We start from the raw sequence: 56,118 nt of genomic DNA, 5'->3' as shown, positions 1-56,118 counted from the left end.
GATGGCCGCGACGTGCTGATCCCGATGGCGACGGAAGAATCCTCCGTCGTCGCCGCCGTCTGCAACGCGGCACGGCAATGCTACGACACCGGCGGCTTTGTCACGTCCGTGTCGGGCACCGAGATGATCGCGCAGATCCAGCTCGTCAATGTCGCCGACCCGGAAGGCGCGCGCATCCGCATCCTGGAGCGCAAGGCCGAGATCGCCGATACCTGCAACGACTGCGATCCGGTGCTGGTGCGGCTCGGCGGCGGCTTCCGCGACCTCGAAGTGCGCGTCGTGCCGGCCGAAGGCGGCGCCATGGTGATCACCCATCTGATCGTCGATACCCGCGACGCCATGGGCGCCAACACCGTCAACACCATGGCTGAAAAGCTCGCGCCCTCCATCGAGACCTGGGGCCGCGGCAAGGTCTACCTGCGCATCCTGTCCAACCTGGCCGACCGCCGGCTGGCACGCGCCCGCGCCACCTGGACGCTCGACGCCATCGGCGGCGCCGCTGTGCGCGACGGCATGCTGAGCGCCTACAGGTTCGCAGCCGCCGATCCGTATCGGGCGGCGACGCACAACAAGGGCATCATGAACGGCGTCTCGGCCGTGGTGCTGGCCACCGGCAACGACACCCGCGCGGTGGAGGCCGGGGCGCATGCCTATGCCGCACGCGGCGGCCATTACGGCAGCCTCACCACCTGGGAGATGGACAACGACGGCAGCCTCAGTGGCACGCTCGAACTGCCGATGCCGGTCGGGCTGGTCGGCGGCGCCACCAAGATTCATCCCACCGCCCAGGCCTGCCTGAAAATCCTCGGCGTGAAATCCGCCGCCGAACTCGCCCGCATCATCGCCGCCGTCGGCCTGGCGCAGAATTTCAGCGCGCTGAAGGCGCTGGCCACCGTCGGCATCCAGAGCGGCCATATGGCGCTGCATGCGCAGAATGTGGCGATCGCCGCCGGCGCCATCGGCGACGAGGTGGCGGCCGTCGCGGCGACGCTGGTGCAGCGCAAGCAGGTGCGCCAGGACGTGGCCGAAACCGTGCTGCAGGAGATGCGCGCCATCAAGAAATAGACACCGCATACAGAATCAATCACAAGAAGACCAACCGGAGGAAACATGAAAAAGATTGCATTCGCGGCGGCGCTGCTCGGCACCGCCCTCGCCCTGCCTGCCGTCGCTCAAGAGAAAAAGATCAAGCTCGGCGTGCTGACCGACATGAGCAGCTTTGCTTCTGATTCCACCGGCATGGGTTCGGTGGTCGCGGCCAGGCTGGCTGTCGAGGACTTCGCGAAAGAACTGCCGGGCTACCAGATCGAGGTGATCTTCTCCGATCACCAGAACAAACCCGATATCGGTTCGGCCGCGGCACGCAAATGGGTCGACCAGGACGGTATCAACGCCATCCTCGACGTGCCCTTCTCCTCGGTGGCGTTGGCTGTCGCCGAAGTCACCCGCGATTCAAAAACCATGTTCATCGCCTCTGGCCCCGGCACGACGGTGCTCACCGGCGAGAAATGCTCGGCCAACACCATCCACTGGACCTATGACACCTACGCGCTGGCCAACGGCACGGCGCGCGCGCTCACCGAGGGCGGCGGCAAGACCTGGTATTTCGTCACCGCCGACTATGCCTTCGGCCATGCGCTGGAATCTGACGCCACCGGTGTGATCACGGCGACCGGCGGCCAGGTGCTGGGCAGCGTGAAGCATCCGCCCAACGGCAACGACTTCTCCTCGCCGCTGCTGCGCGCGCAGGCCAGCAAGGCGCAGGTGATCGGCCTGGCCAATGCGGTGGGCGACACCATCAACTCCGTGAAGCAGGCGGCCGAGTTCGGCATCGCCGGCAGCGAGCAGCGCCTGGCCGCCTTGCTGATGCAGCTCACCGACGTGCATGCGCTGGGCCTGAAGAATGCGCAGGGCCTGTATATGACCGAGGCCTTCTACTGGGACCTCAACCCCGGCACGCGGGCGTTTGCCGATCGTTTCGCGGCGAAGATGAACGGCAACCGGCCGACCGGCAACCAGGCCGGCGTCTATTCCGGCACGCTGCATTATCTGAAAGCCGTGAAGGCCGCCAACAGCACCGATGGCGCCATCGTGGCCAAGAAAATGCGCGAGATCCCGATTGACGACGCGCTGTTCGGCAAGGGCAACATCCGCACCGACGGCCGCGCCGTGCATGACATGCTGTTCTTCCAGGTGAAGAAGCCCGAGGAGTCGAAGGGCCCGTGGGACTATTACAAGCTGGTCCGCACCATCCCGGCCAAGGATGCCTTCCGCCCGATGGCCGCCGGCAATTGCCCGCTGGCCAAGTCCTAAGTCAGTCGCAGCAGCAGAGTACGTCAGCGGCGCCGGGTCACTCCGGCGCCGTTTGCGTGCCAACGCTCATGCCGGCGCGCTGCGCCTCGCGGTACAGCGTCTGGATCGCGTGGTCCTGGCGGTGCAGCGCCTGCAATCCGTCGGGATCGTATTGCTGCGGCCTGGTGCGGCCGTCGCCCTGCGTGATGATGGCGATGGTCTCTGCATGACTGAAGCCGGCCTTGTAGGGCCGCTCGGAGCGCAGCGCGTCATAGACATCGGCAATCGCCACCACGCGGGCGTGATGCGGAATGGCTTGGCCCACCAAGCCTTGCGGATAGCCGCTACCGTCGAAGCATTCGTGATGATACAGCGCCACCGCGGCGGCCATGTCGAGCGCCGGATGGCGGCAACTGCGCAGCAGGTCGTGGCCGCTGGCGGTGTGGCGGGCGACGATCTGGCGCTCGCTGTCGTCCAGCCGGCCCGGCTTGTGCAGGATTGCATCCGGCACGGCGTTCTTGCCGACATCATGCAGCAGCGCGCCCAGGCCGAGCGTCTCGATCTCCGTCGGATCGAGATCCAGCGCCTGCCCCAGCAGCCTGACCAGCGTGACCATCCGGGTGGCATGGCCGAGCGTGATCGCGTCATGCGCATGCGCGACGCGCGCCAGCATGCTGGTGAAGGTGTCCTGATCGATGGCGATGGTCGGCATGGAATCCTGCGGTTGCAAGGCCGGGTCAGATATAGAATTGAACCGGCACGCGCATCGATATCGACTCAATGCTACTCATACCGCTCAACCACTGCAGCAAGTTTATCGACACGCTCAGGCTGCGGATCGAATACCGCAGTATGAACAGCTCGCACACCGCATACGCTGCAAGATGCGCGAGCCCCTGGCGACGACGCCCTGTCCAGCGCAGGCCGGCATCTGTCGGTTCGCGACATCATGCGCGGGCCATCATCTGTGGCTGGATCGGGACTAGCCAAACCGCCGGGCTGCCATACCTAGACGGCAGTAGCAGCAGAGCAGAGTGCGGGCGGCGCCGGGTCATTCCGGCGCCGTTTTCGCATTAAATCCATATAAACATGGAACAATCCCGGCTCACACCGAAGTGACCCCAGTATGGATCGACAAACTTACCTACCAATTGGTAAGTACAAATCCATGACCTCGCATACGCGGCAGCTGATTCTCACCGAGGCGGAAACCCTGATCCGCACCCGGGGCTATGCCGCATTCTCCTATGCCGACCTGGCCGAGCGCCTGAGCATCACCAAGGCCAGCATCCATTACTACTTCCCCAGCAAGGAAGCCCTCGTCGTCACCCTGACCGAGGAATACATGGTGCGCTTCCGCGCCGAGCTGGCCGGCATCCTGGAGCAGCATGCCAAGGCCGGCCCGCGCCTGCGCGCCTATGCCCAGCTTTTCCTCGCCGGCTTCGAGCAGGGCATGCTGCCCTATTGCGGCGCGCTGGCGGCCGAGCGCTCGGCCCTGCCGGTGGTCATGCATCCGCATATCCATGATTTCTTCGAGGTCCATCTCGACTGGCTGCGCCGCGTGCTGGATGACGGCCGCACCGCCGGCGCGCTGACCCCCGATATCGCCGTGCCGCAGGTGGCGCTGCTGATCCTCAGCACGCTGGAAGGCGGCAGCTTTGTCGGCTGGGCGCTCGATCGCAAGGCCGTGGTGCTCGGCGCCTTCGAGGCCGTGCTCGCGACCATCGAGGCCCAAGCCAAGGCCCCAACCAAAGCCCAAGCCAAGGCCAAGGCCGCCAAGACCTGACTTTCCTCCCCGCAACACCACCCTCTGTTGTTGAGTGACATCATCATGACCGACAAACATACCGGCCACTGCTTCTGCGGCGCCGTCGAAATCGAAGCCACCGGCGCACCGGAGGCCATGGGCTACTGCCATTGCGAATCCTGCCGCTCCTGGTCGGCCGGGCCGGTGAATGCCTTCACCTTGTGGAAGCCTGAGTCGGTGAAGGTCACCAAGGGCAAGGAACATCTTGCTCGCTTCAACAAGACCGAGAAGAGCGATCGCCAGTTCTGCACCGTCTGCGGCGGCCATGTGATGACCGGCCATCCCGGCTTCGGCCTCACCGATGTCTATGCCGCCACTTTGCCCAGCGTGACGTTCCAGCCCGGCGTGCATGTGAACTACGCCGAGACCGTGCTGCCGATGAAGGACGGGCTGCCCAAGCTCAAGGACTTCCCGGCCGAGCTCGGCGGCTCCGGCATCGCCGTGCCGGAATAAATCGCCGCAGCCTGCCGACTTCCGTTGCGGGGAGGCGGTGGGATGCGACAGGCCCGGAGCGCAGACCCCTGCACTCCGGGCCACTTTCGCACGCTGGAGCATCAGCATCCGATGCCCGCATCGCCGTCACATGCCCGTATCCAGGCTCTGCATAGCCAGGCCCCGGCGGCCTGCCCGCTCACCCGCGCGCTGGAACTGGTCGGCCAGAAATGGTCGCTGCTGATCATTCGCGAGGCCCATCGCGGCCTGCGGCACTTCAACGAATTCCAGTCCAGCCTGAGAATCCCGCGCGCCCTGCTGTCCCTTCGCCTGCGCAGCCTGACGCAGCAGGGCATCCTGCAGGCCCTGCCGGTTTCCGGCGACAGCCGCCGCAACGCCTATATCCTGACCGACAAAGGCCGGGCGCTGGTCCAGGTCATCGTTGCGCTGAACGCCTGGAGCGACGCCTACCCCTGACCGTTGTTCCTGACCGGAGATTGCCATGGCGCTGCAGCTGCGACCGAACTGCGAATTCTGCAACAAGGACCTGCCGCCGCAGGCGACCGAGGCCCGCATCTGCTCCGCCTTCGGCCCATCCGCTGTCGCTGACGCCGTTACAGCGCCACGCCTTATTTCTTTGAAAGAACGCATCGTATGCCGCCGCTCGGATCAACAACATCGCCAGCATATCGTGGGATCAAATGCACGTGTACGTGCATTCTGTTTTGTCCGGCGGCGCGCCCGATATTGACACCGATGTTGTAGCCATCCGGCGAATGGTCCGCCTCAATCTGGCTTTGCGCGCGATCAAGAAGTGATTGTATCTCGGCCTTCTCCTCGGCGGTCATGTCAAAATAATCCGCGACGTGTCGGCGTGGGATGACCAGGACATGCCCGGGGCTCAGGCTGTTATTGTCGTGACGAACATACGCAAGCGAGCCCTCAATCACGACGCGTTCGGGTCGGCACAACTCGCAATCCGCAGCCACCATAATATCCATCCTTTTCAATGAGAGACGCCAGGGCCCACTCGAATACCGGCGGCAGCACCTGATGCCGTGCTACTGCTGCTCTGGGAAATCCGACACGCACTGATTATATATGCGCCGTTCTCGCCCCACCCACTCCACCCTTCGGTCCATCGACCGTCGCTGACGCCGCCAGCTTCAGCACTTCGGCATAACTATCGCGCACTTCCATCCGGTCACGCAGTCCCTTCGCCACCAGCATCCGGTGCGCCGCCGGCAATTTCCAGCACGGCACGCTCAGCGCCAGATGATGCTCCAGATGGTAGTTCACCCAGTAAGGCGCGAGGCTGAGGCGCAGCAGCCAGCCGGCATGGGTGGTGCGCGTGTTGCGTAAGCAATCGTCATTGTCGGGCACCACGGCATGTTCGGCGATGTTGCGGATGCGGCTGATGAGCTGGTACCAGGTGGCGAGCGGCAGCAACCACAGCGCCAGATAGAGCCACCAGTACCCAGCCGCCGTCAGCAGCGCGAACAGCATGAGGTTCGCCGCCACGCCGCCGACCAGCCCGCCTTGGCTCAGCCGCGCCCAGCGTTCACGCCACGACAGCGCCTTTTCGTTGTTGCCCCAGGTGAGCATCACCTGCTCCTTGCGCCGCGTATAAGCCGTGCGCCCGGTGATGTCGCGCCAGACCTTGCGCTTGAGACTCTCGCGGCTGATCGGGAATGGCGCCGAGAGCACCAGGTCGGGGTCATCGGCCTGCTGGGTATGGCGATGATGCTTGAGGTGATACGGCCGGTAGAGATTGAGGTCGGTCACCACCGGCCAGGCGCAGAGCCACTGCCCGGCGAACTCGTTCCAGCGCCGCGTCCTGAACAGCAGGCCGTGCGCCGCATCGTGCATCAGGATGGCCAGCCCGAGCTGCCGCCCGCCGATCACCACCACGGCCGCGAGGAAGGTCAGCGGATTGGGAAAGGCGACGAAGACCGCCATGCTGCCGAAGATCAGCGCCCAGGCATGCAGCACCAGCAGGACGCCGATCAGGTCGGAACGCTGGCTGAGCGCGCGCAGCTCATCAGTTGTGAAGATCTCGGCCGCCTTCACATAGGGGGCCGCTTTTGGGGTGACGGCTTCCGTCATGACGCGCTTTCCTCGGACGCTTTTCTTATGGCACCGATGATAGCGCGGGAACGGCGTTCCGTCTGTTGGCAAAGGAAGACGTGGATGACCGGGACAAGCCCGGCCATGACACGAGAGGGCGGTCTCTACCCCTATTGTCATCCCCGGGCTTGTCCCGGGGATCCAAGCCTTTTTACCGCTTGAACTTCGCCTATAGTTCCCTACATGTTCTCATATCGGCTGCCTGCCCTGCATACACAGGAATGCGGCCGGACCGCACCGGGCTGTAACGGGCCGCAGCGGGCCGTAACGGGTGCCAGCGGGCTCCAGCGGGCGCTAACGAACCGCAACGAACCCGAACGAAGCCAAACGAACTGAAACGAACGCAAACGAACCGGAACGAACGAAAACGAAGGCAAAGGAAGCCAAAGGATTAAGGACTAAGCGCAGATAAGCCCCGGCTACCGCCGGATAAGGGTCCGATAGCGCCGGGTAAGAGCCGGATAAGAACGGATAAGCGGTTTCCGTCATACCGGCCTGGCGCCAGGATTCCATTGTTCAGGCCAAGAATGGGATACCCGCTTACGCGGGTATGACGATCAGGGGCGAAGCCCTATCCCGCATGCGCCCGCCCTTTCGGGCTGAGCCGGATGCCCTTGCGCAGGCGCTTGTATGGCAGGGTCTCGGCCCGCTCGACGAAGGCGCCGGGGCTTTCCACGTTCAGGATGTCATGGGCGATATCGGTGAAGTCGCCGCGGAAATGCACGGTGCTTTTCACGCCCACGATCTGGCGCTGGCCCGGCTCGATATTCAAGTGGCGGTACATCTCCTTGTCGGCGGCCTGCACGCGCACCGAATTGATGATGAGGTCGACGCCATTACACGTGAGCCGCGCCATCGGGCCGAGTGCCATTTTCGTGCCTTTGTAAAACGGTCCGGTGCAAAGGAACTTGCCGTTGCCCAGGCCGGCCACCTTGAAGCGGTTGCGATAGGGTTTCGAACCATCGAAGCGCTTGCCGCCGACCGCGATCTCGATCTCGGCATTCTCGCCCGCCTGATGCGCGATCTTGGCGGTCTCGGGGTCATAGAGCAGGCCCAGCGTGGCGTCCGGCACCTGCTGGCGGATCAGCGCCTCCAGCAGGCCGGTGGTGTCAGATGTCGCACCCGTGCCGGCATTGTCCTGCACGTCGGCCAGCACGATGGATTTGCGCGCGCCGGCCTGGATCTGCCGTCGCGCCTCCTCGATGGCCTCGTCGGGCGTCAGCAGGTTGAGCTTGAACTCGGCCTCGCGTTCGGTGATCAGGCGGGTCAGCGTATCGGCGGCCTTGTCGGCCTCGGCCTGGCTGTCGGCATAGGCCACGACAGTCGGGCCGCAATGGTGGATGTCGGCCGGATGGAAGCCCGGCGCAAAGCTGAGCGACGAGACCGCGCCGCGCTCCATGTCGGACAGCGTATCGTAGAGGCTCTTGCAGGGTTCGATGAAGGTGCATTGCGCGGTGAGCGGAATCAGGAACGGCAGTTGCCGGAAGGCTTTCGCCTGTGTCTTGCGCTCGCCGCTCAGCAGCTTTTCCAGGTGGCGGGCAACGCGGGCGCCGGTCACCGCCATGTCGAGATGTGGATAGGTGCGATAGGCGATCAGCACATCGGCAAGCTGCACCATCTCGGGCGTGATGTTGACATGCAGGTCGAGGCTGACGCCGATGGGCATATCCGGGCCAACGAGTGCACGCAGGCGGCGCAGCAGCTCGCCCTCGCCGTCCTCATGGGCTTCCGTGACCATGGCGCCATGCAGGTCGAGATAGACCGCGTCGATCTGGCCTTTCAGCGCGGCGACGCCGTCGAGGATTTTCTTGGCCACGAACTCAAAGGCCTCGGTGGTGACATAGGAGCTTGGTTGGGCGGCAGCCCAGACGATCGGGTGCAGTGTCCACGTCTTGGGCTTGGCCGCATGGATGAAACCGCCGATCGGAATGTTCATCGGCTCGAAGACCTCGAAGATCGCCTTGCCCTCGGTCAGCGGCGGCCAGCCCTCGCCCTCGATGAACTTGTTCAAGGTCGCCTTCTCGGGCGCGAAGGTGTTGGTCTCGTGCTGGAAGCCGGCAATGGCAATGCGATAGGTCATGGGGGCTCGCGTTTTTTTGTACTGAAATGAAGAAGGGCGCCGCAGTGGGCGCCCTTCTGGAAGTGGTCGGTTTAGATGTCGGCGTATTCGTGGGTCTCGGCCTTGCCGCCCGGCTGGGTCACCGCGCCGTCATGGGCATCGCCCACGGTCTGGGCGTATTTCCACAGCGCGCCCGACTGGTAGTCAGTCTTGCGCGGCTTCCACTTCTTCTTGCGCCTGGCGAACTCGGCCGCCGTGACGTTGACGCTTAAGATTCCCTTCACGGCATCGATGGTGATGATGTCGCCGTTCTTGATCAGGCCGATGGGACCAGCCACCGCCGCTTCCGGGCCGACATGGCCGACGCAGAAGCCGCGCGTGCCGCCCGAGAACCGGCCGTCGGTGATCAGCGCCACCTTCTCGCCCATGCCCTGGCCGTAGATGGCCGAGGTGGTCGACAGCATCTCGCGCATGCCCGGGCCGCCCTTGGGGCCTTCATAGCGGATGACGATGACATCGCCTTCCTTGTACTTCTTCTTCTGCACCGCCTCGAAGGCGTCTTCCTCACTGTCGAAGACACGCGCCGGGCCGACATGCTTCAGGCGCGCCATGCCCGCCACCTTCACGATGGCGCCGCGCGGCGCGAGGTTGCCCTTCAGGCCGACAACGCCGCCGGTCGGCGTGATCGGGTTGGTGATCGGGCGCACGACATCCTGGTTCTTCGGGAAGGTCACGCCCTTCAGGTTCTGCTCCAGCGTCTTGCCGGTGACGGTCAGGCAGTCGCCATGCAGGTAGCCGCCCTTCATCAGTTCCTTCAGCACGACGCTGACGCCGCCGATCTCGTACATGTCCTTGGCGACGTAGCGCCCGCCCGGCTTGAGGTCGGCGATATAGGGCGTCGACTTGAAGATCTTGGCCACGTCGTCGAGGTCGAACTTGATGCCGGCCTCATGCGCAATGGCGGGCAGATGCAGCGCGCCGTTGGTCGAGCCGCCGGTGGCAGCCACCACGCGGGCGGCATTCTCCAGCGACTTGCGGGTGACGATGTCGCGCGGACGGATGCCCAGCTTGATCAGCTCCATCACCTGCCGGCCCGAGGCTTCCGCGTATTGGTCGCGGGTCTCATAGGGCGCCGGCGCGCCGGCCGAACCCGGAATGGCCAGGCCGATGGCTTCCGAGACGCAGGCCATGGTGTTGGCGGTGAACTGGCCGCCGCAGGAGCCGGCCGAGGGACAGGCCACGCATTCCAGCTCGTGCAGGTCCTTGGCGTTCATCTTGCCGGCCGAATGCTGGCCAACCGCCTCGAAGACGTCGACCACGGTGACGTCCTTGCCGCGGAACTTGCCCGGCAGGATCGAACCGCCATACATGAAGATCGAGGGCACGTTCAGCCGCACCATGGCCATCATCAGGCCGGGCAGCGACTTGTCGCAGCCGGCCAGGCCGACCAGCGCGTCATAGCAATGGCCGCGCACGGTGAGTTCGGTGGAATCCGCGATGGCTTCGCGGCTGGCCAGCGACGACTTCATGCCCTGGTGGCCCATGGCGATGCCGTCGGTGACGGTGATGGTGGTGAATTCGCGCGGCGTGCCGCCGTTGGCCTTGACGCCCTTCTTCACCCACTGGGCCTGACGCGCCAGCGTGATGTTGCAAGGCGCCGCCTCGTTCCAGGTGGTGACCACGCCGACGAAGGGCTGCTTGATTTCCTTCTCGGTCAGGCCCATCGCATAATAGTAGCTGCGGTGCGGCGCGCGATCGGGACCGACGGTGACATGCCGGCTCGGCAGATTGGACTTGTCGGCCTTCGCGCCCTTACGCTTGGCCGCCGGCGCGGCCTTCTTCTTTTTGGTTGCCATGTGCTGGTCCGTCCCTCGAGGCATAAATACAGGGGACGGAGCATAGCCAGCGGCTCAGCGCTCGGCCAGAGCCTCGGCCGGCGGGCTTGAGGCTTTTTTGGCGGTGCGGCGCAGCAAGGCGGCATTCAGCTCGCCGCCGAAAATGAACAGGACCGCCGAGACATAGAAGAAGACCAGGGTGACGATCACCCCGCCCAGGCTGCCATAGGTGGCGCTGTAGCTGCCGAGTTTGGCCACATAGACCGAGAACAGGCTGGCCGACACCAGCCACAGTACCGCCGTCGCCGCCACGCCCGGCAGCAGGCAGCGTATCGGGATGCTTTTGCCCGGCAGCCAGCGATGCAGCGCCAGCAGGCCAGCCAGCAGAACCAGCCCGGCCAGGGTGTAGCGGAACAGGCTGAAGGCCCATTTGTCGGCCTCGCCCAGCGGAAAGGCCCAGAGCAGCGCCTTCCAGATCACCGGGCCCAGCACCACCAGTACCGACAGCATCAGGAAGGCGAAGCCCCCCGCGATGATGGCGCCGATGCTGCCCAGCTTGATCAGCCACCAGGGCCGCTCTTCGTTGATGTCATAGGCGGTGTTGAGCGCGATGCGCAGGGCATCGATCCCGCTGGAGGCGACCCAGAGCGCACCGAGCAGGCCTAGCGTGAGCAGGCCACCGTCACGGGTATCCAGCACTTCGTGGATGACCGGCTCCAGGGTTTTGGCCACGTCCGGCGGCAGCAGATGCAGCATGGTCTGCACGGATGCCAGGCTGCCGGCGATGTTGCCCAGGAAGCCCGCCAGCGAAGCCAGGAAGATCAGGAAGGGAAAGATCGCCAGCAGACCGGTATAGGCGATGTGGCCAGCCAGTTCGAAGGACAGGCTGTTGATCATGGCGCGGCCTGCTCCGAAAAACAGACGACCGATACTGAGCAGGCGGGTATTCATCCCGGCTTACCCGTCTGCACCTGCTGCAGCAGCGCGGCGCAATCGCTATCGCGTTCCAGACCCGGCTCGATGAAGGCCAGGATTGAGGCCAGCGGCGTCAGCAGTACGCCAAGTGCAATAGCCCCTGCTGTGCGCGCGGCCAAAGGTCCCGCCTCGATGCCGATGCTGGGACGGCTGAAAGCGCCCCGCACGGTGATCGGCGTGCGGGCCGACAGCAGGCTGGGATCCTTGGGATGCGCCTTCAAGGTCAGGCCGAGCAGCTCTTCCTTCAGGCTGATGCTGCCTTCGCTGGTCACCGTGGTATCGGTCGTGTCCAGGACAAAGGTGCGCGGCACCATGATGCCTTCCTGCACGTTGAAATCAGCCGCGAAGCAGCGCAGCGGAATCTGCTTGTCGCCACCGGCCCAGAAAGCAGCCGCTTCAGCCACGTCCAGGCCGATCAGCTCCATGGCCAGGTTGGACAGCGAGCCGCCATTCATGGTCAGGCGCAGGTCGCCGTTGGCGCTGCCGAGTGACTTCTGCACCGTGTCGCCATAGCCGGTCAGCCGGATGCGGCCATCGATCTGGCCGCTGCCCGTATCCTTCAGGCCGGCCTCATTCAGGAAATGCTCGAGCCGGAACTTGTTCAGCTTGATGTCATACTGCGTCAGCACGGTGTCGTTGCGCGCGTCGATGCGGATATCCGCATCGACCAGGCCGCCGGCCACGCCCAGCTTCAGCGGCCGCAGGTGAAGTACGCTGTTCTCCAGCAGAAGGTCGAGTTCGACGCCGCTGAGCGGCGTGTTCGGCGCATTCACCTTGTCGCCCCGGAATTTCACTCTGGCGTCGACCTGCCGGATCTGCTCAACCGCCAGCGGCGCATCGGGCAGCACCTTTGGCGGCGGGCCTTTCGCGACCGGCTTGGCCGGCTGCTTCGCCTTGGCCTCGGCGACCTGCTTCTCGCTCATCGTCGCGGCGGCGACATTAGGCGCGCGCTCTTCTTCAGGTCGCAGGCCGATCAGCGGACCGATGTCCCGATAGTCCAGAACCTTCGAATGCAGGTCCGCTTCCAGATACAGCTTTTCGCGATCGGTATCGATTTTCACCATGCCGCCCAGATCGCTGTTGCCGACCCGACCGGCCATATTCTCGATGCGCCAGATCGTGCCGTCGCGATGCAACTGGCCCTTGAGGTCATAAGGCGGCGTCATCGGCAGTGGTACGCCGGTGATGATCTGCAGCTTGCCCAAATCGGGACCGCTGAGCGCGACCTCCAGGTTCAGGCCTTCGAACCTGATCGGATCGGCCAGCGTGCCGGAAACACGCCCTCTGGTCCGACCCACTTCCATTTCAATCGTCAGCGGATAGGGTTCTTCGTTCTCGCGCAGAGACAGCAGCGAACCGCCTATCATGCGCAACCGGAAGGCTTCGCCATGCATGCTGCCGCGGCCACCCAGCCGCACCCGGTCGGTGCCGTTGCCGCCGGCCCCGATCACGGTCGCGATCTGAGCGTCAACATCAATGCCGGCTTTCTTGTCGACGTAGACGAAGCGGCCATCCTCGATGATCAGGCGGCCAATCAGCGGCATCTCGGTGCGATCTTCTGGGACGGCCGCATCCTTGGCCACCTTCACACCGAAGGTCCAGTTGCCCTCGCCGTCCTCGCGGCGCTCCAGCGCTACCACGGGCTTCACCAGCCGGATTTCCTTCAGCACCGTGCGGCCACGCAGCATTTCGCGCAGATCGACCACAACCTCGGCACGCTCGAAGCTGACCAGCTCGGGCTCCTTGGCCCAGTCTGCATTGGCCATATGGAAGTCTTCCACCACGAAGCGCGGCGTCAGAGACCATTCGCCAACCAGTCGTCCGTTGATCTTGGTGCTGCGGCCAGTGGCGGCAGTGATGAAGCCCTGCGCGGGGTTGCGCAGCCAGTTCCAGTCGAACAGCAGCATTCCCACCACCACGGCGAGCGCCAGGGCGCCGACGAGTCCCAAGGCCCAATGCCACCATTTTCTGCCAATACTGGTCTTAACCATGATGAATCTCCATCAAGGAAAACCGCCCTATCTCCTTCCAGTTCCAGAGAAAACGCTCGCCGGTAACGCAAAAGTTTAACGCGGTTTAACGTTTATTAAGAATGGTTTGAGAAATTCCCGTCATGGGCGTGCAGACAGAGATCGTCATCCCGCGATACGTCGTGCTGACAAAGCTGGCGGATAGCTGGATTCCGCGTGCCTCGCTGGACAGCGCCGACAATGCCGAGGCCGAAGCCTTCCGCTGGCGCCGCATCTACGGCCCGGGCCGCACCCGTGTCGCCGAATATCTGGCTTCCGAGCCTGTACGCAGCAACCTGCCGGCGGTCATCGACATGCCGGCCATCACCGTCATGGCCGAACCGGTCAGCAACCGCAGTTACCCGTTGCCACAGCGTCGCTACGCACCATCCGCAGGCACCTGGCAGGCTCAGGCCGTCACCCTGCAGGATGCCGCCCTGCGCGGGCTTGCTCTTTATCTCGGGTTCGGTTTCGCCAATCGCGCCATGGAACTGCTGATCATCCTCGCTCAGCATTAGTGCCGGTAGAGATCATCCGCTAGACTCTGGACAAGCATTCCCCAGTCCGAGTCTCCCCATGCTGACCGTCATTCTCGCCATCGTCCCGATCTTCCTACTTATCGCGATCGGCGGCGGGATGAAGCGTGTCGGCTTCCCGGGCGATGCCTTCTGGCCCCTGGCCGACAAGGTCACCTATTACGTCTTCTTCCCGGCCCTGCTGGTCGACAACCTGAGCAGCGCACGACTGGGCGGCTTTGATCCCACCGGCCTGCTGGGTGCATTGCTGGCCGGCATTCTGCTGCAGGCGGCGCTGGTCTACCTGCTGCGGCCGGTCGCCCGCGTCGACGGTCCTGGCTTCACGTCCGTTTTCCAGGGTGCCGTGCGCTTCAACACCTTCGTCGGCCTCGGCGCGGTCGCGGCGCTGGAAGGCGGCGCCGGCCTGACGGTGTTCGCCGTGGCCATCGCCCTGGCGATTCCGCTGCTGAACTTTCTTTGCGTGCTGACGCTGGCCCGCTATGGCGCCCATGGCCAGGGCACCAGCCTGCGGGCGCAGTTGCTGTTCCTGGCCAAGAACCCGCTGATCATCGCCTGCCTGCTCGGCATCGCAATGAACGCGCTCGACATCACCCTTCCGCAGGGCATCGCGCCGGTGTTCAAGATGCTGGGCAGCATGGCCGCCCCGATGGGCCTGTTGACCGTAGGCGCCGGGCTTCAATGGCAGGCAATCCGCATGGGCGGCCGCGCCGTGGCGCTGTCCTGCGCGCTCAAGCTGCTGGCCTATCCGGCCCTGCTCTATGTGATGAGTCGCCTGTGGGGGCTTGGTGCGCTGGAGACCAAGGTACTGGTGCTATGGGGCACCATGCCGACGGCCAGTGCCAGCTACATCCTGGCCAGACAGATGGGCGGCGACGCGCCGCTGGCAGCCGCCATCGTGACTATCGGCACGCTCCTGGCCTTCGTCACCATGCCGGTGATCATGCTGCTGATCGGCGTATAGGTCTCAGCCTTTGGGGAAATCCAGCCCCATGGCCTCGTAGCGCTCCGGGTCGTCGCCCCAGTCCTCACGGACCTTGACGAACAGGAAGAGATGGATACGGCGCTCGAACTGCTCCTCCATCTCCTTGCGGGCATAAGATCCGATGCGCTTGACCATCTGGCCACCATCGCCCAGCACGATCTTCTTCTGGCTGTCACGCTCGACAAAAATCACCTGATCGATGCGCGCCGAGCCGTCCTTCTGGTCTTTCCAGTTTTCGGTCTCGACGGTGATCGCATACGGCAGCTCGTCATGCAGCGAGCGGTAGACCTGCTCGCGCGTGATCTCGGCCGCCAGAAAGCGCATCGGCACATCGGCCAGCTGGTCTTCCGGATAGAGCCAGGGGCCGGCCGGCATGCGTTTGGCCAGCGCGCGGCGCACATCCTCGACGCCACTGCCCTTCAGCGCCGAAATCATGAAGACCTGCTCGAAGGGATAGGCCTCGCTGAGGGTCTGGGCCAGGCCCAGCAGTTTCTCGCGTGGAATGGCATCAACCTTGTTCAGCGCCAGCAATACGCCCTTGCGGTTGCGATCCTTGAGCGCCTCGATGATGGCACGGCTTTCGTCGTCGAAGCCACGCTCGGCATCGATCAGCAGCAGCACGGCATTGGCCTCGTCGATGCCGCTCCAGGCGGCGCTGACCATGGCGCGATCCAGTCGCCGCTTCGGAACGAAGATGCCGGGCGTGTCGAGATAGATGACCTGCGCCTGCCCTTCCATGCCGATAGCGGTGATGCGCGCGCGCGTCGTCTGCACCTTCTTCGAAACGATCGAGACCTTGGCCCCGACCATCTGGTTCAACAAGGTGGACTTGCCGGCATTCGGCGCGCCGACGATGGCGACATACCCGCACTGGGTATTCGCCGCTTCAACTCCAGTTTCTTCAGTCATGCTTTCCCGGCTGACAGCTGCCCGAGCAAATGCCCGGCAGCTTCCTGTTCGGCGGCCCGTTTCGAGCCACCCTGCCCCTTGGCCAGATTGCCACTGCCCAGCTTCACCGAGACGGTGAAACGCGGCTCATGCGGCGGGCCTTCCTGGCTGACGATTTCATAACGCGGCGCCGCCATGCCACGGGCCGCGGCCCATTCCTGCAGTGCCGTCTTCGGATCCTTGTCACCACCAGTCACTTCCGCGACCATCGGCTCCATGTAGCGGCGCACGAAGCGCTCGGCGGCCGGCAGACCGCCATCAAGATATAAGGCAGCGACCACGGCTTCGCAGGCATCGGCCAGAATGGCCGGCTTGCCCGCGCCGCCGGAATCGCGCTCGGAGCGCGAGAGCTGGATATAGTCGCCCAGCGCCAGTGACTGGGCAAAGCGCGCCAGGCTTTCCTGCTTGACCAGGGAATTATAGCGCAGCGCGAGCTCACCAGCTTCGGCTTGCGGAAAACGTTCGGCCAGTAACGTCGCCACGATCAACCCCAGCACGCGGTCGCCGATGAACTCCAGGCGATTGTAGTCGCGCTGGGTCGACGGGGCGGGCTCAACAGCAGCCTTCTCTTTCTGGCGGGCGGACTTGGCGCGGCTGCGACGCGGATTGGCCGAGGGATGCACCAGCGCCTCTTCCAGCAGCTTCGTATCGGCGAACTTGTGGCCGAGAAGCTTCTGCAGCTGTTCGAGGGCGGGTTTGCGGGTCTCGGCGTTCACGCGGCGACGGGCTCACTCGATACCGGTGAACATGCGGTTCCAGCGCAGCGCGCTGAACCAGGTCCAAGGTTTGACCAGCGACGCATTCTGGTCGATGGAAATCCAGCGCACATCGGCGCGGCCGATCAGATGATCCGCCGGCACATAGCCGACGCCACCGGACTCAATCGCGATGCGGCTATCCAGGGAGTTGTCGCGGTTGTCGCCCATCATGAAATAATGGCCCGGCGGCACGGTATAGACGCCAGTGTTGTCGCTGCTGCTGTACATGTTGATGTCGAGCGTGCGGTAGGTGACGCCGTTGGGCAACGTCTCCTCCCACTGGCGTTCGCGGTCGACCACGTTGCCGAACCGGTCGTGGCGCTCAAAATCCTCGACGCGGCGACGCTTCACCTGCTCGCCGTTGATGTAGAGCGCGCCTTCGCGCATCTGCAAGCGGTCGCCGGGCAGGCCGACCAGGCGCTTGATGTAGTCAACGGACGGATCGCGCGGCCAGCGGAAGACCACCACGTCGCCACGCTTGGGTTCCGACCCCAGGATGCGGCCCTCGAAAATGGGCGGGCTGAACAGCAGGGAATACTTGCTGTAGCCATAGGCATATTTGGAGACGAAGACGTAATCGCCGACCAGCAGGGTCGGCAGCATGGACTCCGAGGGGATGTGGAACGGCTCGTAGGCAACGGTGCGAATGCCAACCGCGATCAGCACGGCAAAGACCAGCGTGCGGAGGCTTTCCCAGATATCGCCAGCCCGCGACTTCATCTTCGCCACTGCCTGCTCCTGATCCATATAAATCAATCCCTTACACCCGGTTTATGGCCAACCGGCGCTGCATCAAGCGGCCAAGGCCTATACAAAGTCAAGTTCCCGCCGGCGATCCCGGAAAACCAAGTAATTTGGGGCGCGCGGAGATAATAACAATGGCTTGGGCGAGCGGCGGCTCATCGGTCAGCGAGACCTCGATCTGGGCCTCGTGGCCTTCGGGCAGCAGGCTCTGCAGACGGGTCAGCGCGCCGCCTGTGAGCGCCATGGTCGGCTTGCCGCCGGGCAGGTTGATCACGCCCATGTCGCGCCAGAACACGCCCTTGCGCAGCCCGGTGCCCAGCGCCTTGGCGCAGGCTTCCTTGGCGGCGAACCGCTTGGCGTAGGAGTCGATCCGGGTCAGCGCCCGCCGCTCCGACCGCGCTCGTTCAACCGGCGTGTAGATGCGGTCGAGGAAACGGTCGCCGAACCGCGCGATCGTCTGCTCGATGCGACGGATATCGATCAGGTCAGACCCAAGGCCGATGATCATGCCGATTTCGCGCTCAAGCCGCGGGCGTCATTCATCAGGCTGCGCATCCGGCGGATCGTGCCGTCCAGACCGCCGAAGATCGCCTCGCCGATCAGAAAATGTCCGATGTTCAGTTCGACAATGGTGGAGATCGCGGCGACAGGCGCGACATTCTCGAAGGTCAGGCCATGACCGGCGTGGCATTCCAGACCGATAGCTGCGGCATGGGCCGCCGCCTTACGGATGCGTTCAAGCTCAGCCTGCTGTTCAGCGCCCGTGACTTCGCAATAGCGGCCGGTATGTAATTCCACCACGGGCGCGCCCAATGCCTTCGCGGCATCCAACTGCTGCATGGACGGCTCAATGAACAGCGATACACGGATACCGGCGGCCGAGAGCTGGCGGATCATCGGATCCAGGTGCTTGTACTGGCCAGCGGCATCGAGACCGCCCTCCGTGGTGCGTTCCTCGCGGCGTTCCGGCACGATGCAGGCGGCATGCGGCTTATGCCGCAGCGCGATGGCCAGCATCTCCTCGGTGGCCGCCATTTCCAGGTTGAGCGGCAGGCTGATCTCGGCCATCAGGCGATCGATATCGTTATCCGAGATATGGCGGCGATCCTCGCGCAGATGCGCGGTGATGCCGTCCGCACCGGCACCGGCCGCCATCTTGGCAGCGCGCACCGGATCGGGATGCCTGCCGCCGCGCGCGTTCCGGATGGTCGCAACGTGGTCGATGTTGACGCCAAGACGCAGTGGCTGCACCGCCATGTGGCTCTCCTATTTCAGGCCGCGCGAGCCGGGCTTGATCGCCGGAATCTTCTGCAGTTCGGGCGGTAGCTCGTCCTCGCGATAGGCCATGACCTTGTAGCCGCACAGCGCGAACAGCGGCACGCCGAGATCGACTTCGCCGTCTGAGCGGTCGACGATGCAGGAGGCGCCGACGGTGACACCGCCATGATCGGCGATGCAGTCGATGCATTCGCGGCTAGACTTGCCAGTGGTGACCACATCCTCAGCCATCAGCACGCGCGCACCCTTCGGGATATCGAAGCCGCGGCGCAACGCGAACTTGCCGTCCACACGCTCGGTGAAGATCGCCGGCACACCGAGCTGACGCGCCAGTTCATATCCCACCACCACGCCACCCATGGCCGGCGAACAGACCAGGTCGACCGGCTTGGGACCGAGCTTGGCCCGGATTTTGTCGGCCAGCGCCTTGCACAGTGCCGCGGCGCGCTCGGGATACATCATCACGCGGGCGGACTGCATGTAGACTGGGCTGTGCAGGCCCGAGGTCAGGAGGAAATGGCCTTCCAGCAGGGCGCCGGACTCACGATAATGCTGCAGGACGTCGTCGCGGTTCATCGTTTCTCTTCTCTGGCTACTTTTCTCAACCCTTGGCGCGCTCGACCGAACTGATGACCGGTGTGGCGCGCAGGGCGGCAATGATATTGGTCAGGTGCTTCACGTCGCGGACCTCGATATCCACGAACATCTCGAAGAAATCCTGGCTACGGTTGGTGATCTTCAGGTTGGTGATGTTGCCCTTGTGCTTGGCGATAATTGTCGTGACGGCACTGAGCGCGCCCGGCTCGTTGTTGATCACCAGGCTGACGCGGCCGACATGGCCTTGCGTGCCGTCATTCTCGGCAGCGTCCCAGGCCAGATCGAGCCAGCGTTCGGGCTGCTCGGCGAACTGCTCCAGCGCATCGCAGTCGATGGTATGGATGGTGACGCCCTTGCCCGTGGTGACGATACCGACGATGCGATCACCCGGCAGCGGATGGCAGCAGCCGGCAAAATGCATGGCCATGCCGGGGATCAGGCCGCGGATCGGAATGCCGGCGCCGGCCTTGTCGCTGGGCTTATGCGGCTTGAGGGTTGGTGGCGCCTTGTCGGCTTCGTCTTCCTTCTGACCGGGGAAGACAATGTTCAGCACCTGCCGCGCGGTGATGTTGCCCTCGCCCACGCCGGCATAGACATCGTCGGCGCTGCGCAGCTTCAGCACCTTCACGACAGGGTCGAGCACCTTGTCGCTGACGGAAGCGTCCTGCTCCTTGAACTTCTTGACCAGGATCGCCTTGCCCAGCTCCTGATACTGGCCGCGCTGCTGTTGACGGATGAAGCGGTTGATACAGGACTTGGCGCGGCCTGACTTGACGAAGTTGAGCCAGGTCGGATTGGGCGCCGGCACCTTGGACCGCAGGATGTCGACCTGGTCGCCATTGCGCAGCACGGTGCGCAGCGGCACTACGCGGCCGTTGACCTTCGCGCCCACGGCGGTATCGCCTACATCGGAATGCACCGCGTAGGCGAAGTCGACCACCGTGGCGTCGCGCGGCAGGGCAATCAGATCGCCCTTCGGCGTGAAGCAGAAGACCTGATCCTGGAACATGTTGAGCTTGGTATGCTCCAGGAACTCTTCTGGATCGGCGGTCTGCTCCAGGATTTCCAGCAGTTCGCGCAACCAGCGATACTGCCGCGCCTCGGCTTCCGGCGCGGCCGTGTTGCCATGGCCGTTCTGCTTGTAGGTCCAGTGCGCAGCCACGCCCAGATCGGCGATGTCGTGCATCTCCTGGGTGCGGATCTGCACTTCGATACGCTTGTTCTCGGGGCCGATCACGGTCGTGTGCAGGCTGCGATAGCCGTTCTGCTTCGGCGTCGACAGGTAATCCTTGAAGCGGCCGGGCACCGACGGCCAGGTCTGATGCACCACGCCCAGCGCGTGATAGCAGGCCGCCTCGTCCCGCACGACGATGCGAAAGGCCATGATGTCGGACAGCTGCTCGAAGGCGATGTTCTTGCGCTGCATCTTCTCCCAGATGGAGAAAGAACGCTTCTCGCGACCCGAAACCCAGGCATCGACGCCGTTTTCCGCCAGCGTCCGCTTCAGCCTGTCGGCGATGCGATCAACCAGGCTGCCGCCTTCACTGCGCAGCTGATCCAGACGCGCAATGATTGATGCGCGGGCGTCGCCGTTCAGTTCGGCGAAGGCCAGGTCTTCCAGTTCCTCCTTCAGTTCCATCATGCCGATGCGATCGGCGAGCGGAACGAAGATTTCCATGGTCTCCTTGGCGATGCGGCGGCGCTTCTCCGGCGTCTTGATGAAATGCAGCGTGCGCATGTTGTGCAGCCGGTCAGCCAGCTTGACCAACAGCACGCGGATGTCGTTCGACATCGCCAGCAGCAGTTTGCGGAAATTCTCGGCCTGGCGCGCGCGGTCGGACTGCAGCTCGATGCGCGACAGCTTGGTCACGCCATCCACCAGACGCAGCACATCGCCGCCGAAATTCTTCTCGATCTCTTCGGGCGTGGCGACAGTGTCTTCGAGGGTATCGTGCAACAGGCCGGTGGCGATGGCCGTACTGTCCAGCTTCATGCCGGCGAGAATGCCGGCCACCTCGACCGGATGGGAGAAATAGGGATCGCCCGACGCGCGCTTCTGGGCGCCATGAGCCTTCATCGAGAACACATAGGCGCGATTCAGCAGGTCCTCGTCCGCATCGGGATCGTAGGCGAGAACCTTTTCTACCAGCTCAACTTGGCGCATGACTCGCGGGCGCATGGTCTTTGGTCCGTTTCACCTCTGGCAAACGGTTGAACCTAAAGACTAATTCTGAACGAAAATGCGGCGGGAACAAGCCCGCCGCATCACAAACCTTTGGTTTTATGGTCAGACCGGCCCTGCGGGCCGGTCATGGCAGCCGATCAGGCTTCGTCGGCCTCGGGAGCAGCCGGCTCGGCTTCCTCAGCCTCCTCGGCCTCGTCCTCGCCGTCGACCTCGTCGATCGACATCCCTTCAGCCAGGTCTTCGTTGTCCTGCTGCACGCCGGCCCATTCGCCGGACTGCATCAGATTGGCCATGTTGTCTTCTTCCGGCTCGTCGACTTCCGGGCTGTCCTGCATATCGCCGATCATGCGCTGACGCAGACCCTCGATATCCACGGTCTCGTCGGCGATTTCACGCAGCGCCACGACCGGGTTCTTGTCGTTGTCGCGATCCACGGTCAGCGAGGCGCCGGTGCCGATGGCGCGGGCGCGCTGGGCGGCCAGCAGAACCAACTCGAAGCGGTTCGGGATCTTGATGACGCAATCTTCGACGGTGACGCGAGCCATGGTCTACCCTTGGGCAAAACAGTGAATTACGGCGGAAGGCGCTTATTAAGGGCGATCCCGCGGGGATGCAAGGGCCCCATTCAAGCAGAAAACATGCCCGAACCCCAAGAAATTCCTTATAACCTATTGATATTCAATGGCTCTGCCCTCTGTATGAGGTCCGCCAGACCCCGCCGGCTGGCCGGATGATGCCAGTCCGGGGCGATTTCCTGCAGTGGCAGCAGGACGAACAGCCTGTCCTGCAGGCATGGATGGGGTAAAATCGGGACTCCCGCCGAGGCGATTTCTCCCCGGTAATCGATCAGATCAAGATCGAGTGTCCGGGCCTCCCAGCGTTGCTGACGGACCCGCCCGCAGATCGTTTCGATCCGGTGAAGCTGCTGCAGCAGGTCATGCGCCGACAGCGTGGTGCCGATTTCGGCCACGCCATTGATGAAATCGGGCTGATCCGAGGCCGGCAGCGGGGCCGACCGCCACCAGGAGGAGCGATTCAGCACGATGACATTCTCGGCCGCGAGCATCCGCAGCGCTGTTTCCAGCGTGGCGCGAGGCTCGCCACAGGGACCCGGCAGGTTGGCGCCCAGCGCTATGTAAACCCCGCCGTTCACGATGCGAATTCCCTTGCCATGAATGCCGTAACGACTAAGAAAGGTGGCATAAGATTTTAAGTGTCATTGCTTTCAAAGTCATTGAGCAAAGGAATAGCCATGAAGTTCTATACGCAAGAGCGCGTGGCGCTCTTTATTGATGGCGCGAACCTGTATTCCGCAGCGCGCAGCCTCGGTTTTGAGATCGATTACCGCCGCCTGCTGGATAGCTTCCGCAAGGAATCGCATCTGGTCCGCGCCTTCTACTATACGGCCCTCGTCGAGGATCAGGAATATTCGCCGCTGCGCCCGCTGATCGACTGGCTCGACTACAACGGCTTCACCATGGTGACCAAGCCGGCCAAGGAATACACCGATGCCATGGGCCGCCGAAAGGTGAAAGGCAACATGGATATCGAACTGGCCATCGACGTGATGGAAATGGCCCCGCATATCGATCATGTCGTGCTGTTTTCCGGCGATGGCGATTTCCGCCGGCTGGTGGAGGCCGTGCAGCGCAAGGGCGTGCGCGTCAGCGTCGTCAGTTCGACCAAGACCCAGCCGCCGATGGTGGCTGATGAACTGCGCCGCCAGGCCGATACCTTCATTGAACTGCAGGACCTGATGCCCAAGATCATGCGCGACCAGTCAGCTCGCGACCAGTCGCGCACCGCCGGTGTGCATGCCACCCTGCGCAGCGGCCAGGGGAATCAAGCGGGCGGCAATCACGCCCCCTCCAGCCCGGCGCAGGCGATGGACGATTTCGATGAGATCGACACGGCAGACCCCCGCAAGCATCTCCGTTGATCTGAAGGCGTAATCGCTATACACCGCGATCATGACCGCTGCCCCCGCCCTGCCGGGCCATGACTGCCCGCTCTGCCCTCGCCTGGCCGATTTCCGCAACGCCAATCGCGTCGCCTATCCGAGCTTCTTCAACGGTCCGGTGCCGCCCTGGGGCGATCCGCAGCCGGCCCTGCTGATCGTTGGCCTGGCGCCCGGCCTGAAGGGTGCCAACCGCACGGGCCGGCCGTTCACCGGCGATTATGCCGGTGACCTGCTCTATAGCACGTTGATCAAATACGGTTTTGCCAAGGGTGTTTTCAAGGCCGACCCGAAAGACGGCCTGCAGCTGGTACGCAGCCATATCACCAATGCGGTGAAATGCGTGCCGCCCGAGAACAAGCCAACGCCAGTCGAGACCAAGACCTGCCGCGCCAATTTCCTGACCGGCGAGATTTCAGCCCTGACCAATCTCAAGGCCATCCTGGCGCTGGGCCAGATCGCCCATGTCGCCACGCTGGATACCTTGAAAGTGAAGCGCGCCGCAGCCCCCTTCGGCCATGGTGCGCAGCACAGACTGGCCAGCGGCGTGACGCTGTTCTCCAGCTATCACTGTTCGCGCTACAACACCAACACCGGTCGCCTGACCGAGCGGATGTTCCACGACGTCTTCGACAAGATCGTCGCGGTCACCGGCTGATTAAGCTTTCGGTTTCATCATCAGCGCATTGAAGCGCCGCTCGGGCCGCGGCGTGATGCTGATATTGGCTTTGCTGGCCATCTCGGCATTCGGATGGAAGACCGGAATGATCGCCTGTTCTTCCATCGTGATATCAATGGCGGCCTGTACTAGCGGCTTGCGCTTCACCGGGTCCATCTCGGCCTGGGCCTTCTCGATGGCGGCATCGATATCGGTATGCGAGAACTTGGTCCGGTTGGCCGTGCCGTAGATTCCGCCCGGCGTATGGACCAGGGCACGCGGACCGATCGAGGCCTCATCGGTGCCATACTGGGCCATGAAGGCTGAGTATTCCTGCTTGGTGGCTTGATTGAAGAACACCGTGCCGGGCAGCGCCTCGACGCTGACCTGCAGGCCCAGGCGCGTCCAGGCCTGACCGACGGCCTGGGCGATGTCCTTATCCTTCGGATAGCGATCGTTGGTGGCATGGAGCGTGATCTTGAAGCCGTTGGCGTAGCCGGCCTCCTTCAGCAACGCCTTGGCCCGGTCGAGGTTAAAGGCATCGACCTTCAGCTTGGTGCTGGTGCCATCGAAACGCGACGGTAGGAATTGCGAGGCCGGGATCGCCGAACCATCCAGGATGCGATCCACAATCAGCTGGCGATTGATCGCCAGCGACAGTGCCTTGCGCACGCGCTTGTCCTTCAGCGGATTGCCGAGCAGCGCCGGCTGGCCTTCCTTGGCTGAAATGAAAGGGCTGACATCACGCACGGCATCCATGGCGATATACTGCACGGTGGCAGATGCGCCGCTGGAGATCGTGAATCGCTTGTCCTGCTTGATGCGCGGGATATCGAGCGTCGGAACCTCGTCGATGGCATCCACATCGCCTGACAGCAGAGCCGCGATACGACCGGCATCACCCTTGATGGTCTTCTCGGTCACCCGCGCCCAAGGCTGCTTCTCGCCCCAATAACCATCATTGCGATTCAGCACCAGCAGCTGGCTGTTTGTCCACTCCGCCACCTTGTAAGGGCCGGTGCCGATGGCAGCGCCGCCGGCGCCTGCATTGAAATCATTGGTGCTGGCGGCGACATGCTTCTTCGAAATGACAAAGACGCGGGCCAGGTCAGAGGGCAGCGTCGGCGCCGGGGTATCGGTGCGGAAGCGGATCTTGTGGTCGCCCAATTTTTCGCTTTTCACGATCTGACGGGTGAACTGCGTGAAGGGATTGGGGCTGTTCGGCACCTTCGGCACGCGTTCCAGCGTGGCGATCACGTCATCGGCCGTGAAATCCGAACCGTCATGGAATTTCACATTCGGTCGCAGATCGAATTCCCAGGTCAGGTTATCGACGTTGCGCCAGGCCGTGGCCAGGCCTGGGATCAGCCTGAGTTCGCTGTCGATCCCCAGCAGCGCATCGAAGATCAGCGAATGCGAGGAAGCCTGCGGGAAGCCGTTGAAGAAATGCGGGTCGAGCGTGTTGAGTTCGAGCTTGGTGGCGATCACCAGTGCGGGCGCGCCCTGCGCCGTGAGGCGGAATGGAGCGCCGGCCGCAGCCAGCATGGCGAAAGTGCCTCCGAGAAAATGACGGCGGGATACTGGAAGCATTTCGATATCCTTCTGGTTCTTGGCGTCGCGTTGAATCTATAACAGACTGCAATTCACGAACGTGTCAATTAACAGGATGACATAACCCCATGTCGCGTAAACATCGCATTGCTATTGGCGGTTTCATGCTTGAGAGCAATGGCCATGCCCCGGTGGCAACACGGGCTGAATTCGAAGCTGCCGTACTCCTGGATGGCGACGCCCTGCTCGCCGACCTGACCAGCGCCAATCCCCGCAGCCCCACCACGCTGACCGGCTTTACTGGCGAGATGGACCGACTGGGCGACTGGGAGCGCGTACCGCTGGTTATGGCTGCCGTCGGCGCATCCGGGCCGGTTGATCAGGCTTTCTTCGAGGAAACGGTCACCCGCATGTGCCAGTTGCTGCGAGACGCAGGCCCGGTAGATGGCGTTTTCCTGTCGCAACATGGCGCGGCCATCGCAACCGTCGATATCGACCCAGACGGCACCGTGTTTCGCGCCATACGCGAAATCGTCGGTCCCAACGTGCCGATTGTCGCTACGCTCGACCTTCATGCCAACGTCAATACCATCATGGTCGAACAGGCCGATATCCTGGTTGCCTATCGCGAGAATCCTCATACCGACATGCCGGATCGCGGTGCGGACTGCGCCCGGCATCTGCACGCCATGTTGCAGGGCCTGAAGCCCAAAGCCGCCTTCGTCAAGCTGCCCTTCATTCCGCCCTCGACCAGCCAGAACACCAAGTCCGGCCCCTATGCCGATGTGATCGCCTATGGCCAGTCCAAGGTTGGCCCGAATGGCATTCCGGGCGTGATCGATGTCTCGGTGTCGTCAGGGTTCTCGCTGGGGGATACGCCCAAGAACGGCATGTCGGTGATCGCCACCGCCACCGATATCAAGGTGGCTGAGACCGTCGCCCGCGATGTCGCGGCCTATGCCTGGAGTCAGCGGCACCGGTTCACCACCAACCTCACCAGCCTTGAACGCTGCACCGAGATGGCTCTGGCCTGCGGCCGCGACACCGCGAAACCGTCCCTGCTGTTTGCCGATGTGGCCGACAATCCCGGCGGCGGCGGCCGCGGCAATACGACCTACATCCTCGCGGCCTTCCATAAGGCCGGCGTCACCGGCTGCGCCATCGGGCCCGTCTATGACCCGCTGCTGGCCGCCGAGGCACATAAGCTGGGCGTCGGCGCCGAATTCGAGGCGCGCTTCAACCGCGACGAGACCACCACCTTCTCCGAATCCTTCACGGCCAAGGGTCGCGTCGTCGCGCTCAGCAAGGGGGTATTTGTCGGTCGGCGCGGCATGGCAGCTGGACGCACCCTGAACATGGGCCCGGCGGCTGTTGTCGCCGTCGATGGTATCCAGGTCGTGGTGACGACCAACCGGCACCAGGCGCTGGACCCGATGTTCTTTGAAACCTTCGGGATCGATATCGCCGCCCTGCGCAGCCTGGTGGTGAAGTCGCGCGGGCATTTCCGCGCCGGCTTCGACCAGTTCTATCCCGACGACCGCATCATCGAGGTCGATGTCCCAGGCCTGACCACGCCTGTGTTGAAGAATGTGCCCTGGCGGCAGGTGCCGCGGCCGATCTATCCGCTCGACCCGGAGATGAACTGGGCGCCGTAAGCCCCTAGAACCAGCGCATCTTGCGCAGTAGCCAAACTTCCAAGCCGATCAAGGCAACGGTGCTAACGCAGAGCGCGCCGAAGGCCCAGGGTTCGTCAGCAAACGGAATGCCGGCGACATTCACACCCAGCAGGCCCGCGAGCAAGCTCGGCGGCAGAAGGATGGCGGTCAGAGCAGTCAGACGATTGGTAGTCTGGGCAATCTGCTCACTCATGACCGTGGTCAGATCTTCGTGCAGGATGGTCAGGCGGTCGCGCAGCGCATCCAAGGTTTCCACGCTGCGCAGAACTTTATCCGTAAGCTCGCGCAGACGCTGGCGGTCGCGGGGCATGATCCAGCTTACGCTGGCGCCCTGCAGACGGAACATCGCTTCGCGCTGCGGCGCCATGTAGCGGCGCAGCGAGATCACCCGGCGGCGCATGTTGCTAAGATCGCCGCGCGCCATGCGTACGTCGCAATCCTCGATCTGATGGTCGAACTCATCGACCTCATCCTCCAGCTGCTCCAGCACCGGCTCGATGTATTTCATGATGCGGCGGGTAATCTTGGTCAGCAGATGGCCAACATGCAGCGGCCCCTGCCCGTCGCTGAAGGATTCGCGGATATCGCGCAAGGCATGCAGGTAATGATCCTTGTCGCGCAGCGAGATCATCCGGGTCTCATCGGCCCACAAATGCATCGGCACCAGATCAAGCGTGTTTTCGTTCGGATCGCGATTGACGCCGCGCAGCACGGCAATCAGGCCGTTGGCGGTTTCCTGGATACGCGGCCGCGATTCATCAGCCAGCAGCGCGTCGCAGACCACGGCATCGAGGCCGCTTTCGTTGCGCAGCCAACGCGCTGCCATGTCATGGTCACGCTCCAGATGGACCCAGAGGATGCCCTGCGCCGGTCGCCAGCGCCGCACTTCGTCCCAGCCAACCTCACGCGCACTGCCGGCGCCGTCCAGAATGAGCGCAAAGCGCATGCCCGGCTGTTCGCCGTATATCAGTCCACGCTGCTGATCCATCTACGCCCCCGCACTGCGGCCCCTCAGCCGTACCGGTCTTCTTTCCACGGATCGCCGGTATTGTGATAGCCGCGCACTTCCCAGTAGCCCGGCGCGTCCTGATCCAGGAACGCGATATGCTTAACCCACTTGGCCGATTTCCAGAAATAGTATTGCGGCATGATGATGCGCACGGGGCCGCCATGCTCGCGCGTCAACGGCGCCCCTTCCCAGGAATGCGCCAGCAGCACGTCAGGTGCGGAAAACATCTCCAGGGTCACATTCGTGGCATACCCGTCATAGGACTGAAACACGATGTGCTTTGCGTCCTTGTGCGGCTGCACGGCCTTGAGGAAATCCCGCGCCAGCACGCCGCTCCAGCGATTGTCATAGCGCGACCAGGCCGTGACGCAATGGATGTCGGATACGGTATCGGTCTGCGGCAGATCGAGGAAGTCGTTCCAGGTGAGCTTGAGCGGTTTGCCGACCAGCCCCCCGACCGTGAGCTGCCAGCGATCAAGCTGGATGTTGGGCTGCACGCCGAGGTCGAGCACCGGCCAGTCACGCGTCAGGCGTTGGCCCGGTGGCAGGCGACGCTTGTCCGGACTGCTGGTCTCGCCGGTCAGCAACCGGCCGTCCTTGGCCCATTGCTGCTTGGAGGCGATCAGCTTGTCTTTGATCTGGCCGAGCAGTCCGGGCTTGTACTCGTCGCTCATCGCCGCCTCCGCAGGGTTTTACCGGCTGCGCAGCAGCCGGTGTTTCTCACGATCCCAGTCGCGTTTCTTTTCCGTCTCGCGCTTGTCGTGCAGTTTCTTGCCGCGCGCCAGCGCGATCTTGACCTTGGCCCGGCCGCGCTCATTGAAAAATATCGTAAGCGGCACAAGGGTCACGCCCCCGCGCTTCAGGCTCCCGATCAATTTACCGATTTCCTTGCGGTTCAGCAAAAGTTTGCGCTGCCGGCGAGGTTCGTGATTGAACCGGTTGGCGCCGTGATACTCGGGGATATGAGAATTGATCAGCCATATCTCTCCGCCCTGCTCGGCCGCATAAGCATCCTGGATGCTGGCACGGCCGTCGCGCAGGCTTTTCACCTCCGAGCCGACCAGAACAATGCCGGCATCGTAGGTTTCGTCGAGATGATAGTCGAAGCGCGCCCGGCGGTTTTCGGCCACCGCGCGCGATTGCTGGACCATGAATGCTTACTTCTTCTTTTTCTTGCCGGTCTTGGCCTTGGACGCGGACTTGCCGCCCTTGGCCCCGGACTTGCTGCTCTTGGGACCGACGAGGCCAAGCGCCTTGACCACGGCCTTCACCTTGGCCTGGGTTTCCTTGGTCGGCTGCACCAGCGGTAGCCGCACTTCAGCTGTGCAGATACCCAGCAGCTCGGCGGCATACTTCACCGGGCCGGGGCTGGCCTCGGTGAACAGCACCGAATGCAACGGCATCAGCTTTTCCTGGATCGCCAGCGCCTTGGCGTGATCGCCGGCAAGACTCGCTTCCTGCATCTGCGCCACCAGCTTGGGCGCGATGTTGCCGGTCACCGAGATGCAGCCGCTGCCGCCATGAGTGTTGAAGCCCGGCGCCGTCGCATCGTCGCCATCGAGCTGGCAGAACTTGGCACCCGACGCGATCCGCTGCTTGAGCGGACGCACCAGATCGCCGGTCGCATCCTTCACGCCAACGATGCGCTTCAGCTTCGACAGCGCCGCCATTGTCTCGACCGACATGTCGATGATGCAGCGCGGCGGAATGTTGTAGATGAAAATCGGGATATCGGTCGCGTCGTGGATCGCCTTGTAATGCGCGTACAGCCCAGCCTGGGTCGGCTTGTTGTAGTACGGCGTCACAATCAGGGCGGCATCGGCGCCCGCCTCTTCGGCATGCCTGGTCAGTTCGATCGCCTCGTCGGTCGAGTTCGAGCCCGCACCGGCCATCACCGGCACACGGCCATGCGCCGCTTCGATGCAGATTTCCACCACGCGCTTGTGCTCGTCATGGCTCAGCGTGGGCGATTCACCGGTGGTGCCGACCGGAACCAGGCCATGCGTGCCCTGGGCGATCTGCCATTCGACGAAATCGCCGAACGCTTTCTCGTCGACTTTCCCCTTACGGAACGGGGTAATCAGTGCGACGAACGAGCCCTTGAACATGATGGTTCCTTTACCTTTGCACGTTACGAAACGGAGTAGCCGCGACCTTACCCGCGCCGGCAGGCCCCATCAAGGGCAAGCCGTGCTTTTGCCGGGGCGCGTCGCCTGCTATCATCCCTTTGGATTTGCGAAAGATTCGCCGTGCCACAGCATTGTATCGATTGTCTTGGTCTCTGGGGCCGCCGGTTAGTCAGCGGCGTCGTCCTGTTGGGCTGTCTGGGCCTGTTTCCCGCCCTCGCCAAGCAGCCGGCCAAGCACGCCCCCGATCTGGCCTCCACATCGGCCAGTGTCCCAGTGCCGGGCGAGAAACCACGCAAGGGCACCCCGCCGGCCCGGCCCGAGCAGACCAAGCTGCCCGCCGACCACATCATCCTCTCGGCCGAAGACCGGCAGATCGGCCAGAAGGCGATCCAGGAAGCGGGTGCCGGCCGCTTTGATTCGGCGCGCCGGATCGCCGCCACCGCCAAGAACCCCCTGATTGCCCAGCTGGTCCGCTGGCTTTGGTTGCAAACCGCCAATAGCGGCGCCAGCTTCGACGAGATCACCATCTTCATCGACACCAAGCCCGACTGGCCGGCCCGCGAGGCCCTGCTGCGCCGCGCCGAGGAAGCCATCGATGGCTCGACCGGCGATGGCCGCATCCTGGCCTGGTTCGACGCGCATCCGCCGGAGACAGGTCTCGGCCTGCTGCGCCTGGGTGAGACCCTGCTGCGGCTTGGCCGGGACAAGGACGCCTTCCCGATCATGCGGCGTGCATGGGTCGACGGAAACCTGTCGCAGCGCGACGAGAAGGTGCTTTGGAGCGAGTTCGGCGACCGCTTCACGCCAGCCGACAATGCCGCCCGCACCGACCGCCTGCTCTGGGATGGCAACATCGAGGCCGCCCGACGCATGATCCCGCGTCTGGACAACGATGGCCGCCGCCTGGTCGAAGCCCGCATCGCGCTGGCCAACAACGTTGCCGGCGCCGAAGCCCTGGTCGCCGGCCTGCCATCACATTTGCGCGATGATGGCGGCCTGAACTACGACCGCCTGCGCTGGCAGCGCAAGCGCGGCATGAACGATGGCGTCGAGGCCCTGCTCTACAACGCGCCCGACGATCTCGGCCGCGCCGAGAAGTGGTGGGTCGAACGTCATTTCCGCGCCCGCAAGGCCATGGCCGAAGGCCGCATCTCGGAAGCCTACCGCCTGGCCGCCGGCCACGGACTGAAGGCCGGCCCCGCCATGGCCGATGCCGAATGGATGGCCGGCTGGATCGCGCTTCGCCTGCTGCAGGAGCCGCAGATGGCGCTGAAGCATTTCACGATCCTGCAGGACAGCGTTCGCTTCCCCGTCAGCCAGTCGCGGGCGGCCTATTGGCTCGCCCGCACCTATGCGGTGCTGGGCAATACCGAACAGGCGCGAAACTGGTACAGCCAGGCTGCACGCAACAGCACCACTTTCTATGGCCAGCTTGCCGCACAGGAACTGGACCCCAAGGCGCCGCTCGACCTGCAGGATCCGATCCGTCCGACGCCCGAGGCCACGCGCCTGTTCCAGCGTCGCGAAGTGGTGCGGGCTGCTCAGATCCTGGTCGAACTGGATCAGGAAGAGCGGCTGCGCCCTTTCATCATCCGTCTGGTCAACACGGCCGACAGCCCGGAAGAACACAAACTGGTCGCCCAGTTGGCACGGAACCTGCGCCGCGTCGATCTGGCTGTTGCCTCCAGCAAGCGTTCGGCCCGACAGGGCATCGTCCTCGTGCGGGAAGCCTTCCCGCTGGTCGAGCCGATGATCCGCGTCAATGACCCGGATCCGGCCCTGGTTCTGGCGCTGTCACGGCAGGAAAGCGAATTCAATCAGTTCGCCGTCTCGCCGGTTGGTGCGCGTGGCCTGATGCAGTTGATGCCAGCCACGGCCAAGGGCGTGGCCAAGGACCTGAAGCTTGGCTTCGACCAGGGCCGTCTGACCAATGATGCCGGCTACAATGTCCAGCTCGGCTCGACCTATCTGAAGGGCCTGCTGCAGAACTGGGACAACAACTATGTCCTGGCGTTGGCCGGCTACAATGCCGGCGAAAGCCGCGTACGCAAATGGATCCAGGACTGGGGCGATCCGCGTCAGCCGCATGTCGATGTGGTGGACTGGATCGAACTGATCCCGTTCAACGAAACCCGCAACTACGTGCAGCGCGTGCTGGAAAGCGTGCAGGTCTACCGCGCGCTGATGGGTGGCGTCGCCATGCCGATCGATCGCATCCAAACCGACATGCGCGGAACGCTGCGCCAGGCTTGCAACGCTGCGAGCTGCTGATCCATGGCCGACGCAGCGGCGATCAAAGCCTGCCTGTTCGATGCCTATGGCACATTGTTCGATGTCAGTGCCGCGGCCCGCGCACTTTCAACCGAAATCGGTCCGCAGTGGCAGGCACTGTCTGATACCTGGCGCGCCAAGCAGCTGAATTACAGCTGGCTGCGCAGCCTGATGGGCGGCGCGCATGCCGATTTCTGGCAAGTCACCTCCGATGCACTCGATTACGCGTTGGATGAGGCGCGTCTATCAGGCAATGCCGATCTGCGCAAACGCCTGCTCGATCTCTATTACAATCTCGCCTGCTATCCGGAGGCGCCTGCCATGCTGCGCAAGCTGAAAGATGCGGGCCTCGTCACCGGCATCCTGTCGAATGGCGCACCGGCGATGCTGGACGCCGCCTGCCGGTCTTCCGGTATTGAAAGTCTGATTGATCACCAGTTGTCCGTGGAAGACATTGGCATCTACAAGCCCGATCCACGCATCTACAAACTGGCCATGGATCGCCTTGGATTACCCGCTTCGGCTATCGCCTTTAACAGCAGCAATGGCTGGGATATCCATGCCGGAAAACGGGCCGGCTTCTTCGCCATCTGGATCAATCGCAGCGGCCAGCCGGCCGAGCGCCTACCCGATCCGCCCGACGTGACACTCAGAAACCTGAGCGATGTTCCGACGGTATTGGGGCTGACCGGATGACGATCCGGGACTACAGCGAGCACGGCTTCCATGCCCAGGATGACCTGCGGCTCAGTTATCGCGACTATGGCGATCGCAACAGCCCGCGCACGCCACTGCTCTGCCTGACCGGGCTGACACGGAATTCAAAGGACTTTCACGACTTCGCCCTGCGCCATGCCGGCACGCGCCGGGTCGTCTGTCTGGATTATCGTGGCCGCGGCCGCTCCGCCTATGATCCCAATCCGCGCAATTACGAAGCCTCGGTGTATCTTAGCGATATCCAGCATCTGCTGGCAGCGGCGAACATCCAGAAGGTGATCGTACTGGGCACGTCGCTGGGCGGCATTCTGGCCATGGCGATGACGGCAGTGATGCCATTCGTTCTGGCTGGTGCCATCATCAACGATATCGGCCCAGAGGTCAGCGAGGCCGGCCGGCAGCGCATTGCGGAATATGTCGGCCGTGGCGTTTTCGTACCCGATTACGAAACCGGCGCCAGCTCCTGGCGACAGGCCTATGCCGCCGCTTATCCCAACCTCAACGATGACGGCTGGCTACGCATTGCCCGCACCAGTTTTACCGAGGACGAACAGCGCGGCGGCCTGCGTCTGGATTACGATCTCAATATCTCGGTCGCCCTGAAGGAACAGGCGAAACACCCCCTGCCTGACTTGTGGCCGCTGTTCCGCGGCCTGCGGCATCTGCCGGTGCTGGCCCTGCGCGGCGCCCTGTCCGATGTGCTGACCGCCGATACCTTTATCCGCATGAAACGCGAGCATGCCGGTATGATCGCAGTAACCGTGCCCGGCGTCGGCCATATCCCCATGCTGGACGAACCAGAAGCCCAAACCGCAATCGACAGTTTCCTGGCAGGCCTGTAACCGGGCACAGTCCGGTTCTATACTGCCCGGCATTGCGCGGCCGGGTTTCGGGGTCTGGCCGCTCGCCTGTCCTGTCGGAGAAACCTGATGAACGCCCCTGCCAAACTGCCTGCTCTGCCTACTGTTGCTGATGTCGAGGATGCGGCCCGCCAGTTGCGCGGCATCACCGTGCGCACTCCCCTGCTCGAAAGCCAGTTCCTGAACGAAAAGCTCGGCGGTCGCCTGCTGATCAAAGCCGAGCCCCTGCAGGTCAGCGGCTCCTTCAAATTCCGCGGCGCCTATAACCGCATCAGCCGCCTGAATGCCGACGAGCGCAAGCGCGGCATCGTCGCTTTCTCGTCGGGAAACCATGCCCAGGCATGCGCATGGGCCGCCAGGATCTGCAACACGCCGGCCGTGATCGTGATGCCGAGCGACGCGCCGAAGATCAAGATCGACAACACCCGAGCCTATGGCGCCGAAGTCGTGCTCTACGACCGCTACAAGGAAGACCGCGAAGCCATTGGCATGCGCTATCGCGACGAACGTGGCATGACGCTGGTGCCGCCGTTCAACGATCCCTACATCATGTGCGGCCAGGGCACGATCGGTCTGGAGATCGCGGCGCAATGCGCCGAACACGACATCAAGCCCGATGCCGTGATTGCGCCGGCATCCGGCGGCGGGCTGATCTCAGGAATTTCACTGGCGATCAAGGACCGGCTGCCCGGCACCGATGTCTATTGCGCCGAGCCTGATCAGTTCGACGATATCGATCTTTCGCTCAAGGCCGGCAAAATCGTCAGCCATGCCGGCAAGGGTAATACGTTCTGCGACGCTCTGATGGCGCCTCATCCCGGCGACATCACCTTTGGTGTGATGAAAGCCAATCTTGCCGGTGCAGTATCCGCCACGGATGCCGAGGTTGAGACCGCGATGGCCACTGCTTTCCATTATTTCAAGCTGGTGGTTGAACCTGGCGGTGCCGCAGCGTTAGCCAGCGTTCTGAACGGCAAAGTCCCGTGCGCTAACCGCACGGTCATCGCCGTCTGTTCGGGCGGAAATGTTGACTCCGCACTTTACTCCGCCATCATCTCCCGCACGCCGCCGGTCTGACCTGAACCAGGCCTCACTGGGGGCGTGAATCCAACTCGGCCGAGAGACCTTAGGGAGAGACATATGACCGAGGCTTTTATCTGTGATGCCATCCGTACACCCGTGGGCCGCTATGGCGGTTCGCTGTCTGCTGTGCGTGCTGACGACCTGGGTGCCGTGCCAATCAAGGCGCTGATGCAGCGTAATCCCGCCGTCGACTGGGATGCCATCGACGACGTGATCTATGGCTGCGCCAACCAGGCGGGGGAAGACAATCGCAACGTTGCCCGCATGGCGCTGCTGCTCGCCGGCCTGCCCGACAAGGTGCCGGGCGCCACCGTGAACCGCCTCTGCGGTTCTGGTCTGGAAGCCGCCAGCGCCGGTGCCCGTGCGATCAAGACCGGTGAAGCCGATCTGATCATCACCGGAGGCGTCGAAAGCATGAGTCGCGCCCCCTTCGTGATGGGCAAGGCCGAAAGCGCCTTCTCGCGCACCGCCGATATCCATGACACCACCATCGGCTGGCGCTTCGTGAACAAGCTGATGAAGCAAAAGTACGGCGTCGACTCCATGCCGGAGACAGCCGAGAACGTTGCCGAGCAGTATCAGATCAGCCGTACCGACCAGGATGCCTTCGCGCTCCGCAGTCAGCAGCGCGCGCTGAATGCGATCAAGCTGGGCCTGTTCGAGGCCGAGATCACATCGGTCACCATCCCCAGCCGTAAAGGCGATCCAGTGGTGGTTGATCGTGACGAGCATCCGCGCGACACCTCGCTGGAGGCTCTGGCCAAGCTGCCGACACCTTTCCGCCAGGGCGGGACGGTGACCGCCGGCAATGCTTCGGGCGTCAATGACGGTGCCGCGGCGCTGATCATCGCCTCCGAGGCCGGCGCCAAGAAGCATGGCCTCACTCCGCGCGGCCGCATTATCGCGACCGCTGCGGCCGGCGTGCCGCCGCGCATCATGGGCATCGGCCCGGTTCCCGCGACCGAGAAGGTGCTGGCCAAGGCCGGCCTCAGCATCCGCGACATGGATGTGATCGAGCTGAACGAGGCCTTCGCGGCCCAGGCGCTGGCCGTACTGCGCCAGCTGCAGGTGCCCGATGACGCTACTTATGTGAATCCGAATGGCGGCGCGATCGCCATCGGCCATCCGCTGGGCATGAGTGGCGCCCGCCTCATCACGACGGCGATCAATCAGCTCGAGCGCACTGGAGGCCGCTATGGCCTGTGCACCATGTGCATCGGCGTCGGCCAGGGCATCGCCATGGTGATCGAGCGCATCTGACGGCTCATGCCGTTCAACGGAAAAGGCCGCCTGATGGCGGCCTTTTTTTTATGATCAGTTCGTCTTGTAACCGATCCGGAATCCACCCCAGTGGCGCCCCTGCACGGTGATCGGCGCCGACATGTCCTTCATCAGTACGAATACGCCACCGCCCATATCACGGCGATAGCATTGCAGCAGGTAGGACTTGGTATTGCGCCCGCAAGCCAGACCGACCGGATCGTTGAACAGGCGGCGGTTACGCGAATTGGCCGTGTTCCAGACCGGATCGACGCCCTGCGGCTGCGAGTATTTCAGGTTGTGCGTCGGGATGAAGCCATTGCGATCAATACTGACGCAGAAGGTGATTGCCGGGTTTGAGTCCAGCAAAGACTCCTGAATCTTGGGCAGGACCGCATCGGTGAACTTGACGAAGCGGGTCATGAACTGCTGCGGATTGGTGCCTTTGATCGGCGCATAATTCTCGTCGAACAGATCTTCCATGCCGATCTCGCCGCGACGGATCGCGTCCTCGAAAGCAGCGCTGATTCGTGCTGCGCCATCCTGCGCCGTGAGCAGCAGTGGCCGGTCGACGGTCGTGGTGACAAAGGCGATCTGTGTGGCCAGATTGGCGACCTGCTGGTCGATATCTTGAATGGCCTTACCGGTCCTTTGAACGACTGCCAGATACCCGCGTGTGGCCGCATTGATCTCGCTGATTGCACCGGTCACGCCGTTGACGCGGCTCGACTGATCCGTGCTGGCCTGCTCGATCTCATCGAGCTGCTCACCCATCGAATCGATGGCCTCGACGATACCATTCAAGACCTTGCCGGTCTCGGTCACCAGGTTGACGCCGGTCTTCACCTTGTCATCGGACTGCTTGATGATAGCGCCGATATCCTTCGAGGCATTGGCTGAGCGCTGGGCCAGCGCGCGGACTTCCTGGGCAACGACCGCGAAACCCTTGCCGGCCTCACCGGCGCGCGCCGCTTCCACCGAGGCATTCAACGCCAACAGGTTGGTCTGGAAGGCGATCTCGTTGATCAGCGAAGTGATTTCTGAAATGCGCTGCGACATTTCAGCCATCTCGTTCATCGCATCGACCGAGCGCCGGACCACGGTGACACCATTTTGCGCCGCCGCCCGCGCCTGCTCGGCGCGCTGACTGGCGCGTTTCGCCGCCGCCTCATTCGCCTTCGCAGCTTCGCTCATGGAGGCGGCCTCAGCCGCTGTGCGGTCCAGGCTTTCCGACTGGGCCTCGGCGCTGTCGGCCAGGCCTTTCGCCTCGCGGTTCAGCTGTACAGAGGCTCCGGAAATCGAGTTGGCTGCCTGCACGATGGTACCGATTACGCCCCCCAGCCGTTCGGCGACCTGCACCGATCCCTGGCTGATGACACCAAAATCGCCGGCATGACTGCTGTCCATACCGACCGACAGATCGCCCTCGGCCATGCGACTGAACAGGCGCTTCAGATCGCCCACGACGTCATCCAGCGTCGTGGCCATGTGATTGAACTTCTCGGCCAGCACATGGGCGGATTCCTCCTCGTCATGGGAAGCAACCCGCCGGCTCAGCACGCCGCTGCCGATCGCGGCGCAAAGTTCGGCCATTTCACTCAGAACGGCACTGTCGTTGCGACGCAACTGCTCCAGCTCTGACTGCAGCGCTGCCAGCTGCCGTTCGACGGCTTCGCGATGACCGGTTTCGTCTGTCCAGCTGCGCGCCAGATGCCGCAATGGCTCACGCAGGTTTCCCGGCGCATCGGAAATCCGGGCGGCCGAGGTCGGCCAGTTCCGGAGAATCTCCGCCACCCCTATTCCACCGCTGGTCAGAGACAAGATCAGCAGGCTGCCGAGGGCGAATACAACCACGGCGGCAATGATGATCGTCGTCGATGCACTGCCGACCCACACCCACCCCAGAGCCGTCACGGCAAACAGAACAATGGCCAGACCGACGCGTAAACCGGTCGGCAGATTGGCTAATCCCAGCATACTTCCTCCCGCCACAGAGCCTTTTTTTGGCTCCGGTTGCCTTTCGGCCTGACTGTTTGTTTGCTTTTTTATGTTGGCTTTATCTTAGCGTTACCCCTGCATGCACATGCAAGCTGTCCGTGTCCGATGCCCACAACACGCCCCCCTGACTTTAGTCGAATTAACTAAATTCAATTGTCGTCACGGTTGCGGCGCAACAAAGTTCATCAACCCGTCACAGAGGCAAGTTAGGAGGTTTAAGCGGGTTGTACAGCCCGATTCCAGGAGAAGACCATGCCCCAAGACCGCCCCGCCGGCCTCAGCCGGAGCGAAGCCTATGAAGCGTCCCAGAATATCGGCATCAATGACAGTGCAAATCCCACGCTGGGCGAGATTGTCGCCCGTCGCTACGGCCGTCGCGATGTCCTGAAGGGCCTGCTGGCCAGTGCCGCCGGCCTGACCGTTGCCCAAAGCCTGTCGCCGCTGAATGCGGCAGCGCAGACCGCATCGCCCCAGCCTGCTACAGCCAGCCGCTTCACCTTCACCGAGATCAGCCATGGCGTGGACCGCACGCATCATGTTGCTCCGGGCTATGACGCCGACATCCTGATCCGTTGGGGCGATGCCGTGATGCCGGATGCGCCAGCCTTCGACGTGCGCCGGCAAACTGCCTCAGCCCAGATCCGGCAGTTCGGCTACAACAACGACTTCGTCGGATTCCTGCCGCTGCCGCTGGGCAGCAACAGCTCCGATCGCGGTCTGCTGTTCGTGAACCACGAATACACCAGCGAGGAGGTCATGTTCCCCGGCGTCGGTCGCCAGGAAGCCAAGGACAAACTGTTCAAAGACATGACGCGCGAGCTCGTCGAGATCGAGATGGCCGCCCATGGCGCCAGCATCGTCGAGATCGCCCGCGGCGAGACGGGCAAATGGGGCGTCGTGGCCGGCAGCCGTTATGCCCGCCGGATCGATGCCGCCAGCACGACGATGGAGTTGACCGGCCCCGCCGCCGGTCATGCCCGCCTGAAGACCAGGGCCGATGCCACCGGTCGCCGTGTGATCGGAATGGTCAACAACTGTTCCGGCGGCATTACGCCCTGGGGCACGGTGCTGACGGCAGAAGAAAACATCCACGGCTACTTCTGGGGCAAGTTGGATGCCGGCCATCCGGAAGAGCGCAACCACAAGCGCTATGGCGTGCCGGACGGCTGGTATAACTGGGGTCAGTATTTCGACCGCTTCGATGTGACCAAGGAGCCAAACGAGGCCAACCGTTTCGGCTGGCTGGTCGAGATCGATCCCTATGATCCGCAATCGATGCCAAAAAAGCGCACGGCACTGGGACGCTTCAAGCATGAGGCTGCCTCGGTGGTGGTCAATCCGGATGGGCGCGTCGTGGTCTACACCGGTGATGACGAGCGTTTTGAATATATCTACAAGTTCGTATCAGCCCGGCGCTGGAATCCAAACGACCGCGCCGCCAATGCGACCTTGCTTGATGACGGCATTCTGTATGTCGGTAAGTACAATACCGATGGATCGCTCGACTGGCTGCCGATGGTCTTCGGTCAGGGTCCGCTGACCGGTGCGAACGGTTTCAGCAGCCAGGCTGATGTCGTGATCGAGGCGCGCCGCGCCGCCGATCTGCTCGGCGCCACCAAGATGGACCGCCCCGAGGATATCGAGGCCAATCCGGCGACCGGACGCGTCTACGCGATGCTGACCAACAACAATCGCCGAAAAGTCGAGCAGGTCGATGCGGCGAACCCGCGTGCCAGCAACGAATGGGGCCAGGTGCTGGAAATGACTGTGCCGAATGGCGACCACGCCGCCGCCAAGGCAAGCTGGTCGCTGCTGCTGCAGGCTGGCAATCCCGCCGATCCGAAGGTGGCCGGTAAATTCCATCCTCAGACCACGGCGAACGGCTGGTTTTCCTGCCCCGACAACTGCGCCTTCGACAACCAGGGCCGGTTGTGGATCACCACTGACCAGGGCGAGAACTGGGACAGGGCGAGCGACACGGCGGATGGCGTCTGGGCCGTGGAAACCGAGGGCCCCAACCGCGGACTGTCAAAGATGTTCTTCCGCGTGCCGGTGGGTGCCGAAATGTGCGGCCCCTGCTTTACGCCGGACGGCCGCACCCTGTTTGTTGCCGTCCAGCACCCGGCCACTGACGGTGGCGAAAAATTCACCAACAGCGGCAAGGGATCGACCTTCGAAGACCCGGCAACGCGCTGGCCGGACTTCCAGCCCGACATGCCCCCGCGTCCGTCCATTGTCGTTATCACCAAACAGGATAACGGGGTTATCGGGTCTTAACCGTAACCGGCAGTGTACAAGCATATGGGCAGGGCGATATAACCGCCCTGCCCGCCCGACGGGTATACCGGACAGACGGTATGACGGTGGGGACCGTTGCCAGAATGAGCAAGGCCAACAAAGCGCAGATCATCAAGGCACCGCAGGAACTGCGACAACGCGCGGTCAATTACGAGACGGGTGTCGACATCGTCCTTACCGATGATGTGCGCAGCCGCATCGAAAACGCCATCAGTGCCTCAGCCGATGCCTTCTCCAATGAAGTTTTGGAAAAACTGCGCGAGATGCGGCTCCAGGTGAAAGCCGCCGAGAACGATCGCCTCTCCCGGATTTTCATCCTGTCGACGATCTCCGAGCTCGCCTTCGACATCAAGGGTATGGGCAGCATCTTCGGATACCCCCTGCTCAGCCATCTGGCGAAATCGCTGAAGGATTTCATCGCGGGTCTGGCGCTGCCCAACGAAGCTCAACTGGAAGTGATCAGCATCCATATCGACGCAATGTACGTGGTTCTCGCCCAGGGCGTGCGCGGAACCACGGAAAAGCTGCAAAAAGACCTTCTGGACAATCTCAGCGTGGCCGTCCACAAGGTCCGGGATACATTTTAAGACCCTGCTAACGATTTGCCGTCAGTCTGCCGTCATGAGTTCCGATGCTGAAATCTGGCGCGCCGCGCGCGACCTGATCGCCGACCATGGCCCACGCCGTGCGGAATCGCATGCCAATCGCCAGCTGACCGAAATGACCCTGAGCAACAATTTTGCCGGCATGCTGGTCTGGCGGCGCATCCTGCGCGCCGTGAAAGGCCTTACGGCCAACGAGCCGAAGAAGTCGCCTCTCGGCCGAGCATCCACCAGCCGTCGCTGACGCTCAGTTCTTCTTGTCGTTCTGAACGACAGGCAGCCCGCGCGACCCTTCCGTCAGCGCGCCGCGCAGATCCGCATCCGTCAGGTTCGTATACATCAGGTTAGCCTCGCGCAGATCAGAACAGATCAGGCGGGCACCATGCAGATTGGCATTCGACAGATTGGCCTGCCGCAGGTCGGCGCCATTCAGGTTGGCATGCACCAGATGGGCACGCGACAGATACCACCCCGACAGGATGGCGCGTCGGCCAACCTGGCCGTCGGTATCAATCCAGGACTGATGGTCGCGCAGCACCTGCTCGATGACATCGACTGGAATTGGCTTCGGGATACGCGCGCCACTGCCCTGCAGCTGATTCAGGATCTCGAGTGGAAAATCCGCAAGGTTGAAATTGGCGTCATGCAGCTTGGCATTCTTGAACTGCACGTTGCTCAGCGTCGAATAGGAGAAGTCGGCGCCTTCCAGATCGGCATTATCCAGAATACAGCCATCCAGGATGGCGCCAACAAAGGACGCGCCGAGTAGTTTGGCCTGGCTGAGATTGGTGTTGTGCAGCGTGGTATCGCTTAAAGATACCGCACCGCCCTTGCCATGCGGCGGCACCGGCGGATCGGTCATCGGCCGCATATCGGCATTCTCAAAGCGCGTGCCCTTCAGGATCGCGCGCGAGAGATCGGCGCCGCGCAGGTTAGCCCATACGAAACGCGCGTTGGTCAGATCAGCACCCGAGAAGTCGCAGCCGGTCAGGACCGCCTGGCTGAAATCGGAATTGCGGAGATCAGCGCAATAGAAGCGGCAACTGCGGAAGATGGTGCGCTGCAGGTTCATGCCGACCAGCTTGATGCCGGTCAGGTCAGCGCCTACCAGCGTCAGCTGTTTGCCGCGCGTCAGCTTGCCCAGGCGACCCGACAGAAATTCGCCATGCGACTTGATCTGATCGTAGAGATCATCCGGCCAGGGGGCGTGGGTCGTAACGCCGACGGTCATGTTTCCATCCACAGAACCGGCTCAGCCGGCATATTGTTTCTGTATACGTGGAACCTTACAGACCGGATTTCAACAATATCTTAACGGCTCACCGTGAGTTGCTCGCGGTACGTACTACCCAGCCGGGCATAGTGCGCTGCCGTTTCCGCGATATTCCGCAGTTCATCCGCATCCAGACGGCGCATCAGCTTGGCCGGACGCCCGGCCCAGAGCTCGCCGGCGGCGATCCGCATGCCCGGCGTCAGCAGCGCGCCGGCCGCCAGCATGCCATCGCTCTCGATCACACAGGCGTCCATCACGGTGGCTTGCATGCCGACAAAACAGCGGTCTTCCAGGGTGCAGCCATGGATCAGCGCCATATGGCCGATGGTGACGCCCGAGCCGATCACCGTGGCGAACTTCGCCCGAGTCACATGCACGACGCTGCCGTCCTGAATGTTGGTGTCACTGCCGACGCGGATGCTGTTGACGTCACCACGCAGGGTGACCCCGAACCAGATCGAGCTGCGGGCGCCGATCTGGGTATCGCCGATCACTGTCGCGTTCGGCGCGACAAAGGCATCCGGCGCTATGGCCGGATGCTTGTCGCCGAACGGCAGGATCAAACTCACGAGCGATGCCTTAAGGGAACAGAGCGATCTGATCCAGGCCGGTGGTCTCCGGCAGGCCGTACATCACGTTGAAGTTCTGCACCGCCTGGCCACTCGCACCCTTCATCAGGTTGTCGATGGCCGAGAAGATCATCACCCGCCCCTTGATGCGGTCGGCGAAAATGCCGATGTGGCAGGAATTCGTACCGCGCACATGACGGGTCTGCGGAGACACGCCCTGCGGCAGAATCTGCACAAAAGGCTCCTCTGCATACCGCTTGAGCAGCGTGGTGCGCAGGTCGTCGACACTGACCCCCGGCTTGGTCTTCACATAGATGCTGGACAGCATGCCACGGTTCATCGGCATAAGATGCGGGGTGAAGCTCACCACCATCTGCTGACCGGAAGCGTCCGCCAGAATTTGCTCGATCTCGGGACCATGCCGGTGCGAACCGATGCCATAAGCATGGGTTCCCTCGGCGGCTTCGCAATACAGCGAACCTTCCTTGAGCGCACGGCCGGCTCCCGATACGCCGGACTTGGCATCGATCACGATGTCATCGGCATCGATCTGGCCGGCTTCCAACAGCGGCATCAGTGGCAACTGCGCCGACGTGGGATAGCAGCCCGGATTGGCCACCAGCCGCGCCTTGGCGACCTTGTCACGATACATCTCGGTCAGGCCGTAGACGGCTTCACCCTGCAGCTTCGGCGCCAGGTGCTCGTGACCGTACCACTTGGCATATTCATCCAGGTTGCGCAGCCGGAAGTCTGCCGACAGGTCGATAATCTTCAGATGCGTCGGCAGGCCGGCGATCACCTCCTGCGTCGTGCCATGCGGCAGGGCACAGAAAACGGCATCGACGCCGCTCCAGTCGACTTCCTTGATGGTGATCAGCTTGGGCAGGTTCAGGCCGGTGAACTGCGGGAATACTGTATCGATCCCCTCGCCGGCCTTCCGGTCCGCGGTCAGGGCGACCACGCGGATGCGCGGATGACGCAGGATGATGCGGAGCAGTTCCGCACCGGTATACCCGCTGGCACCCAAAATCGCGACCCGAATGGCTTCCGTGGCCATGTTGACCTCCATCAGTGAAAGATGGGGATGGGTATAGCGCGCCAGCCGGCGGGTTCAATAGTTAAATTGTCCCCCTAAACCCGGAATTGACCCACTAAATCAGCCAATTCCTGGGCCTGCCGGGCCATCGCCGTGGCCGAGGCCGTGGTCTGCTCAACCAGGGCGCCGTTGCGCTGGGTCATCTCGTCCATGTTGGAGACCGCCGTGTTCACCTCATCCAGACCCACGGCCTGCTCGCGGCTGGCGGAGGAAATTTCTCCAACAATATCGGCCACTTTTTTCACGGCCGTGACAATGTCGGTCAGGGTTTCGCCGGTCTGTTTGACCAGACGCGCGCCTTCCCGAACTTCGCTGGTGCTGGCCTGGATCAGGCTCTTGATCTCATGCGAGGCATCAGCCGAGCGCTGGGCAAGCGCCCGCACCTCCTGCGCCACCACGGCAAAGCCCTTGCCGGCCTCGCCCGCGCGGGCCGCCTCAACCGAGGCGTTCAGCGCCAGCAGGTTGGTCTGGAAGGCGATCTCGTCGATCAGGCCGACAATGTCGCTGATCTTCTGCGCGCTGCCCTCGATGCGGCTGACGGCTTCCACTGCCTGCTGCACCACGCTGCCGCCCTTCTCCGCCGTGTTGCGTGCGGTGGCGGCCAGGCCGTTGGCGGCCTCGGCATTGTCGGCATTCTGCTTCACCGTCGCGGTAATCTCATGCATCGACGCAGCCGTTTCCTCCAGGCTGGCGGCCTGCTGCTCGGTGCGCTGGGCCAGATCGTTGCTGCCGCTGGAAATCTCGGTGGCGGCATCACGAACCGTTGCCGCAGCACCCGTGACGCGACCAACCGTTTCGGCCAGCTGCTGCGCGGTACGGTTGGCGTCCTGCTTCAGGCGATCATAGACACCCTGATAGTTGGCAGCGATGCGATGCGTGAAATCACCGCCCGCCATCGCGCCCAGCGCATCACCCAGATTGCCAAACACGGTTTCCACTGTTTCCAGCATACCGTTCATGCGCTCGCCCAGCCGAGCCATCATACCGTCCAGCTTGCTGGTATCGATGCGCGCCGACAGATCCCCATCGGCGGCGGCGCCGACAACCTCGCCGACGGCGCGGTCCAGAAGTTGCTCCTGCACCCGGCGCTGTTCCTCGGCGCTCTTGCGATTGCGCTCGACCTCCTGCTGCAGTTCTTCGTTCTGAAGTCCATTCTCCTTGAACACCTGCACGGCGCGCGCCATAGCGCCAATCTCGTCGCCACGTGTGCGAGCCGGCACTTCCGTGGCCCACTCGCGGTTGGACAGCCGGTCCATCACGCCAGTCAGCGCCGACAGCGGATCGGCGACCTGACGGCCGATATAGAGCCAGCCGACCAGAACGGCAGCACCCAGGCTGGCGATGGCGACCGTGATCAGGATCAGCTTGCCCGTGCGGCTGCTGTCCTTGGCACCTTGTGTGGCGCCGGCGACATCCTTGTTGGCATCATCGACCACTTTCTGCGTCACGGCGCCGAGGCGCTTGGCCGCATCGCGGCTGGTCTTGAGCGTCGAGCGGGCATATTCGAGTGAGTCCAATTCCTGTTCACGGAAACTGAACAGGCCCGAACCGTCATCGCCAAAGCCCAGCACGGCCTTGGTCGCCTTGCTGAGTTCAGGATGCGGGTTGATCTTCTCCACCACCACCAGCGCCTTGGTGACGCGGTCGGAGGTGGTGGCGAAACGCTTCATGGATGCTTCCAGCTCGGCGCGCGTGCCGGACTGGGCACCGACCGCCATCTGGCCGACGGCATTGTTCACCTCACCGATCAGGGTCGCCGTGGCCTGCACCAGCATGACATCATTGTTGGCCATGCGGGTGAGCGAGCGCTCGATGCGGCTGAGGTCGCCGCTGCGCGTCACCGTGGTCATGCTGCCGGCCAGATCGGTGACAGCATCGTCGATCAGCGGATTGGCGAACTGCAGGAAATTGGTATGGGCCTTGGCCAGTTCCTGGGTCTCGGCCTCGCGCTGGCGAGTGATACGGATGCGGGCGCTGACCAGCTGCTGCAGGCGACCGATATTGGCCAACAGACCATCGGTCTCCTTCTTGATCTCCTCCAAACGCGCGCCGGTGACGCGCGTGGAGACCATAGTGAGCACCGAACGGATGTCGCTTTCACGGGTTTTGATGTCCGCGGCGGTGGCCGTGACTTCCTCTTCTGTGCTGGCCGAGACCAGATCCGGGGCGGCACCGGCCAGATCGGCGACACGCTCGGCCAGCGCCAGAGCGGCCACGACCGAGGTGACCCCTTCATCCGTCACGGTGGTGATGGCACTGTCCAGACGGGACAGGGCGAACCATCCGGCTGCGGCTGAAATCAGGGCGAAAGAGGCAATCGCGCCAACGGCGATGAACAGGCGCTGGCGGATTCCGCCCCGCTGTTGCTTGAGCGGCTGGATGTCAGCCATGGTACTTCCCCTTCCGATTCTTCAGAGACCCGATTGTTCTGGGTTTTTACCGTCCCCGCAAGCCCATGATTTCCAAAGAAAACCTTCTTTTGTGTACTAGCAATGCGGGTGTTCGGCCGTGGCGCGACGTAACTTCGTCATGTTAGGCTGCCGGCCTTGAGGAAATCGGCCCATGCTCGTCCTGATCGACAATTACGACAGCTTTACGTGGAATCTTGTCCATTACTTCGGCCAGATCGGCGCCGATGTGAAGGTCTTCCGCAATGATGAAACCACGCCCGAGGCGGTGCTGGCGCTCAAGCCTGCCGGGGTAGTGCTATCACCCGGGCCCTGCGACCCCGACCGGGCCGGTATCTGCCTCGCCATGATCGACAAGGCTGCCCAGGCCCGCCTGCCGCTGTTTGGCGTCTGCCTTGGCCACCAGGCCATTGGCCAGGCCTTCGGCGGCAAGGTGATCCGCGCCCCCAAACCCCTGCATGGCAAGATGAGCCGCATCAACCATACCGGTGAAAGCATCTTTGCCGGCCTGCCCCAGGACTTCCTGGCGACCCGTTACCATTCGTTGACAGTCGACCCGGCCAGCCTGCCGAACAGCCTGAAGGTGACAGCGCGGGCCGAGGACGGCGTGATCATGGGACTCAGTCACCATGACCTGCCGATCCATGGCGTGCAGTTCCACCCCGAGAGCATCGCCTCTGAGCATGGTCTTGCGATGCTGGCCAATTTTATGCGCTATTGCGGCCTGCCGGTGAAGGCGATTGCGGAGCACGGACAGGCGGCATGAGCGGGGATATTTCGGATTTCAAGCGGCTGCTGGGTCTGGTGGCCGGCGGCGCACGGCTCAGTGTTGACGACGCGCGCACAGCTTTCGACGTCATGATGTCGGGCAATGCCACCCCATCGCAGATGGGCGCCTTCCTGATGGCGCTGCGTGTGCGCGGCGAAACCGTGGAAGAGATCACCGGTGGCGCGCTGACCATGCGCGCCAAGGTCCATGGCGTGAAAGCCCCGGCCGGTGCCATCGATATCGTCGGCACCGGCGGTGACGTCAAGGGCACCTGGAATGTCTCAACCTGCTCGGCCTTCGTGCTGGCCGGTTGCGGCGTGCCGGTGGCCAAGCATGGCAACCGCGCCGTCTCATCCAAAACCGGTGCCGCCGATGTGCTGACAGCGCTGGGCGTCAATATCGACTGCGACTTCCGCCTGATCGAGAAAGCCATCGCCCAGGCCGGCGTCGGCTTCCTGATGGCCCCGCGCCATCACGGCGCGATGCGCCATGTCGGTCCGACCCGCGTCGAGCTTGGCACCCGTACGATCTTCAATCTGCTCGGCCCCCTGAGCAATCCAGCTCTGGTAAAGCGCCAGCTCATCGGTGTGTTCGATCGCCAGTGGGTGCAGCCGCTGGCCGAGGTGATGGGTAAGGTCGGGGCGGAAAAAGTCTGGGTCGTGCATGGCTCCGACGGCCTGGACGAGATCACCACTACCGGCCCGACCTATGTGTCGGAAATGGCCGGCGGCAAACTGCGTCACTTCGAAATCACACCGGAAGACGCCGGTCTGCCGTATGCCAAGATGGATGACCTGAAGGGCGATGAGCCGACCGCCAATGCCGTTGCGCTCCGCGCGGTTCTGAATGGCGCGCCAGGTGCCTTCCGCGATATCGTGCTGATGAATTCAGCCGCTGCTCTGCTGATCGCCGAGAAGGCGACGGACCTGCGCGACGGCGTGGTCCAGGCTGCAAAAGCGATCGACAGCGGCAAGGCTCGTGCGGCGCTGGCCCGCCTGATTGAAATCACCCATGAACCGCCGCCGGTCGACCCGGACGCGGATGAGAAGAAGTCGTCATGAGCGACGTGCTGACCAAAATCAACGCCGACAAACTGGTACACATCGCTGCCAGCAAGAAAGCCATGCCGCTGGCGCAGCTCGAACAGCAGGCGCGCGCCACGAAGACCCCGCGTGGCTTCGCACGCGCGCTGAAGGCCACGGCCGATGCCGGCCGATATGCCCTGATTGCCGAGATCAAGAAGGCCTCCCCGTCCAAAGGCCTGATCCGCGCCGACTTCGATCCGCCGGCGCTGGCCCGCGCCTATGCCGCTGGGGGCGCCACCTGTCTGTCGGTGCTGACTGACGTGCCGTATTTCCAGGGCAGCGACGACTACCTGCGCGCTGTCCGCGCCGCCGTCGAACTGCCGATCCTACGCAAGGATTTCATGCTTGACCCCTATCAGGTGGTCGAGGCGCGCGCGATGGGTGCCGACTGCATCCTGCTGATCATGGCCGCCCTCAGCGATGCACAGGCTGCCGAGCTTGAAACAGTTGCCGGCGACTATGGCCTCGACGTGCTGGTTGAAGTGCATGATGGCGACGAGCTTGATCGCGCACTGAAACTCAAAAGCCCGCTGCTCGGCGTGAACAACCGCAACCTCAAGACACTCGAAATCGATATCGCCAATACCGAGGCGCTGGCCGCCCGTGTGCCGGCCGGCAAGATGCTGGTGGCGGAATCCGGACTCTACACCAAGGCCGATCTCGACCGCATGGCCAAATGCGGTGCGCGTTGCTTCCTGGTTGGCGAGAGCCTGATGCGCCAGCCCGATGTGGAAGCCGCCACCCGCCTGCTGCTGACCGGCAAGGAGCTGGCCGCGTGAGCAACAAACTGACCCATCTCAACGCCGCCGGCGAAGCCCACATGGTCGATGTCTCGGCCAAGGCCGAGACCGAACGCGTGGCCCGGGCCGGCGCGCGGGTTCTGATGCAGAAGGCGACGCTCGACCTCATCCTGTCGGGTCAGGCCACCAAGGGCGACGTGCTGGCCACGGCGCGCATCGCCGGCATCATGGCCGCCAAGAAAACGTCCGACCTGATCCCGCTCTGCCATCCGCTGGCACTCAGTCAGGTGACGGTGGAGTTGACGCCCGACACCAAAGCCAATGCCATCGATATCGTTGCCACCTGCAAGCTGAAAGGCCGCACCGGCGTCGAGATGGAGGCGCTGACCGCGGCCAGCGTCGCAGCGCTGACCGTCTATGACATGGCCAAAGCGGTCGATCGCGGCATGCAGATCACCGATGTGAAGCTCCTGCACAAATCCGGCGGTAAGTCCGGTGACTTCAACGCGGCCTGAGCCATGCTAGCGGTCACCGAAGCCCGCGCCCGTATCGTTGCCGCCCTGCCGGCCATGCCGGCGGAAACCATCGCCCTCACCGCCGCCGCCGGCCGTGTGCTGGCCGAGGACGTCGCCGCGCGCCGCACCCAGCCGCCTTTCGACGTCAGCGCCATGGATGGCTGGGCCTGCCGCCAGGCGGACCTCGGGACCATTCCCGCCATTCTGAAGCCGGTTGGCGCTGCGGCAGCCGGTGGCCGCCACGAGGGTAGCGTCGGTTCTGGCGAATGCGTACGCATCTTCACCGGCGCACCCATCCCCGATGGCGCAGACGCCATCGTGATCCAGGAAGATGCCGATCTGGGCAGCGACGGCCATCTGACCGTGCGCGAGGCGCCAAAGCCCGGTCAGTGGATCCGCAAGGCCGGGCTGGATTTCGCCGCAGGACAGGTCCTGCTCAAGGCCGGTACGCAGTTGAGCCCGGCCGATATCGGCGTCGCCGCCGCCATGAACGTGCCGTGGCTCGCCGTCCGCCGTAAACCACGCATCGCCGTGCTGGCGACCGGCGACGAACTGGCCCGTCCCGGTGAGCCGATCGGTCCGAACCAGATCGTCAGTTCGAACAACATCGCGCTCTGCGCCCTGATCGGGATGCATGGCGGCACCGCTATCGACCTCGGCATTGCCCGCGACACCGAAGCCGACCTGCGCGCCAAGGCGGCGGCGGCTGCCGGCTGCGATCTGCTGCTCACGCTCGGCGGCGCCAGTGTCGGCGAACACGACCTGATCCATAAAATCCTGGGCGGCGACGGCACCGGTATCGACTTCTGGAAGATCGCCATGCGGCCCGGCAAGCCCCTGATGTTCGGTCATGCGGACCTAGGCGAATTGGGCCGCGTGCCCTTGCTCGGCCTGCCGGGAAATCCGGTTTCCGCCATCGTCTGTGGTTACAATTTCCTCCTGCCGGCGCTGCGTGGCATGCTGAGTCTGGACTGGGAAATTCGTTTTGAAACAGCCGTTACCGGCACAGATTTAAACGAGAATGACAAGCGTGAGGATTACCTGCGCGCCACACTGGAACAGGAAGACGGCCGCCTCGTCGCCAGCAGCTTCAGCAGGCAGGACAGCTCGATGCTGCGCCTGCTGAGTCAGGCCGACTGCCTGATCGTGCGACCGCCGCTGGCCCCGGCCCTGAAGGCCGGTTCGCCCGTGCCGATCCTGCGCCTGCGCTGATCCATGCGCGTCACCCTGCTCGGCACCGGCTGTCCGCAGGTTTCGACCAGCCGCTATGGACCGGCCAACCTGCTGACCTGGGGTGAGCGCCGCTTCCTGATCGACTGCGGCTCTGGCGTCACCCAGCGTCTGATCGCCGCCGGTACCGCCGGCAAGCAGATTGACGCCGTGCTGCTCACCCATCTGCATTCCGATCATATCGTCGACCTGTTCCAGCTCATCATTTCCAGCTGGCACCAGGGCCGCGACCGGCCGCAGCGCATCTATGGTCCGGCCGGCACCCGGCAGTATCTGAACGGTTTGATGGCGCTGTGGAAGCCCGAGCTCGACCAGCGCATCGCCCATGAAAAGCGCCCCTCGACCACGGCCCTGAAACTCGACATCACCGAGATCGAAGCCGGTACCATCATCCGGGACGGCGACCTGACCGTGACGGCCGTGGCGGTCCGGCACCAGCCGGTGAAGGCGGCCTTCGGCTATGTCTTCTCTGATGGGAAGCACAAGGTGACCTTCAGCGGCGATACTGCCTTCTGTCCGGAGCTGATCGATGCCGCCCGCGATGCCGATGCCATCGTGCACGAATGTTTCATCCACCGGGAAATGCTGTTGCTGCCTGGCGTTCGCACACCGGAAACCGTCGCCAATGTCGCCAGCTACCACACACTCTCCACCGAGGTTGGCAAGGTGGCGGCGCAGGCCCGGGCCCGATGCCTGATCCTCAACCATTTCGTGCCGGTGGTGTTCGACCAGGCCGTCCTGCTTGCTGAAGTCCGTGCCGACTATGCTGGACCGGTTCTCATCGGTGAGGACCTCATGCAGTTCGAAGCCGCCACTCGCACCATCAGCCATGCCGGCGCCACCATCGGCCTGCCGACCGGCTGATGCTCGAAGGCAAGCCATCGGTCCGTGTGGCCAGCCCAGGCGATCTGGACGCGCTGGTTGAACTGGAAAACCGTTGCTTCACCGGTGATCGCATGTCACGCCGCAGCTATGCAGCCGCGCTTCACAATCCCCGCGCCCGCCTGCTGGTCATTGCCGATGGCGAAAAACTGCTGGCTGCCGCCAGTCTCTTCCGGCGAGCCGACAGCAAGGCCGGCCGCCTGTACTCCATCGCCGTCGACCCAGACACCCGTGGCCAAGGATTGGGCAGGATACTGCTGGCAGCGATCGAACACGCGGCTGTGAAGTGGAAATTGCAAAGCTTGCGTCTGGAAGTCAGCGTTCACAACAAAGCCGCAATCGCCCTCTACCGTGATAACCGCTATGGAATCATCGGGCGCATCGCGCAATACTACGAGAACGGTTCGGACGCCTTGCGGCTCGAAAAGTCGTTGCGCTGAGGATCGGGCAAAGTCCCCCGCCAAGCTTCACGGGAGCCGCGTCCCACCGTCATGCATATTATAATCGTCGAGCGTAAGACCCACTTCCGCTATCGCAATCCGGGCTGCTTGGTCCTGAACAACCGTGAATTCATCACGCGGCCAGACCTGGTGCAGGACAAACGCGCCAAGATCATCAACCTCAGCAAGGATTATTCCTACCTGGGATACGGTTATTACTGCTCGCTGCTGGCTGAAGCGCGCAGCCAGAAGGTCATTCCCTCGGTCAAGACCATCCTCGACCTGCGACAGCGCAGCCTGTACAGCCACGCCCTGCCGGAGCTGGACGAATTGCTGCGCCAGCAGGTGAAGAAACTGGTCATGTTGCCCTCCGCCCCCTTCACGGTGAATGTCTTCTTCGGGCGCAGCGACGACCTGCGTTTCCCCGATCTGGCGCGGCGGGTATTCGATGAATTCCGCTGCCCGCTGCTCAAGCTCAGCCTCTCACCTGAGGATGGCTGGCACATCGCATCGGTCCGCCCAATGGCGCTCAGCGACCTGAAGCCTGAACAGCAGGAATTCTTCGAGCTGGCGCTAGAATCTTACACCCGCTCCAGCTGGCGGACGCCCAAGGCCAAACCGGCGGCAAAATACAGCCTTGCCATCCTGCATAATCCGGCCGAAGCGCTTCCGCCGTCGGACCGCCGCACCTTGCAGAAATTCGTCCGCATCGGCGAACAGATGGGTGTGGAAGTCGAGCTGATCGAAAAGAAGGACTATTCCGAACTAGCAGAATATGACGCCCTCTTCATCCGTGAGACCACGGCACTGGATCATCATACCTATCGCTTCGCCAAGAAGGCCGAGAACGAAGGCATGGCCGTGATCGACGATCCGACCTCGATCCTGCGTTGCACCAACAAGGTCTATCTGGCCGAGCTGCTGAAGGCGAACAAGATTCCGACCCCGAAAACCGTGGTGCTGGACAATCGTGGCGTCGAGGCAGTGGAACAGGAAATCGCCTATCCGATCATCCTGAAGATTCCCGACGGCTCCTTCTCACGCGGCACCGTCAAGGCCGAGAACCGCCAGCAGCTGGTTGAGGCTGCCGGTCGCCTGATGCGGGAATCCGACGTCATCCTGGCGCAGGAATATCTCTACACCGATTTCGACTGGCGCATCGGCATCCTGCGTGGCCAGCCGATCTATGCCTGCCAGTATTTCATGTTGCGCGGCCACTGGCAGGTGGTGAAGCATGGCGACGGCGGTCGCTTCACCGAAGGTGGCTTCCGGACCCTGCGCGTCGAAGACGCCCCGTCCGAGGTTGTGGAGATCGCACTCAAGGCTGCCAGTCTGATCGGCAACGGCTTTTACGGCGTCGATCTGAAGCAGACCGAAAAAGGCGTGGTCGTCATCGAAATCAATGACAACCCCTCGATCAACCAGGGTGAGGAAGACGCTGTCCTGAAGGACGAGCTTTATCGTCGCATTATCCAGGATTTCATCCGTCGCCTGGAGGAGCGCCCTGGCGGCGAAATACCACTAGTGCCGCCGGTCATGCCTACCAGCTATACCTCGGTTTCCGGCCAACCGCCCTCGCCGGCCCAGATTGCGGCCCAGGTCGCCGCCCGGGTCTCCAGCGAAGTGGCGGCCCGTATCGCGGCCGAAGTCTCAAGCCAAGTGATCGCCGCAGTCCTCGACAGCCGGCCGCACCTGATGGCGGCCGAGGATGGGCCGGACGAACCCTCCCTGCCGCTACCCTACAGCCGGAAATGATCTAAACTCGGGGCAATCGCCGCCCGAGACTCGGATCAAGAGGCCCCAATGCCCGTCGCCTGGCGCATCCTGCTTTGCGCCTGCTTGAGTTACACCATCAGTCAGTTCTACCGTTCGGCCAATGCCGTCATCGGACCCGATCTGATGACCGAACTGCTGCTGACGCCGGAGGATCTGGGCATCCTGACCGGCGCTTTCTTCCTTACCTTCTCGATCAGCCAGCTCCCGGTCGGCATTGCGCTCGACCGCTGGGGTCCGCGCCGGACCATCATCGCCACGCTGTGTATCGCTTTCGTCGGCGCCATCGCCTTTGCTCATGGCCGCAACCTGACCGAACTCAGTCTGGCCCGCGTGGTGCTGGGCTTCGGCTGCGCCGCCCTCCTAACCGGACCGATGGTGCTGTTCTCGCGCTGGTTCCCGGCCGACCGCTTCGCCACCATGTCCGGCATCCTGATCGCTGTGGGCAATCTCGGCGTGGTTGCCTCAACAGCCCCGCTGGCCTGGTTCACGGCCGCCTTCGGCTGGCGCTCGGCCTTCTACCTCACGGCGGCGATCACTGTGGCGCTGATCCTGCTGTCGCTCTGGGCGATCAAGGATCATCCCGAACCTGAAAAGGTGAGGCCATCCGGCGAGACGCTGCGACAGGCGCTGCGGGGAGTCGGCGCGATCATTCGCCACCCGTCTTTCCCCTACCTCTTCGCCATCATCTTCTGCGCCTATGCCACCTTCATTACCATCCTCGGCCTGTGGAGTGGGCCCTATCTGCATGACGTGCATGGCATGGATGCCAAGGCGCGCGGCAATGTGCTGGTCTTTATGGCGCTCGGCGCCGCCGGCGGCTATTTCATCTGGGGTCCGCTGGATCGCGTGTTCAACACCCGGAAATGGCTACTGGCCGTCGGCCTCGGCGCACAGCTTGCCTGCCTCGCCGTCATCGTGGCCGTACCCAGCCTCAGTATCTTCACGATCACCGGGCTATTCACCTTCATGGGGGTGATGAACGGCTGCATCGTCATGATCTTCGCCCATGCCAGTTCGGTCTTCCCTGCGGCGCTGGCCGGCCGCGCCATCACCACGCTGAACATCGGCACCATGGGCGGTGGCGCATTCCAGCAGATCCTGACCGGCTTTCTGATGGGACGCCTGGCGCCCAAAGGTCAGGTCCCGACCGAAACCGACTACCGCATCATCTTCGGTGTGCAGGGCGCGATCCTGCTCACCGCCCTGCTCTTCTACCTGCGTACGCCCGATGCCAAGCCGGGGCAGACCGCATGACCAGAGAACCCGTCCCGGCAAGGTTCAATATCGCGCGCTACTGCCTGGCCGAGAATGCCCGGCTGCGCGGCGGCAAGACGGCAATGATCCTGGTTGGCGATGCAAGCGAAACCCGGCTGACCTTTGCTGAGGCCGATCTGGCCGTGCGTCGGCTGGCTGCCGGCCTGCAGTCGCTGGGCCTGCCGGCGGGCAGCCGCGTCATGATCCGCATGGCCAACGATGCCGATTATGCGCTGACCTATTTCGCCACCATGGCGGCCGGCTATGTCGCGCTACCCTCCAGTTCCCAGCTCACGGCGGCCGAGGCCGATTACCTGCTGGAGAATTCGGGTGCTGCCGTCGTCGCCGCCAGTGCCGATCTCGCCGGCGGCCTGACACTGCCGACGGGGGTCATCCTGCTCGATCCAGCGAAACTCGCTACGCTGAAAGCCTTCGCGCCGCTGGCCGA

Annotated in this window: 54 protein-coding genes and 1 pseudogene (2 of these 55 running past the window's edge); 29 read left to right on the top strand and 26 right to left on the bottom strand. The window is 63.2% G+C overall.

The genetic code is table 11. The features are described 5' to 3' along the window. Window positions 1-1,065, top strand: partial view of a hydroxymethylglutaryl-CoA reductase, degradative gene (locus AC1RRT_RS18165; RefSeq protein ID WP_493015296.1) — the 3' portion only. The gene continues 222 nt to the left of window position 1, outside the view; the window shows 1,065 of its 1,287 coding nt (coding positions 223-1,287); its start codon lies off the left edge, out of view; its stop codon occupies window positions 1,063-1,065. A 45-nt stretch (window positions 1,066-1,110) separates the two neighbouring features. After that, window positions 1,111-2,313: an ABC transporter substrate-binding protein gene (locus AC1RRT_RS18160; RefSeq protein ID WP_493015295.1), complete on the top strand. Its 1,203-nt coding sequence runs from the start codon at window positions 1,111-1,113 to the stop codon at window positions 2,311-2,313. A gap of 37 nt (window positions 2,314-2,350) precedes the next feature. Here AC1RRT_RS18160 and AC1RRT_RS18155 read toward each other — a convergent pair whose 3' ends face one another. Next, window positions 2,351-3,004, bottom strand: coding sequence for an HD-GYP domain-containing protein (locus tag AC1RRT_RS18155; RefSeq protein WP_493015294.1), 654 nt, complete (start codon window positions 3,002-3,004; stop codon window positions 2,351-2,353). Window positions 3,005-3,460: 456 nt separating this feature from the next. Here AC1RRT_RS18155 and AC1RRT_RS18150 point away from each other — a divergent pair, with 456 nt between their 5' ends. From AC1RRT_RS18150 to AC1RRT_RS18135, 4 genes and pseudogenes are all read left to right on the top strand, one after another. Continuing rightward, window positions 3,461-4,078 carry a TetR/AcrR family transcriptional regulator gene (locus AC1RRT_RS18150; RefSeq protein WP_493015293.1) on the top strand — a complete coding sequence of 206 codons (618 nt, stop codon included), beginning with the start codon at window positions 3,461-3,463 and terminating at the stop codon, window positions 4,076-4,078. A gap of 45 nt (window positions 4,079-4,123) precedes the next feature. Continuing rightward, window positions 4,124-4,552 carry a GFA family protein gene (locus tag AC1RRT_RS18145; protein ID WP_493015292.1) on the top strand — a complete coding sequence of 143 codons (429 nt, stop codon included), beginning with the start codon at window positions 4,124-4,126 and terminating at the stop codon, window positions 4,550-4,552. 111 nt (window positions 4,553-4,663) lie between these two features. Beyond that, window positions 4,664-5,008, top strand: coding sequence for a winged helix-turn-helix transcriptional regulator (locus AC1RRT_RS18140; RefSeq protein WP_493015291.1), 345 nt, complete (start codon window positions 4,664-4,666; stop codon window positions 5,006-5,008). Between the two features lie 25 nt (window positions 5,009-5,033). Next, window positions 5,034-5,102, top strand: a pseudogene (locus tag AC1RRT_RS18135) (DUF1272 domain-containing protein); the annotation flags it as partial. Between the two features lie 58 nt (window positions 5,103-5,160). On the opposite strand, the gene AC1RRT_RS18130 reads toward AC1RRT_RS18135, so the two are convergent. The 6 genes from AC1RRT_RS18130 to AC1RRT_RS18105 form a co-directional block, all read right to left on the bottom strand. Then, complete coding sequence (locus AC1RRT_RS18130) at window positions 5,161-5,523, bottom strand: HIT family protein (RefSeq protein WP_493015290.1); 363 nt, start codon at window positions 5,521-5,523, stop codon at window positions 5,161-5,163. 103 nt (window positions 5,524-5,626) lie between these two features. Further along, on the bottom strand, window positions 5,627-6,637 hold the full coding sequence (locus AC1RRT_RS18125; protein ID WP_493015289.1) for a fatty acid desaturase family protein: 1,011 nt from the start codon (window positions 6,635-6,637) through the stop codon (window positions 5,627-5,629). Between the two features lie 592 nt (window positions 6,638-7,229). Further along, complete coding sequence (locus AC1RRT_RS18120; protein ID WP_493015288.1) at window positions 7,230-8,738, bottom strand: M81 family metallopeptidase; 1,509 nt, start codon at window positions 8,736-8,738, stop codon at window positions 7,230-7,232. A 71-nt stretch (window positions 8,739-8,809) separates the two neighbouring features. Further along, window positions 8,810-10,573: a dihydroxy-acid dehydratase gene (gene ilvD, locus AC1RRT_RS18115; protein ID WP_493015287.1), complete on the bottom strand. Its 1,764-nt coding sequence runs from the start codon at window positions 10,571-10,573 to the stop codon at window positions 8,810-8,812. A 54-nt stretch (window positions 10,574-10,627) separates the two neighbouring features. After that, complete coding sequence (locus tag AC1RRT_RS18110; protein ID WP_493015286.1) at window positions 10,628-11,503, bottom strand: YihY/virulence factor BrkB family protein; 876 nt, start codon at window positions 11,501-11,503, stop codon at window positions 10,628-10,630. After that, a complete protein-coding gene (locus AC1RRT_RS18105) occupies window positions 11,500-13,518 on the bottom strand; it encodes an AsmA family protein (protein ID WP_493015285.1) in 2,019 nt (672 codons plus the stop codon). Before AC1RRT_RS18105 ends, AC1RRT_RS18110 begins: the two co-directional genes overlap by 4 nt. A 122-nt stretch (window positions 13,519-13,640) precedes the next feature. Between AC1RRT_RS18105 and AC1RRT_RS18100 the strand changes: the two genes are divergently transcribed. Further along, window positions 13,641-14,054 carry a hypothetical protein gene (locus AC1RRT_RS18100; RefSeq protein ID WP_493015284.1) on the top strand — a complete coding sequence of 138 codons (414 nt, stop codon included), beginning with the start codon at window positions 13,641-13,643 and terminating at the stop codon, window positions 14,052-14,054. Window positions 14,055-14,112: 58 nt separating this feature from the next. Beyond that, a complete protein-coding gene (locus tag AC1RRT_RS18095; protein WP_493015283.1) occupies window positions 14,113-15,033 on the top strand; it encodes an AEC family transporter in 921 nt (306 codons plus the stop codon). Window positions 15,034-15,036: 3 nt separating this feature from the next. On the opposite strand, the gene era is transcribed toward AC1RRT_RS18095, so the two are convergent. The 9 genes from era to folK form a co-directional block, all read right to left on the bottom strand. Then, window positions 15,037-15,963: a GTPase Era gene (gene era / locus AC1RRT_RS18090; RefSeq protein WP_493015282.1), complete on the bottom strand. Its 927-nt coding sequence runs from the start codon at window positions 15,961-15,963 to the stop codon at window positions 15,037-15,039. Next, window positions 15,960-16,718, bottom strand: coding sequence for a ribonuclease III (gene rnc / locus AC1RRT_RS18085; protein WP_493015281.1), 759 nt, complete (start codon window positions 16,716-16,718; stop codon window positions 15,960-15,962). The genes era and rnc overlap by 4 nt, the downstream gene beginning before the upstream one ends. A gap of 12 nt (window positions 16,719-16,730) precedes the next feature. Beyond that, on the bottom strand, window positions 16,731-17,507 hold the full coding sequence (gene lepB, locus AC1RRT_RS18080; protein WP_493015280.1) for a signal peptidase I: 777 nt from the start codon (window positions 17,505-17,507) through the stop codon (window positions 16,731-16,733). A gap of 70 nt (window positions 17,508-17,577) precedes the next feature. Beyond that, the gene (acpS, locus tag AC1RRT_RS18075) at window positions 17,578-18,012 is read right to left on the bottom strand and encodes a holo-ACP synthase (protein WP_493015279.1); all 435 of its coding nucleotides are present in this window, start codon (window positions 18,010-18,012) and stop codon (window positions 17,578-17,580) included. Beyond that, window positions 18,009-18,761, bottom strand: a complete 753-nt coding sequence (locus tag AC1RRT_RS18070; RefSeq protein ID WP_493015278.1) for a pyridoxine 5'-phosphate synthase — start codon at window positions 18,759-18,761, stop codon at window positions 18,009-18,011. Before AC1RRT_RS18070 ends, acpS begins: the two co-directional genes overlap by 4 nt. Before the next feature lie 9 nt (window positions 18,762-18,770). Then, window positions 18,771-19,358, bottom strand: coding sequence for an orotate phosphoribosyltransferase (gene pyrE / locus AC1RRT_RS18065; protein WP_493015277.1), 588 nt, complete (start codon window positions 19,356-19,358; stop codon window positions 18,771-18,773). A 25-nt stretch (window positions 19,359-19,383) separates the two neighbouring features. Beyond that, window positions 19,384-21,558, bottom strand: a complete 2,175-nt coding sequence (locus AC1RRT_RS18060; RefSeq protein ID WP_493015276.1) for a RelA/SpoT family protein — start codon at window positions 21,556-21,558, stop codon at window positions 19,384-19,386. Between the two features lie 143 nt (window positions 21,559-21,701). Beyond that, on the bottom strand, window positions 21,702-22,109 hold the full coding sequence (gene rpoZ, locus AC1RRT_RS18055) for a DNA-directed RNA polymerase subunit omega (protein WP_493015275.1): 408 nt from the start codon (window positions 22,107-22,109) through the stop codon (window positions 21,702-21,704). A gap of 116 nt (window positions 22,110-22,225) precedes the next feature. Further along, window positions 22,226-22,717, bottom strand: coding sequence for a 2-amino-4-hydroxy-6-hydroxymethyldihydropteridine diphosphokinase (gene folK / locus AC1RRT_RS18050; protein ID WP_493015274.1), 492 nt, complete (start codon window positions 22,715-22,717; stop codon window positions 22,226-22,228). Between the two features lie 99 nt (window positions 22,718-22,816). Here folK and AC1RRT_RS18045 point away from each other — a divergent pair, with 99 nt between their 5' ends. Continuing rightward, the gene (locus AC1RRT_RS18045) at window positions 22,817-23,503 is read left to right on the top strand and encodes a LabA-like NYN domain-containing protein (RefSeq protein ID WP_493015273.1); all 687 of its coding nucleotides are present in this window, start codon (window positions 22,817-22,819) and stop codon (window positions 23,501-23,503) included. 31 nt (window positions 23,504-23,534) lie between these two features. Then, window positions 23,535-24,179, top strand: a complete 645-nt coding sequence (locus AC1RRT_RS18040; protein WP_493015272.1) for a uracil-DNA glycosylase — start codon at window positions 23,535-23,537, stop codon at window positions 24,177-24,179. On the opposite strand, the gene AC1RRT_RS18035 is transcribed toward AC1RRT_RS18040, so the two are convergent. Continuing rightward, window positions 24,180-25,724, bottom strand: coding sequence for an ABC transporter substrate-binding protein (locus tag AC1RRT_RS18035; RefSeq protein WP_493015271.1), 1,545 nt, complete (start codon window positions 25,722-25,724; stop codon window positions 24,180-24,182). It lies immediately after the preceding gene. 134 nt (window positions 25,725-25,858) lie between these two features. Here AC1RRT_RS18035 and AC1RRT_RS18030 point away from each other — a divergent pair, with 134 nt between their 5' ends. Then, window positions 25,859-27,385, top strand: coding sequence for a M81 family metallopeptidase (locus AC1RRT_RS18030; protein ID WP_493015270.1), 1,527 nt, complete (start codon window positions 25,859-25,861; stop codon window positions 27,383-27,385). Between the two features lie 4 nt (window positions 27,386-27,389). On the opposite strand, the gene AC1RRT_RS18025 is transcribed toward AC1RRT_RS18030, so the two are convergent. From AC1RRT_RS18025 to dapA, 4 genes are read right to left on the bottom strand one after another with little or no spacing between them, the layout of a single operon-like run. Then, on the bottom strand, window positions 27,390-28,394 hold the full coding sequence (locus AC1RRT_RS18025) for a zinc transporter ZntB (protein ID WP_493015269.1): 1,005 nt from the start codon (window positions 28,392-28,394) through the stop codon (window positions 27,390-27,392). A 23-nt stretch (window positions 28,395-28,417) separates the two neighbouring features. After that, on the bottom strand, window positions 28,418-29,089 hold the full coding sequence (locus AC1RRT_RS18020; protein ID WP_493015268.1) for a sulfite oxidase-like oxidoreductase: 672 nt from the start codon (window positions 29,087-29,089) through the stop codon (window positions 28,418-28,420). A gap of 18 nt (window positions 29,090-29,107) precedes the next feature. Beyond that, window positions 29,108-29,566, bottom strand: a complete 459-nt coding sequence (smpB, locus tag AC1RRT_RS18015) for an SsrA-binding protein SmpB (RefSeq protein WP_493015267.1) — start codon at window positions 29,564-29,566, stop codon at window positions 29,108-29,110. A gap of 6 nt (window positions 29,567-29,572) precedes the next feature. Continuing rightward, window positions 29,573-30,523 carry a 4-hydroxy-tetrahydrodipicolinate synthase gene (gene dapA / locus AC1RRT_RS18010; protein ID WP_493015266.1) on the bottom strand — a complete coding sequence of 317 codons (951 nt, stop codon included), beginning with the start codon at window positions 30,521-30,523 and terminating at the stop codon, window positions 29,573-29,575. 207 nt (window positions 30,524-30,730) lie between these two features. Here dapA and AC1RRT_RS18005 point away from each other — a divergent pair, with 207 nt between their 5' ends. The 5 genes from AC1RRT_RS18005 to pcaF all read left to right on the top strand — a co-directional run bounded on the left by AC1RRT_RS18005 (window position 30,731) and on the right by pcaF (window position 36,735). Next, a complete protein-coding gene (locus AC1RRT_RS18005) occupies window positions 30,731-32,815 on the top strand; it encodes a lytic transglycosylase domain-containing protein (protein ID WP_493015265.1) in 2,085 nt (694 codons plus the stop codon). 3 nt (window positions 32,816-32,818) lie between these two features. Continuing rightward, window positions 32,819-33,511 carry a haloacid dehalogenase type II gene (locus AC1RRT_RS18000; protein ID WP_493015264.1) on the top strand — a complete coding sequence of 231 codons (693 nt, stop codon included), beginning with the start codon at window positions 32,819-32,821 and terminating at the stop codon, window positions 33,509-33,511. Continuing rightward, the gene (locus AC1RRT_RS17995; RefSeq protein ID WP_493015263.1) at window positions 33,508-34,374 is read left to right on the top strand and encodes an alpha/beta fold hydrolase; all 867 of its coding nucleotides are present in this window, start codon (window positions 33,508-33,510) and stop codon (window positions 34,372-34,374) included. The genes AC1RRT_RS18000 and AC1RRT_RS17995 overlap by 4 nt, the downstream gene beginning before the upstream one ends. 87 nt (window positions 34,375-34,461) lie before the next feature. Then, the gene (locus tag AC1RRT_RS17990; RefSeq protein ID WP_493015262.1) at window positions 34,462-35,469 is read left to right on the top strand and encodes a threonine ammonia-lyase; all 1,008 of its coding nucleotides are present in this window, start codon (window positions 34,462-34,464) and stop codon (window positions 35,467-35,469) included. A 63-nt stretch (window positions 35,470-35,532) separates the two neighbouring features. Further along, window positions 35,533-36,735 (top strand): 3-oxoadipyl-CoA thiolase, encoded by a 1,203-nt coding sequence (pcaF, locus tag AC1RRT_RS17985; RefSeq protein ID WP_493015261.1) that lies wholly within the window; start codon window positions 35,533-35,535, stop codon window positions 36,733-36,735. Window positions 36,736-36,789: 54 nt separating this feature from the next. On the opposite strand, the gene AC1RRT_RS17980 is transcribed toward pcaF, so the two are convergent. After that, on the bottom strand, window positions 36,790-38,712 hold the full coding sequence (locus AC1RRT_RS17980; RefSeq protein ID WP_493015260.1) for a methyl-accepting chemotaxis protein: 1,923 nt from the start codon (window positions 38,710-38,712) through the stop codon (window positions 36,790-36,792). 273 nt (window positions 38,713-38,985) lie between these two features. On the opposite strand from AC1RRT_RS17980, the gene AC1RRT_RS17975 reads away from it, so the two are divergent. From AC1RRT_RS17975 to AC1RRT_RS17965, 3 genes are all read left to right on the top strand, one after another. Beyond that, window positions 38,986-41,010 carry a PhoX family protein gene (locus AC1RRT_RS17975; RefSeq protein WP_493015259.1) on the top strand — a complete coding sequence of 675 codons (2,025 nt, stop codon included), beginning with the start codon at window positions 38,986-38,988 and terminating at the stop codon, window positions 41,008-41,010. Between the two features lie 80 nt (window positions 41,011-41,090). After that, entirely contained in the window at window positions 41,091-41,618 is a 528-nt protein-coding gene (locus tag AC1RRT_RS17970) for a hypothetical protein (protein WP_493015258.1), read from the top strand. Between the two features lie 34 nt (window positions 41,619-41,652). After that, window positions 41,653-41,877 carry a hypothetical protein gene (locus AC1RRT_RS17965; RefSeq protein WP_493015257.1) on the top strand — a complete coding sequence of 75 codons (225 nt, stop codon included), beginning with the start codon at window positions 41,653-41,655 and terminating at the stop codon, window positions 41,875-41,877. A 3-nt stretch (window positions 41,878-41,880) separates the two neighbouring features. On the opposite strand, the gene AC1RRT_RS17960 is transcribed toward AC1RRT_RS17965, so the two are convergent. The 4 genes from AC1RRT_RS17960 to AC1RRT_RS17945 all read right to left on the bottom strand — a co-directional run bounded on the left by AC1RRT_RS17960 (window position 41,881) and on the right by AC1RRT_RS17945 (window position 46,961). After that, window positions 41,881-42,864 carry a pentapeptide repeat-containing protein gene (locus tag AC1RRT_RS17960; RefSeq protein ID WP_493015256.1) on the bottom strand — a complete coding sequence of 328 codons (984 nt, stop codon included), beginning with the start codon at window positions 42,862-42,864 and terminating at the stop codon, window positions 41,881-41,883. A gap of 80 nt (window positions 42,865-42,944) precedes the next feature. Then, entirely contained in the window at window positions 42,945-43,475 is a 531-nt protein-coding gene (locus AC1RRT_RS17955) for a gamma carbonic anhydrase family protein (protein ID WP_493015255.1), read from the bottom strand. A gap of 10 nt (window positions 43,476-43,485) precedes the next feature. Next, window positions 43,486-44,532 (bottom strand): N-acetyl-gamma-glutamyl-phosphate reductase, encoded by a 1,047-nt coding sequence (argC, locus tag AC1RRT_RS17950; protein ID WP_493015254.1) that lies wholly within the window; start codon window positions 44,530-44,532, stop codon window positions 43,486-43,488. A 74-nt stretch (window positions 44,533-44,606) separates the two neighbouring features. Beyond that, complete coding sequence (locus AC1RRT_RS17945) at window positions 44,607-46,961, bottom strand: methyl-accepting chemotaxis protein (protein ID WP_493015253.1); 2,355 nt, start codon at window positions 46,959-46,961, stop codon at window positions 44,607-44,609. Window positions 46,962-47,133: 172 nt separating this feature from the next. Between AC1RRT_RS17945 and AC1RRT_RS17940 the strand changes: the two genes are divergently transcribed. The 10 genes in view from AC1RRT_RS17940 to AC1RRT_RS17895 are tightly spaced (at most 51 nt apart) and all read left to right on the top strand, a layout consistent with a single transcriptional unit that may run on beyond the window. After that, complete coding sequence (locus AC1RRT_RS17940) at window positions 47,134-47,745, top strand: anthranilate synthase component II (protein WP_493015251.1); 612 nt, start codon at window positions 47,134-47,136, stop codon at window positions 47,743-47,745. After that, the gene (trpD, locus tag AC1RRT_RS17935) at window positions 47,742-48,809 is read left to right on the top strand and encodes an anthranilate phosphoribosyltransferase (protein WP_493015250.1); all 1,068 of its coding nucleotides are present in this window, start codon (window positions 47,742-47,744) and stop codon (window positions 48,807-48,809) included. Before AC1RRT_RS17940 ends, trpD begins: the two co-directional genes overlap by 4 nt. After that, entirely contained in the window at window positions 48,806-49,612 is an 807-nt protein-coding gene (gene trpC, locus AC1RRT_RS17930) for an indole-3-glycerol phosphate synthase TrpC (RefSeq protein ID WP_493015249.1), read from the top strand. The genes trpD and trpC overlap by 4 nt, the downstream gene beginning before the upstream one ends. After that, window positions 49,609-50,088, top strand: a complete 480-nt coding sequence (moaC, locus tag AC1RRT_RS17925; RefSeq protein ID WP_493015248.1) for a cyclic pyranopterin monophosphate synthase MoaC — start codon at window positions 49,609-49,611, stop codon at window positions 50,086-50,088. Before trpC ends, moaC begins: the two co-directional genes overlap by 4 nt. Before the next feature lie 3 nt (window positions 50,089-50,091). After that, window positions 50,092-51,300 (top strand): molybdopterin molybdotransferase MoeA, encoded by a 1,209-nt coding sequence (locus tag AC1RRT_RS17920; RefSeq protein WP_493015247.1) that lies wholly within the window; start codon window positions 50,092-50,094, stop codon window positions 51,298-51,300. 3 nt (window positions 51,301-51,303) lie between these two features. Continuing rightward, entirely contained in the window at window positions 51,304-52,182 is an 879-nt protein-coding gene (locus tag AC1RRT_RS17915; RefSeq protein WP_493015246.1) for an MBL fold metallo-hydrolase, read from the top strand. Next, a complete protein-coding gene (locus AC1RRT_RS17910) occupies window positions 52,182-52,640 on the top strand; it encodes a GNAT family N-acetyltransferase (RefSeq protein ID WP_493015245.1) in 459 nt (152 codons plus the stop codon). The genes AC1RRT_RS17915 and AC1RRT_RS17910 overlap by 1 nt, the downstream gene beginning before the upstream one ends. A 51-nt stretch (window positions 52,641-52,691) precedes the next feature. Then, a complete protein-coding gene (locus AC1RRT_RS17905) occupies window positions 52,692-54,395 on the top strand; it encodes a RimK family ATP-grasp domain-containing protein (protein ID WP_493015244.1) in 1,704 nt (567 codons plus the stop codon). A gap of 48 nt (window positions 54,396-54,443) precedes the next feature. Further along, entirely contained in the window at window positions 54,444-55,670 is a 1,227-nt protein-coding gene (locus tag AC1RRT_RS17900; protein WP_493015243.1) for an MFS transporter, read from the top strand. Beyond that, on the top strand, window positions 55,667-56,118 hold the 5' end (the start) of the coding sequence (locus AC1RRT_RS17895) for a class I adenylate-forming enzyme family protein (RefSeq protein WP_493015242.1). The gene runs 1,069 nt beyond the window's last position; 452 of the gene's 1,521 nt are visible here — the first part of the coding sequence; the start codon lies at window positions 55,667-55,669; the stop codon falls past the right edge of the window. The genes AC1RRT_RS17900 and AC1RRT_RS17895 overlap by 4 nt, the downstream gene beginning before the upstream one ends.

The sequence above is a fragment of the Ferrovibrio sp. GW821-FHT12B10 genome (assembly GCF_058807515.1).
The sequence above is the reverse complement of the archived record's forward strand: the minus strand, read 5'-3'. Positions and strand labels throughout refer to the sequence as shown.

What these genes read in the sequence shown, in the direction of transcription:
- AC1RRT_RS18160 (WP_493015295.1), top strand. Translation starts at nt 1,111, where the DNA reads ATGAAAAAGATTGCATTCGCGGCGGCGCTGCTCGGCACCGCCCTCGCC.
- AC1RRT_RS18155 (WP_493015294.1), bottom strand. Translation starts at nt 3,004, where the DNA reads ATGCCGACCATCGCCATCGATCAGGACACCTTCACCAGCATGCTGGCG.
- AC1RRT_RS18150 (WP_493015293.1), top strand. Translation starts at nt 3,461, where the DNA reads ATGACCTCGCATACGCGGCAGCTGATTCTCACCGAGGCGGAAACCCTG.
- AC1RRT_RS18145 (WP_493015292.1), top strand. Translation starts at nt 4,124, where the DNA reads ATGACCGACAAACATACCGGCCACTGCTTCTGCGGCGCCGTCGAAATC.
- AC1RRT_RS18140 (WP_493015291.1), top strand. Translation starts at nt 4,664, where the DNA reads ATGCCCGCATCGCCGTCACATGCCCGTATCCAGGCTCTGCATAGCCAG.
- AC1RRT_RS18130 (WP_493015290.1), bottom strand. Translation starts at nt 5,523, where the DNA reads ATGGTGGCTGCGGATTGCGAGTTGTGCCGACCCGAACGCGTCGTGATT.
- AC1RRT_RS18125 (WP_493015289.1), bottom strand. Translation starts at nt 6,637, where the DNA reads ATGACGGAAGCCGTCACCCCAAAAGCGGCCCCCTATGTGAAGGCGGCC.
- AC1RRT_RS18120 (WP_493015288.1), bottom strand. Translation starts at nt 8,738, where the DNA reads ATGACCTATCGCATTGCCATTGCCGGCTTCCAGCACGAGACCAACACC.
- ilvD (WP_493015287.1), bottom strand. Translation starts at nt 10,573, where the DNA reads ATGGCAACCAAAAAGAAGAAGGCCGCGCCGGCGGCCAAGCGTAAGGGC.
- AC1RRT_RS18110 (WP_493015286.1), bottom strand. Translation starts at nt 11,503, where the DNA reads ATGAATACCCGCCTGCTCAGTATCGGTCGTCTGTTTTTCGGAGCAGGC.
- AC1RRT_RS18105 (WP_493015285.1), bottom strand. Translation starts at nt 13,518, where the DNA reads ATGGTTAAGACCAGTATTGGCAGAAAATGGTGGCATTGGGCCTTGGGA.
- AC1RRT_RS18100 (WP_493015284.1), top strand. Translation starts at nt 13,641, where the DNA reads ATGGGCGTGCAGACAGAGATCGTCATCCCGCGATACGTCGTGCTGACA.
- AC1RRT_RS18095 (WP_493015283.1), top strand. Translation starts at nt 14,113, where the DNA reads ATGCTGACCGTCATTCTCGCCATCGTCCCGATCTTCCTACTTATCGCG.
- era (WP_493015282.1), bottom strand. Translation starts at nt 15,963, where the DNA reads ATGACTGAAGAAACTGGAGTTGAAGCGGCGAATACCCAGTGCGGGTAT.
- lepB (WP_493015280.1), bottom strand. Translation starts at nt 17,507, where the DNA reads ATGGATCAGGAGCAGGCAGTGGCGAAGATGAAGTCGCGGGCTGGCGAT.
- acpS (WP_493015279.1), bottom strand. Translation starts at nt 18,012, where the DNA reads ATGATCATCGGCCTTGGGTCTGACCTGATCGATATCCGTCGCATCGAG.
- AC1RRT_RS18070 (WP_493015278.1), bottom strand. Translation starts at nt 18,761, where the DNA reads ATGGCGGTGCAGCCACTGCGTCTTGGCGTCAACATCGACCACGTTGCG.
- pyrE (WP_493015277.1), bottom strand. Translation starts at nt 19,358, where the DNA reads ATGAACCGCGACGACGTCCTGCAGCATTATCGTGAGTCCGGCGCCCTG.
- AC1RRT_RS18060 (WP_493015276.1), bottom strand. Translation starts at nt 21,558, where the DNA reads ATGCGCCCGCGAGTCATGCGCCAAGTTGAGCTGGTAGAAAAGGTTCTC.
- rpoZ (WP_493015275.1), bottom strand. Translation starts at nt 22,109, where the DNA reads ATGGCTCGCGTCACCGTCGAAGATTGCGTCATCAAGATCCCGAACCGC.
- AC1RRT_RS18045 (WP_493015273.1), top strand. Translation starts at nt 22,817, where the DNA reads ATGAAGTTCTATACGCAAGAGCGCGTGGCGCTCTTTATTGATGGCGCG.
- AC1RRT_RS18040 (WP_493015272.1), top strand. Translation starts at nt 23,535, where the DNA reads ATGACCGCTGCCCCCGCCCTGCCGGGCCATGACTGCCCGCTCTGCCCT.
- AC1RRT_RS18035 (WP_493015271.1), bottom strand. Translation starts at nt 25,724, where the DNA reads ATGCTGGCTGCGGCCGGCGCTCCATTCCGCCTCACGGCGCAGGGCGCG.
- AC1RRT_RS18030 (WP_493015270.1), top strand. Translation starts at nt 25,859, where the DNA reads ATGTCGCGTAAACATCGCATTGCTATTGGCGGTTTCATGCTTGAGAGC.
- AC1RRT_RS18025 (WP_493015269.1), bottom strand. Translation starts at nt 28,394, where the DNA reads ATGGATCAGCAGCGTGGACTGATATACGGCGAACAGCCGGGCATGCGC.
- AC1RRT_RS18020 (WP_493015268.1), bottom strand. Translation starts at nt 29,089, where the DNA reads ATGAGCGACGAGTACAAGCCCGGACTGCTCGGCCAGATCAAAGACAAG.
- smpB (WP_493015267.1), bottom strand. Translation starts at nt 29,566, where the DNA reads ATGGTCCAGCAATCGCGCGCGGTGGCCGAAAACCGCCGGGCGCGCTTC.
- dapA (WP_493015266.1), bottom strand. Translation starts at nt 30,523, where the DNA reads ATGTTCAAGGGCTCGTTCGTCGCACTGATTACCCCGTTCCGTAAGGGG.
- AC1RRT_RS18000 (WP_493015264.1), top strand. Translation starts at nt 32,819, where the DNA reads ATGGCCGACGCAGCGGCGATCAAAGCCTGCCTGTTCGATGCCTATGGC.
- AC1RRT_RS17995 (WP_493015263.1), top strand. Translation starts at nt 33,508, where the DNA reads ATGACGATCCGGGACTACAGCGAGCACGGCTTCCATGCCCAGGATGAC.
- AC1RRT_RS17990 (WP_493015262.1), top strand. Translation starts at nt 34,462, where the DNA reads ATGAACGCCCCTGCCAAACTGCCTGCTCTGCCTACTGTTGCTGATGTC.
- pcaF (WP_493015261.1), top strand. Translation starts at nt 35,533, where the DNA reads ATGACCGAGGCTTTTATCTGTGATGCCATCCGTACACCCGTGGGCCGC.
- AC1RRT_RS17980 (WP_493015260.1), bottom strand. Translation starts at nt 38,712, where the DNA reads ATGCTGGGATTAGCCAATCTGCCGACCGGTTTACGCGTCGGTCTGGCC.
- AC1RRT_RS17975 (WP_493015259.1), top strand. Translation starts at nt 38,986, where the DNA reads ATGCCCCAAGACCGCCCCGCCGGCCTCAGCCGGAGCGAAGCCTATGAA.
- AC1RRT_RS17970 (WP_493015258.1), top strand. Translation starts at nt 41,091, where the DNA reads ATGACGGTGGGGACCGTTGCCAGAATGAGCAAGGCCAACAAAGCGCAG.
- AC1RRT_RS17965 (WP_493015257.1), top strand. Translation starts at nt 41,653, where the DNA reads ATGAGTTCCGATGCTGAAATCTGGCGCGCCGCGCGCGACCTGATCGCC.
- AC1RRT_RS17960 (WP_493015256.1), bottom strand. Translation starts at nt 42,864, where the DNA reads ATGACCGTCGGCGTTACGACCCACGCCCCCTGGCCGGATGATCTCTAC.
- argC (WP_493015254.1), bottom strand. Translation starts at nt 44,532, where the DNA reads ATGGCCACGGAAGCCATTCGGGTCGCGATTTTGGGTGCCAGCGGGTAT.
- AC1RRT_RS17945 (WP_493015253.1), bottom strand. Translation starts at nt 46,961, where the DNA reads ATGGCTGACATCCAGCCGCTCAAGCAACAGCGGGGCGGAATCCGCCAG.
- AC1RRT_RS17940 (WP_493015251.1), top strand. Translation starts at nt 47,134, where the DNA reads ATGCTCGTCCTGATCGACAATTACGACAGCTTTACGTGGAATCTTGTC.
- trpD (WP_493015250.1), top strand. Translation starts at nt 47,742, where the DNA reads ATGAGCGGGGATATTTCGGATTTCAAGCGGCTGCTGGGTCTGGTGGCC.
- trpC (WP_493015249.1), top strand. Translation starts at nt 48,806, where the DNA reads ATGAGCGACGTGCTGACCAAAATCAACGCCGACAAACTGGTACACATC.
- AC1RRT_RS17920 (WP_493015247.1), top strand. Translation starts at nt 50,092, where the DNA reads ATGCTAGCGGTCACCGAAGCCCGCGCCCGTATCGTTGCCGCCCTGCCG.
- AC1RRT_RS17915 (WP_493015246.1), top strand. Translation starts at nt 51,304, where the DNA reads ATGCGCGTCACCCTGCTCGGCACCGGCTGTCCGCAGGTTTCGACCAGC.
- AC1RRT_RS17910 (WP_493015245.1), top strand. Translation starts at nt 52,182, where the DNA reads ATGCTCGAAGGCAAGCCATCGGTCCGTGTGGCCAGCCCAGGCGATCTG.
- AC1RRT_RS17905 (WP_493015244.1), top strand. Translation starts at nt 52,692, where the DNA reads ATGCATATTATAATCGTCGAGCGTAAGACCCACTTCCGCTATCGCAAT.
- AC1RRT_RS17900 (WP_493015243.1), top strand. Translation starts at nt 54,444, where the DNA reads ATGCCCGTCGCCTGGCGCATCCTGCTTTGCGCCTGCTTGAGTTACACC.